The organism is Actinoallomurus liliacearum (assembly GCF_039542035.1).
Taxonomy (GTDB): Bacteria; Actinomycetota; Actinomycetes; order Streptosporangiales; family Streptosporangiaceae; genus Actinoallomurus; species Actinoallomurus liliacearum.
Map to the genome: position 1 here is coordinate 1 of NZ_BAABHJ010000019.1, position 56,464 is coordinate 56,464.

Genomic DNA, 56,464 nt, shown 5'->3' on the forward strand with positions numbered 1-56,464 from the left:
CAGCCCGTCCGGGTCGCGACGACCACGAACGGGTCGGCCCCGCGCCTGCGGGGATGGTTCCTGCTCGATCTCCTCGCGGGTGGTGGCGGCGGCGTCGGCCCCGCGCCTGCGGGGATGGTTCTGCCTTCTCGATCGTCCTCAACCCCTCGGTGACGTCGGCCCCGCGCCTGCGGGGATGGGTCCGCGCCGACGGCCGTGGCGATCGTCGCGATCGCGTTGGCCCCGCGCCTGCGGGGATGGTTCGTCCAGTCGCTCCGACGAGAGCGGGGGGACTGAGTCGGCCCCGCGTGCGGGGATGGTTCCGCGGTGGCCGCCGAGTTGCCCGACGTCGTGCAGTCGGCCCCGCGCCTGCGGGGATGGTTCCTGGGTAAGCCGGCGGAATAATGGGCCAGGGCAAGTCGGCCCCGCGCCTGCGGGGATGGTTCGTTGATCGCCTGGTCATCGACGCCGTAGACCACGTCGGCCCCGCGCCTGCGGGGATAGTTCCGGGACTTCCGCCGCCGGTTCGCCCGGGAGATCGTCGGCCCCGCGCCTGCGGGGTTGTTCCGTGCCCAGATCGTAGAAGCTGATGCCGAGCTAGCCGGCCCTCCGCCCGCGGAGCTGATCGGCCAGCTAATAGCCATCACGCATGCACTGCCCCGACAAGATCGCGACATACGAGCAAACATGGAGCAGACACGGGCCGGAACGATCTTCGCCGGGATAGTCTGATAGAAAGAGACCGCAGGTCAGCGGCCAGGTGAGTGGTAGGGCGCCTGGGACTCGAACCCAGAACCCATGGATAAAAGCCCGCAGGTTCGATGTTCCAGCTCAAGCAGCACTCGTCTCTTGACCTGGGCGGCGAGTTGCGGAGTCGAACCGTCCGTTGAGGCCGGCTTGCTTAACGAGACGGCCCCAGCGTTCGCAACGTCCGAATTGTTCCGCGATCGCCTTACCGGTGGGCAGGTGCCCCGATTGCTCCTGGTTGGCGAGGGTCCACTGCCACGCCCGTTGCTGCAAGCCCCATGCCGCTCCCCCGCCTGTTTGCGGTGTCCGCTCGGCTCGCTCGGAGGTCTCCATCAAAACTGGGCTCGCCGTCGTGTCGGGATGCTCAGTGTGCCCCCTCTGAAGCTCATATGAGCCATCCGGCGAATCGCCTTCGATGGTATGAGCCTCGTATGAGGCGATACGGTCCTCGACTCGATCCGTATGAGCCGGGAAAGAAGCGCCTCCGATCGTCGTCGTCGCTTCGTATGCGGGCTGGTCCGGAACGGCACCATCGGTTACCGAGTCGGTATGAGGTTCCTCTGAAGGACCCGGCAGGCTCTGCGTGACGGCGTTTCTGACCTGGCGCATCAGCAGCTCATACGAGCCGATCAGAGCGCAACTCGGCCAGGCGGCGATCAGACGGCCGACCACCGAGGGTTCGGCCACCGCCACGTTCGCTGCCAGGCTCGCGGCGCTGCCGATAAGCAGTAGCACCCAGGGCAGCGGCCCGCTCCGCCGATGGCAGCGCGAGTCCATGAGCAAGGACATCGACGAGGTGACGATCATGCCATCGACCGAGATCGGAAGCAGGACAGCGGTCCACGAAGTCTCTCCGTATCGCCGGACCAGCAGATACATGTGTCGGTACGACACGAGGGCCGCGATCACGGCCAGCACGACCACGCTGAGAATCGCTGTCCAGCGAATCACCTGGTCACCGCGCCGTCTCGCGGAACCGGTGACCTTAGCCTCGGGACTTCCAGAAACCACGCTCGAGCTCCCGACTGGGGCTGGGCGACGAATGGGCGACGGCCACTTCCCGCAACGTCGCCGAACGTCGCTCAACTACCCCTTATCGAGGGCCCTGACCTGCACTTCCACGTATCACCGCAGGTCGCCGGATACCCGGCGCTACCTTGACACGGTAGAGGTCACTGGTTCAATCCCAGTATCGCCCACCAGATCAATGCAGGTCAGGCCATGCGCCTGGCCTGCATTTCGGTTTTTGATGCTAACGACCGGCTGGAATCGGGAGCAGATCGGGAGCAGGGTGCTCCACGGCTGATCGGGACTACCCATTCGATAGGTCGAGGTCGGTACTTTTCGTGGGTCGGGGTCACCGGGAGCAGTGCTCCCGATGATGCTCCCGGCCGTGCTCCCCCTCGGCACGAGATGGGTCGAGGTCACGACGATTACGCCTGGCGAGCGGTCAGAGTGGTCCATCGTCGCTCAAGCCGGTCCCCCGGCTTTTGCCGCATGGGATCGGTGACGTGGCTGTAGACACCGGCGATGCCGGGCATCCGGTGTCCCATCCGCTCGTACTTGAGAGCGTCTTCGATACCGAGTTCGTCCAGGACGGTCTTGTGGTGATGGCGCAGGCCGTGGAAGACCGCTCCGGGCAGGATGGGCGGCCATTTGCGGGCGGTGTCACCGTCGCAGGCGGGCCGCCATAGGCGGCGGGCGAAGTTCGATCGCCGATGCCAGTGACCGTCCGGGGTGATGAACACCTGCGGATGGTCATGACTATCGATGACCTCTTGGAGGAGGTCGGTCAGGAAGGGCGGCAGGTCGACGCGGCGGGCGGCGGCGTCGGTCTTGGGCGGGCCGAGCCACAGACGCGCGCCGACCTCGTGCAGTTAGGCCACCGCCGGCGGCGGCGAGCACGAGCGACGCATGACAGATCGGGGACCTGAACAACGGATCGGCCGTCCTTAACACATGCCACCGATGACCCCTCGCACCGCTGACAGAACCAGCACCACACGGTAGGAACCGTTTCCTGATCGGAGCGACGCTGAGCGTTACGAGACTCGCAGAGTCCCACTGAACCGGCGAGGACACCGCTGCAACGTTGCCAAGCCTCCAGGTCCCTGTCGACGTAGACGCCGTCGGTACCGGTCCCATGTCGGCCATAGTTTCTTGCAATCGCCGCGAAGGCGGTGGAATGAGCGGATGCGGGGAACACAAGCAGGACTTGTTGCTGCGGGTCTTACGGTCGTCAGTGTTGCGATATGGGCAGGGCGTCGGTCCCGAGCCGCCTCGGGTGTACCTGAGCCAGATGCGCAGCAGGCTCCGTCGCCGGATCTCGCCGAGGTGGTTTCGTCGGCCGCTCCGCGATCATGGCCGCGACGCCTCGGCCGCATCGGCGTTCTGCTCAGCGCGGGTGGTGCTTGTTCTGGGAGGCGGCTGGTTCCTGGCGTTGGGGCTCAAGGCTCCACGGGTGTGGGCGATCTGGTCGGAGGGCGCGGTCGGCGGCAGGCTGGTTCTCGTGCTGTTGTTCCGCGCACTTCTCGGACCGGTGGCACGCCGGATGGCTGGGGAGCACCGCGCGCTCGCAGCGCAGGAACGGGAGACCCTCTCAGTCAAGGACCGGCTGGACGCGGTGAACGCGGCCCGGCAGACCTTGATGCAGTCCGCGACGGGTGCGGTCATCATCGCCAGGGTGGTATTCACCGCCACCGGCCTGATCTACACCGCGCGTACGTTCCACGCCACCGAACAAGGCCAAATCACCGACCGTTACACCAAGGCGATCGAGCAGCTCGGCTCCGACAAACTCGACGTGCGGCTCGGTGGGATTTATGCCCTAGAACGTCTCGTCCGCGATTCAGCGCGGGACAATCACACCGTCTACGACGTCCTGGCGGCGTTCCTCCGGGAGCACGTCAAGCGGTATTGATCGTCATCGGCCGGCGCCAGCCGACGAGCGACTCCTACCGGCCGGACCTCACCGGTATCCGAGTTGAAGGTGCACAGCTATCGGCAATGCATCTCAGCAATGCGCAACTTACTGGCGCGAATCTGAACCGTGCGGTGCTGCACGACGCGGACCTTACAGCTGCGAACGACTGTTTGGATGCCTAATGGTCGAGTGGGGCTCGGCTTCCTCTCCTCGGCGCAGGACCGGGAACGGACACGGAGACGTGACATCTCCGCGGGCGCGTCGGCCGCCCGGTGAATTCCGGGGTGATCGGGCCGTCGTCAGAAGGCCGTGGATGGGACGGCGACAAGCTTGACGAGGAAACGGTCGAGCTGCTCCTCCAGCGGCGGCCATGGTAGGTCGGGCTGGTTGACGCGCATCGATACGGCGCCGTGGACGGCGGCCCTCAGGTCGAGCGCCACTATCGCGGCGTCGCCGGCCGGGGCGAGCCCGGCGTCCATGCATTGCTGGACCGCGGCGGTGGTGCGCTCGGTCAGTTCTTGTTTGAAATCCATGGCACGCCGCTGGTTGAGGGTGCTCTCGTGGAGCACCTTGTACAGGCCTGGGTGGCGCCGTACCCAGGCGCCGAGCAGGTGGATCCGGGCGCGCAGCTTGGCCACGGGGTCGGCGGCAGTGGACTCGGCCTGGTCGACGGCTTGGATGAGGTCCTGGTGAAAGCGCTCCAGGACGGCGAGGACGAGTGTGTCCCGGTCCTCGAAGTGGATGTAGACGGACGTCGCGGCGATGCCGACCTCGCGCGCGACGGCGCGCAGTGACAGCGCCTGGTCGTCACCGAGTTCGTCGAGCATCCGGAGCGCCGCGGAGATGATGTCCTCGCGCAGCCGTTCGCCCTGGCCTCGGGGGTAACGGCCGCGGGCGCTGCGTCGGGCGGGAGTGGTCGAGTCCATGGAGACGTATTGTATTCAGACAGCCGTATGGCTACAGTCGTAGGGCAACGACTGTTAACTAAGAGAGGGTCAGCCATGGACACCACCTCTGCCGCCCCTACGAACGGATCGGGAGACCCGGCGAATGTGAAGCTTGAACGAAACAAGCGGAACGTCCTGGCCTTCTACGAAGCCGCCATCAACGGCAAGAACTACGCCGCCGCGTCGAGGCTCATCGGCGACCGCTATGTACAGCACAACCCCTCGATCGCCGATGGTGCCGAGGGCCTCGAGCACCGCATCGAATTCATGAAGAAGACGTTCCCTGAGCTGCGGGCCGAGATCAAGAACATCTTCGCGGAGGGCGACTTCGTGATCGGGCACGTGCATGGGGTTCGTGTGCCCGGAGAGCGCGGCACGGCCATCGTCGACATCTTCCGGCTCGACGAGAACGGAAGGCTCATCGAGCACTGGGACGTGATGCAGGACATCCCGGAGGAAGCCGCAAACGAGAACGGCATGTTCTAGCGCCAGGAAGCAGCAAGGAAGCCATCGCCGACCGACTCTCCAGCGAGCGGCACGGCCACGACAATGGCCACGCCGCTCGCTGCGAGGGTCGCGCCACTGTGAACCGGCCGATCGGATCCCCGGCCTTCTCATGAACCGCGCCTCGCTGCCGGCCACTGGCAATGACCGGATCAATCAGATCCGTTCCTGAGGAGGCTGGGGCCGGCACGCGCCCGACCGCTGGCCCGCATTCGCCCCATAGTCCCTCCAGCCATGCGAACGCCGGACAAGCAAATCCCCCATGAGGTATGTGATGTCGATAGAAGTCCGTTCCAACCGACTTTCCTCCGACGACTCCGCCCTCCCGGACCCCCGGCGCTGGTGGGCGTTGGCCGCGGTCGCGACGGCCCAGCTCATGATCGGAATTGATATGACGATCATGAACATCGCACTGCCGTCCATGCAGAGATCACTCCACTTGTCCGATCCGCAACGGCAATGGGTGATCACCATCTATGCCCTCGGCTACGGCGGCCTGCTCCTCGTGGGAGGCCGGCTGTCGGACCTGGTCGGCCGCAGGCGCGGCTTGATGATCGGGCTCACCGGCTTCGGCCTGGCCTCCGCGCTCGGCGGAGCCGCTCTGGACCCGGCGATGCTGTTCACCGCGCGGGCTCTGCAGGGCGTCTTCGGCGCGCTGTTGACCCCCTCCGTCCTGGCGACGCTCGCCGCCGCCTTCCCCGCACCCGCCGAACGCGGCAAGGCGTTCGGGATCTACGGCACCGCCATGGGCAGTTCCTCCGGTCTGGGGGTCGTCCTCGGCGGAGTGCTCACCGACTACCTGGACTGGCGCTGGTGCATGTACGTGAACCTGCCGATCGCGGCGGTGGCCGCAGCGGGAACGCTCTACGCGATCCGGCCTGTGCCGCGCGTGGCGGGGGTGCGTGTCGACGTCACCGGAGCCCTGCTGGCCACCACTGGGCTGATGGCGCTGGTCCTCGGTTTCGCCCGGGCCGAGACGGACGGCTGGAGCGCGGCGATCACCATCGGGTCGCTTGCCGCGGGCGTACTGGCGCTGGCCGCTTTCATCGTCGTACAGAAGCGGGTCGCCGGGCCGCTGCTGCCCTTGCGCGTGGTCCTCGACCGCCGCCGTAGCGGGTCCTACCTGGCGGTACTCAGCCTGGCCGTCGGCATGTTCGCCGCACTGTTCTTCCTCACCTTCTACCTGCAGAACGTGCTCGGCTATTCACCGGTCAGGGCGGGAATCGCCTTCCTGCCCCTCACTCTCGGGCTGATGGCGGGGGTCCGAATGGTCAGCCCGCTCCTGATGCGAGCACAGGTGCGATGGCTGCTCTGTCCCGGCCTGCTGACCATCGCTGCCGGTCTGGCACTGCTCGGCCTCATAGGCGTCCACGGCGGCTACTGGCCGCACGTCTTCCCCGTATTTCTCCTGGTCGGTCTCGGCACCGGGTGGGTCCTGGTCACCGCCAACAGCACCGCGACCCTCGGAGCCGGAGCCGACACCGCCGTGGCCGGTGCCATGGTCATGACGTCACAGCAGATCGGCGCGTCCCTCGGCACCGCTCTGCTCAGCACCATCGCCGCAACCGCCGCCGCCGACCACCTTCGCACGCATCCCATCGCGCCGGCCGAGGCCGCCGTCCACGGCTTCAACGTGGCGAGTCTCGGCGCGGCCGCGTTCCTCTGCCTCGCCGCGCTCGCAGTCTTCCTCCGCACCGGCCGAGGCGGCTCCGCGCGTTAGCGTCGATGCCTTCACGCGCCTTCGTCACTCACTCCCACCGCGGAGAAGCGATCCCGACAAGACCACGACAAACGAGCGAACATGGCGCAGACGCCGGCCCGAAACGATCACCTTGGTAGCCGAACACAGCAAGAAAACGCAGGTCAGCGGTCAGATGAGTGGTAGGACGCCTGGGACTCGAACCCAGAACCTATGGATTAAAAGTCCACAGCGCCGCACAATCGCGCTACCGCACCGTGTTCCGCACTGCCGGTCCGTGCCGTTCAGTCCGCGTTCGCCGTCCCAACTCCAGCGGATCAGCCCGATGCCGTACCGGGTGCTGCCGGGCCGTGCCGCGACATACGAGCAAACGACGAGCAAACAGCGGTGCCCCGGTCGTCACGCCAAGGTACTCGGGAGAGCATCGCGGGCGCTCGCCGAAGGCATGGCCGCGACCAAGGATGCTGCTTCGCTGGCCAGGTGAACACGATCCTCGGTACCTGCTGCTGCGGGTGTGTTGATTCGTAGTACGGCCATGCACGGCGGGTTCGCTGCGGCGCCGAATTCGAGCGATTGTGCAGCGCGCGGTGGGTTGGCCGGTAACGGCCTGGAGCGTGGTGGTTGCGCGGAACGTCTGACGGGTGAGGGGCTGGGCCCGTAGGGTCCGGCCCTGCGCGAACAGTCGGCGGCAAGGGGTGGAGGGCAACCGGTGACGGCGAGCACGGAGCGGCGGGCCGTTCAGGCCCGTACGGGCGCCCGCTCGTCGAGAAGGCCCACCGCGACCAGATCGGCCCACACCTGATCCGGCACCGCCGCCCGGTACGCGGCGATGTTGGCCCGTACCTCGTCCGGTGAGCGCATGCCGACCACGATGCCGGCGACCGCCGGATGCAGCAGGGGGAACGCCATCGCCGCCTGGGGAAGAGTCACACCGTGTGCCTCGCACACGGCCGCGATCCGACGTGCCCGCCGCAGGATCTCCGGCGAGGCAGGCGCGTAGTCGAAGGACGCTCCCTCGGCGGGGCGAGGGGTGGCGAGCAGGCCGGAGTTGAAGATCGAGGCGGCCAGCACCGACACGCCGCGCGCGGTGCACGCCGGCAGCAGGTCCTCGAGCGCGCTGTGGTCCAGCAGCGTGTAGCGGCCGGAGAGCATCACCACATCGACATCGGTCTCCTCGACCAGTCTGGTCAGCATGCCGGGGTGGTACATGCCCGCCCCGACGGCGCCCACCACGCCCTGGGAACGCAGCTCCGCCAGCGCCGGGTACCCGTCGCGCAGCGCGTCCTCGAAGTGCTCCTCCGCGTCATGCAGGAACAGCACGTCGATGCGGTCCACGCCCATCCGGGTCACGGAGTCCTCGACACTGCGCAGGACACCGTCACGGGAGAAGTCCCACACCCTCCGGTGCGTGGCCGGCACGTGGAACGCCTCGTCCTGGCGTCCGGCCGGATCCTGCTCCACGAGGAGCCGTCCGACCTTGGTCGACAGGGTGAAGTCGCCTCGGGGCCTGCCCCGGAGGAACTCACCGGTTCGGCGCTCCGAGTGCCCGATGCCGTAGTGCGGCGAGGTGTCGAAATAGCGGATGCCGCAGCTCCAGGCCGCGTCAAGCGTGTCGGTGGCGGTGTCGTCGTCCAGTGGTGCGAACAGGCCGCCGAGGGGGCCGCCGCCGAAGCCCAGCTCCGTGACCTCCACCGTGCTGCGCCCCAGCCGTGTCGTCCTCATCCGGTGATCTCCTCCGTACGGCATCCACGTGCGACGCACAGAGTGTCGCGGCGCCGGACCCGCGCATCCAACCGGTTTTCGCCCCGGCAGGGGCGTCCGGGGCGCCGATTCGTCGCGTTCGAACGCCGGGTTCATAGGGGCGAGGTGAGTACGGGGGTCTCCTCGATCTCGCCGAGCCGGCCTTCGCTGACGGCCCGGTCAGCCGCAACTTCGGGCTCGCTATGGCCGAGTTGCCCGGCCACACCGCGAGGGGCCCCAGGGTGATGATCCCCCTGCTCAAGCCCCCGACGCTGACACGGTGTGATTCGCCGCGAAGTGTCGTCCTCTCGCACTACTGTCGCGTGCGCGGGGTCGGCGGCCGTCAGCGTGCTCCGGAATGGCGGCCGCCGACGCGGCGCCTCGTCCTGTCTCGCGAGCTCCCAACGCGAGAAAGGACGCATTCGCCTGGACGATCTGGAGACCCTTATGGTTTTCGCGAGTTACGAAGAAGCGCACGCGAAGGTGCGCGAGTTGTGCGTCGAACACCTGGGCGAGCACATCGGCGCGCAGGTCGCGGCGCTGGCCAAGCCCGCCTTCGGCCTGCGCCCGGTGAAGCCCGGCATCGAGCCCGCCGGCCTCGGCCGCTGGGGCGGCCCGGCCCTCCTGAACCCCGGAACGCCGTGGCCCGACTACGACGGCGTCCCACTGAGCCTCTTCGCCGTCCTGGACGTCGACGCCCTCGGCCCCTGGCTGGCGGACGAGCGTCCGCCCGTCGGCGACCAGCTCCTCAACATCTTCTACTGCGACCCCGACCCCGGCCGCGGATACGAACTCGGGAACGCCCCCATTCCTGACTACGAGGGCCCGCGATACTGCCGCATCATCCCGGCGGACCCGGCACGGGCGATCGAGATGGACGCACCCGCACCCGCGACGATCCGCGACCCCGAGCCGTTCTACGCCGTGCCGGTCATCACGATTCCCTCTGCCCAGGGCGTCACCTACGACCCGATTCTCGACACTCTGGACTACGGCGGCGAGACCGACGGATCCCCGTACTACGAATCCCTGCCCGGCTGGCTGATCGGGGACAAGCTCGGCGACGCCTGGCGCGACTTCTGCCACCAAGTGCAGGGCCTCTACACGTACGAGGACGTGCACTTCTCCCCGGACCAGGCCTTCGGCTGGCCGCACATGGAGAACACCTTCCCCCTGAAGGAGATGTCGGAGGACGAGCCGTACCGCCACATCATCACCATCGGCCACTACGACATGGGCGACGGCGGCTACCTGCACTTCGTCCTACCAGCGAAGGCCCTCCGCGACGGCGACTACACGCAAACAGTCGCCTTTCTCGAAGGCTTCTAACGTTGCAGTCCCGACGCCTTTTCAGGTCCGGCGGCGCGTCCGGCGGCGCGGCTTGGGAGTGGAGCGCTTTTGCGGGGGCTTCTTACGGGTGGGTTCTTGTTGCTGGGGGGTGCGGCCACGGGAGCTGTTGGGGGTGCGGCCGCGGACGATGCCGATCAGTTCCTCCATGAGGTCGGTCGTCGCGGCCTCGAGCCAGGCCAGGCCGATTCGGGACTGGGGGGCGTCGGTCACGGTGCGATAGGTGAGGTCTTTGCGGTGGTGGAGGCGGGCCAGAGACTGAGGGAGCAGTAGGACGCCGGCCCCCGACGCCACCAGCTCGATCGCGTCCGCCGTGCTCTCCGGACGGGTGAAGGCGGGCTGCCCAGGGCGGTCGACCCAGGGCAAGACCTCGTCGAGCGGCTCGAACACATCCTCGTCGGCGAGATCGGCGAGCTCCACCTCCTCGACCGCGGCCACCGCGTGATCCTTCGGCACCACCACCACGGTCGTCTCCAGGTACAGCGGGATCACGTGGAGGGCCTCGCGGTCGACGGGCAGGCGCACGAACGCCGCGTCCACGCCGCCGTCCCGCAGCAGGGGGACAGCCTCGGCGGCAGGCATCTGGATCAGCCGAAGCGGCACCTCCCGCACCCGCTCGGCCCACACCCCGGCCCATTTCCCGGGCGTCACCCCCGGGGCGTAGGCCAGCCGGAACTCGCCCTTGGTCATTTTCTCAGCCTAGCCGCGTCCAGACGGCTCCCTCCCGCTGGCTACCCTTGATTTCATGAGCACGTCCAAGGCGAAGACGCCGCAGACCATGAAGCCGGCGACCGCGGCCAAGAAGCTGGGGATCCTGCTGTCGGCAGCGCCCGCCGAATTCCAGGAGGGCGTCGTCTCCCGGGACGAGCTGAACGCGCTCCAGGCCGACCCGCCCTCTTGGCTCGCCGACCTGCGCCGCATGGGCCCCCACCCCCGCCAGGTCGTCGCCGCCAAGCTCCGCGTCTCCGCCTCGGGCCTGGCCCGTGCCGGCATCACGGGCCCCCTCACCACCGCCGAGATCGAGACCTTGAAGGCCGAAAACCCCGACTGGCTAGAACGCGAGCAGGCCATCCAGACCAAGGTCCGCCAAGAGGAGCTCCGCCTCAAGCAGCAGCGCGCCAAGGCCTGACCCACGGGAACGAGGTAGGGCTCTGCAGCTGGATGCCCCTACCAATCTGCCCGACGTGTCCGTTGGGCTGACGACCAACGCCAGGGGCGTGTATAGGCCACTCCCCCGCCAGATCGGTCCCACTCTCGTGAACATCTCGTACGCGATCCGCAGTTCGGCGCGGGCGTCGGCGCGACGTCGGCGCCGCCGCAGCCACTCGCCGAACAGACTCTGAAGTAGGCGTGACCCCACCAACCTGACGCCCTGCACCGGGTGAGCAGGCCCAGCCCCCAGGGGGTGCCGCTGGCCTGGGCGCGCTCTTCCATACAAGCGAGCGCGGCCTTCGCGGCGTTGTGGTCCCCGCTCCGCACGCCCGCCTCGACGATCTCATGCAACGAGCGGGTGGCGACGCCGGGCTTGTCGCGCTCGAACGAGGGCAGGACGCAGGCCAGCGCTTCGCTGTAACGTCCGAGGCCGATCTCCAGGACGGCCAGGGAGTTCATGATGAAGTCGTCGAAGCCGATGTCCTCTGCCGCCACCGCCCGCGTCTCGGCCTCTCTGCCGCTCCAGGCCAGGAGCTCGATCCGCTGGATCCCCCTGCGGTGCGGCTGCCCGACGACGTCGGAGAGTTCCGCCAGCTCGTCCTGGAGCGCGTCGGCCGCCTCGAATCGGCCTGCCCGCAGTTCCCAGGTGGCCCCGACCATGAGCGTGGTCCGGAGCGTGCCCAGCGCCCCGTTGCCCCGATCGTAGGCTTCGAGCCGCTTCCACGCCTGACGGCCGCCCTCCTCGTCCCACACGTCATCGGCCGCGAACATGCTGATGACGGCGAGGGGGAGGCCCTCCTCGGCGAGGCTCTCGTCCGTGCCCAAAGCGGCCAGCGCGCCGCGCAGCAACGGCACGGCGGATCGGTAACCGACGGCGACGCGCGTGGCGTAGCCGTTCAGGAACAGGTCGGTGTAGGTCGGTTCCGCCGACTTCGCCGCGGGTGACGCCAGCACTTCGCGGGCGAGGTCCTGCAGGGTGAGCGTGGCGACGCGGTCGTCGGTGAACAGGATGGCCTGGAGCGCCTCGAACATCATCTTCCGGGCCAGACGGGCGTCCAGACCGGCGATCGACTCGGCCGCCTCCAGGAGGATCGCGGGGGCGGCGGCGAACCGGCCGGAGTACATTTCGGCCGTCGCCCTGGTCTGACGGGCGAGGGCGCGCAACACGGGATCGTCGAGACCGTGCTCGGCCCGGTCGAGCATCCCGCCGGCGGCGGCCGGATCCCCGAGCACGAGGTGGGCGCGGGCCGCCGCGACGAGGCGCGCCGCCTGGTCACGGGAATCGGGAGACAGGTTCGCCGCGCGGGACAGGAACGCGGCCTGCGCGGTATGGCCTCCGCGTGACCGCGCGCGTTCGGAGGCTTTCTCGAGCTCCGCAGCCACCTCCTCGTCGAGTCCGATCGCGGCCTCCGCGCGGTGCCACGCGTGACGGTCGGGATCGAGCACGGGATCGCTCACAGCGGCGAGGGCCACGTGGACGAGCCGCAAGAAGGGCTCCGTCAGCCCGGAGGAGGTCTCGGTGTTCGCCGGCTACCTGCGGGACAAGGCCCATCTCCAGGCGAGCCTGGCGTGGTTCCGTACCCTGCCGCAGGACATGGTGAACGACGCCCGCTAAAGAAGACCAAGATCACCATGCCCGTACTCGCGATCGGCGCGTCGGGGAGCCTCGGCTCCTTCGTGGGCGACCAGGCGAAGCAGTACGCCAAGCGCGTCACCGGCGTCGTCGTCCCCGACTCCGGCCACTGGATCCATGAGGAGCATCCGGCGGAGATGACGAACCTCCTCCTCCACTTCCTGAAGGGTTCGTCATGACCGCTCTGCCCGGCTCCGCGGAGCCCTTCTGGTTCCTCGGCGGACAGGTCCGCGTGCTTCTGCCCGGCCGGATGACCGGCGGCGCCCTCTCGGTCATGGAGTTCACCGACGCCGCCGGGCCACGCGCCGCCGCCGCACGTCATCGGAGCGAGAACCCCATTACCAAATCGCCGCCGTGGAGAGAAGCGGGCCAGCGCCCGGATCCCTTGGGGAGTGGCTCCACCTGCAGGAAGGTGATGGCTCCCTTTCCGGCCGGACGGCGGGTCCTTAGCTTCGAAGGTCCGTACATCGATCGCGGTCGGGCGATGCGGCGGTGGGGGGCGAGGCAGTTGCTCGATCGCACATGATCCTCTGAAGGAGGACGACCATGGTCGAGTCCACCAGACGCGCCCTTTTGCGTGCAGGCGCGGCGGCTGCCGTGTCAGGTCCTGCAGCCGCGCTCGCGGCTTCCTGGCGTGCGCCGGTACAGGCCGCTCCGCAACTCGGAGGCGGCCGTGCGTTCGGTACGGTCACGGTGGGTCCGGATGACCCGCGCTACCGCTCGCTGGCGCTCAGGGCTTACAACCGTCGCTTTCAGGGCAAGCCCGAACAGATCCGAATGGTCGGCTCGACAGAGGACGTCGTACGCGCGGTGGACGAGGCGGTACGCACGAAGCGGCGGATCGCCGTGCGCAGCGGCGGCCACTGCTTTGAGAACTTCGTGGACGACCCGGACGTACGCCTGCTCGTCGACATGGTCGCGATGACGCAGGTCGACTATGACGAGCGCCGCAACGCCTTCATGGTCGAGGCGGGAGCGACGCTGGGCGAGGTGTACCGGAAGCTGTTCCTCGGCTGGGGCGTGACCATCCCCGGCGGAACCTGTCCCAGCGTCGGGGCAGGTGGACATATCTGCGGCGGCGGATACGGGGCGCTGTGCCGCATGTACGGCCTGACCGTCGACCACCTGTTCGCGGTCGAGGTGGTCGTTGTGGACCGGTCGGGCAAGGCCAGAAGCGTGGTGGCCACCCGGGAACCGTCAGATCCCAACCGGGACCTGTGGTGGGCGCACACCGGAGCCGGGGGCGGCAACTTCGGAATCGTCACCCGCTACTGGTTCCGCTCCCCCGACGCCCAAGGCACCGACCCCGGCCGGCTTCTGCCCAGGCCGCCTTCCACAGTCCTGAGCTACTCCTTGGACTGGCCATGGGCGGAACTCGACCGGGACTCGTTCGTCAGGCTGATGCGCAACTACGGGGAATGGGGCGAGCGCAACTCGGCACCCGGCTCCCCCACGGCCGCCCTCTACGGCGAGTTCGCCCTCTCCGGCAAGCCCAGCGAGACCATCGGCATCTCCGGTCAAGTAACCGCCGGCAGCGGTGCGGAGCGAATCCTCGACGACCTGGTGACCACGCTCGGCCGCGGCGTCGGCGCACGGCCGGTGCGGCAGTCGTCCACCCTGCCCTGGCTCGCCTCGGCGACGCAGGCGGCCAGCGGCGACTCCACACCCTTCGACCGCCGCCTCAAGTTGAAGTCGGGGTATCGACGCCGCCGCTTCACCGACCAGCAGATCGCCACCGCCTACCGGCACCTCACCCGGGTCGACCACAACGATCCGAACGGTCACTTGTTCATCAACACCTACGGCGGGCGCGTCAACGCCGTCTCCCCCGGCACGACCGCGATGCCGCACCGTGACTCGATCTTCCTGATCGGCTTCCTCGCCGGCTGGCAGGGCGCGGCCCAGGACTCCCGGCACCTGACGTGGATGCGCGAGTTCTACCGCGACTTCTACGCCGGTGGCGGCGGCGTTCCGGCCGGTGAGGACGACGACGGCGCATTCATCAACTACGCGGACGCGGACCTGGCCGATCCTCGGTACAACACGTCGGGCACTCCATGGCACGCCCTCTACTACAAGGACAACTACGCACGGCTTCAGCAGGTCAAGCGTCGCTGGGGCCCGCGCGACGTGTTCCACCACGCGCTATCGGTCCGTCCCGAATGATCCTCTCGCGGCCCGTCCGAGTCGGCGAGAATCGGCAGGTCGAAGCACGGAGTCACCTGTTGGTACGGGTCGCCCATATCGCATTGTGGCCGTCGTAGATCACCAAGTTGTAGTCGGCCTGGAGCACCAGCGTCGCGCCATTGTGACCGGGCGTTCCCGACGCCCAGATCGCCTGTCTGCCGTTGATGTAGACGACCAGATTCCCGTCGGTTTGGAACTCAGCGTACGCGCCGGCGTGATGCGTCCCGGTGGACCAGATGATCTTGCTGCTCGTGTCGCGCAGCACGAGGTTGCCGCCCGTCTGCATGGTCAACGCGAGGCGGTTCGTACGCAGGGTCTTGCCCGGGTTGAGGTCGTATGACGCGTGCACTTCGAGTGCCCACGGATTCCCGCCCGACATCGGCTTCTCACCCGCCGGGACGCCCTTGCGGGCCGTTTTAGTCGAGGGACCGCTCTTTTGGGCCGCATGGGCGCGAGGCGCGTGGGTGCTCGGTGAAGGTTTGCCGGCGGCCTTGGGCTCGGCGCTCTTGGTGGCCGCCGGTTTGTGCGTCGCGTGTGCGGAGGGTGTCGAGGTCGGGGTGGCCGACGGGGACATGGAGGTGTACGCGCCCGGCAGAGGCTGCTGGCCGTTGCCGGCCAGCACCCTGTCGGCCGTCGCCGCGGCGGGGTGCTTCTTGGCGTGGTGCGAGCCCGTGCCGATCAGCAGGATCGGGACCGCGAGCAGGACGACCCCGCCGATCGCGACCGCGGCCAGCACGGGTTTCCTCGGCCGGTCCGGCGGCATCTCCTCATCGTTCACCGCACCGATCTGCGGGGCGGCCGCCACCGCGACGTCCGTGTCCGGAGCGGAGTCCTCCTGCTCCTTCGCCGGTGTGTCCTTCGGCCGCTCTTGGTTCTCGTCGGCCTTCTTCTCCTCGGTGGCGGACCGGTCGCCCTCATCGGCCGGCTCGGCGTCGGCGGCCGGCGCCAGGTCTCCGGCGGCAGGCGCTAGATCTCCGGCCTCCTCGATGTCCGCCTTGGGCAGTTCCACCGGCCGACGGATACCGAGCGACTCCGCGCGTTCGCCGGGTCCTGACTGCGAAGACAAGATCGCTCTCCTTAGGTCTGCATCAGATCGTGGGGGCACCGCGTCCAGCGGCGCGTCGGCCAGGTGCTGCGGGACGTCCCTCCCGCTGCGGGCACATGCCGGCGCAGCGCTTCGTCGAGCCGCACCAGCGTGGCTCGGTCGGCGTCGTCCAGGGCTCCGGTCCGGTCGGTCCCCGGTCCGGCATCCTCCGGCGGGTCACGATCTACCTCCGGTGACGGATTCGGTCGCGGCGAGAGAGATGGGCCGATCGTCCGTGCATCTCCCCCACGCGAGGGCGCGGCGGTCCAAGATCGACCCCTCGCCCCGTACGCAGGCGGTATCGGCGGTAGGCCGACCCCTCGGTACGGCATACGAATCCCACCGCGTTCGGGTTCACCAACGGACGGCTCCGTTTTCGGGGGGAGTTCCTGCTCGAACGTCGGGCCGGGACGGGCGGGCGTTCCTTCGGGCCGCTACCGATCGAGCAGCGGAAGTGCCGGGAAGGTGTGCTGCCGCCACAGCAGCCGGGAGGCCTCCTCCGGGTAGGCGGTGACGGCCGGTCGGGTGTCGAGGAGCTGGACGAGCCTCCGCTCGGCGTCGTACGCGGGCCAGCCGGGGTCGCCGTCGGCGGCGAATGCCGTCCACGCGGCGCGGATCCGTGCGGACAGCGCCTCCCCCTCCGCGGAGGGGGTTTCGCCGATCAGCATGGCGGGCCGGCCACTGCTCAGGTTGCCGAAGACGAGCGGTACGTCGAGGCCGTGGCAGGCGCCGAGGGCGCCGCCCATGCCCGGGGCGGGCCAGGTCAGCTCGTAGACGTAGGTCCGGCCGCCGGAGGCGGCGTGCGCCTGCGCGAGGTGGAGCGTCGGCATGCGGAACAGCCAGTCGGCATTGACCAGTTCGTACAGCTCCTCCGGGCCGGCGGCCGGAAAGCCCTCGCGGTAGCGACGGGCGCCGTCCGGTCCGGGGGCGAGGGTGTGCAGGACGGTTTCGGCCTGTTCCTCGGTCACCTGGCCCAGCACGCCATCGATCAGGCTGAACAGCCGGTGCTCGTCGCGGACGTGGCCCACGAGCAGGTCGACGTTCCGGCCGGCACCGTTGGCCAATGCCTGCCAGGGCGTGGCCGGCAGGACGTCGCCGTCGACGACGGGTGAGAACGGGATCGGCCGGTGGGTGATCGGGCCCCAGCGGTCTTTCCACCGGTCGATCTTCGCGGCGACGGCGTCGCCCGCGGCGGGCAGCCGGGAGGGGTCCACGGCGGACAGGTCGGCCGCCGTGGGCCGCACCCCTAGTTCGGCGGCGCAGGCGGCGGCGATGTCGGCGGCGAGCTCCCGCGAGAAGAACGTCCCCGGCACGCTCTGTGCGATGGCCCGGCGGAAGAGCCCGGCCGCCCGCGGCATGGCCAGTAGCGCGGCGACCGATCCACCGCCCGCCGACTGACCGAAGACCGTCACCCGGTCCGGGTCGCCGCCGAAGGCCCGGATGTTGTCACGCACCCACCGCAGCGCGGCGACCTGGTCGAGCAGGCCCCGGTTGGCGGGGGCACCGTCGATGTGCGCGAAACCCTCCATGCCCAGCCGATAGTTGAGCGTCACGACGACGACGCCGCCGGCGGCCAGCCGGCCTCCGGCGAACTCCGGAAGGCTGGACGCGCCGATCACGTAGCCGCCGCCGGGGATCCACACCAGCACCGGCAGGCCGGCCCCCGGGGCCGGATCGGGCGACCAGACGTTGACCGAAAGCCAGTCGTCGCCCGCCACCCCCTGCGCGAGCCCGTCCATCCCGAGCAGGCCGGCCTGCGGAGGCGGCGGGCCGTAGGAGACCGCCGCCCGCACCCCCGTCCAGCCGCGTACCGGCCGCGGTGCGGCGAATCGGAGCGCACCGACCGGCGGCTCGGCGTACGGGACGCCGCGGAAGACCGCCAGCCCCGCCTCCCGGCTGCCGCGTAACACCCCGGCCGTCGTACGGACCTCGAGCTCGGGCGCGGACTCGGACGACTTGGCTGCGGTGGCGGTCACGACGGTTCCCCTCCGGCGAATCGGGCGGCCGAGCCCGACTCCGCGGATCATCCCACCCGCGTCGAGATACCGGCCAGCCATTTACCGCCGGGGCTCCCCCGCGGACACGTGGTACTGGGTCGGCCTGCGTACCTGGAGAGGCGAGCACTTCCCGCTCCAAGTGCAGGCGTGGAACAAGGTGTGAGCCGGCCAGCCACCATGCGGTGAAGGCCCCGGCGGCGTCCGCCGGGGCCTTCGACGGCCCGTTCCGGGAGGATCAGCGCGCGCAGGCCGGCGGGACGGCGACCGTACGGGCCCGACACCGCCGGTCCGGTCAGTGGCACCCACCGCAGCCGTTGGCCGTACGCGACCTGCCCGATGAGGCGGCTCAGGCGCCTTCGCCGGTGCCACGTCGGCCTGAACGGGAGTCGCCTTCCAGCCCCTCGACCGCACCGAGGAGGGCGCGGAGCCCGACCTCTTCGCGCTGGACGTCGGTGGGGTCGAACAGCCACTTCGAGGGCGGCAGTTCGGCGGACTCCTCCGGGCGGCTCAACTCCGACGCGGTCAGTTCCGCCTCGATCTCGACCTCGAGTTCGATCACCGGATCAGTGCCGGACATGGGAGCGACCTTTCTGGTTCGTGGGTGTAGGACGGGCTGGGCACTATTCGCCGGCGTTGCTCGCCAGCCAGTCGGCGTACTTGAGCTCGCCGAGGGTCGCGCCCTCGCCCGGCACCAGGTCGCTGTCACGCATCTCGGCGCCGAAGTAGTGCGCGTGCGGATCGGTGACCACCTCACGCGGGTCGCCCCAGGCCGCCAGGGCGCCGCGGAAGAACTCATCCATCCGGAACCGCTCGGGGCCGGCGATGTCGAGCCGCCCGTTCAGCGGCGACCCCACCGCGGTCCGGCCGACCGTCTGCGCGACCTCCTCCCCCGCGATGGGCTGGAACAGCACCGGAGGCATCCGCACCGTGCCGCCGTCGGCGGCCTCGTCGGCGATCCGCCGGGCGAACTCGAAGAACTGCGTCGCGTGCACGATCGAGAACGGGATCGGTGAGTCCTTGATCAGCTTCTCCTGAGCGACCTTCGCCCGGAAGTAGCCGATGTCGGGCCGCCGTTCGGTGCCCACCACCGACAGCGCGACATGGTGGCCCACTCCGGCCTTCTCCTCCGCCGCCAGCAGATTGCCGGTGGAGGTCTGGAAGAACTCCAGCACCGCCGCGTCCTCGAAGGACGGGGAGTTGGACACATCGATCACCACGGACGCGCCGTCCAGTACCTCGGCCAGCCCTTCGCCGGTGAGCGTGTTGACGCCGGTGTTCGGCGAGGCCGGAACCGCCTCGTGGCCGTGCTCGCCGAGCTTCGTCACGAGCTTCGACCCGATCAGGCCGGTACCGCCGACTACCACGATCTTCATTGACAAGCCTTCCTGTCCGCCGGGGCGCTCTGTGCGCCATCCGGTCGCCAGCTAAGACAGGCCACCCGTCCGGGCTGTGACACCTCGGACGAAAAATCTTTAGGGTCGCGGTTGTTCGGCCCGAGTTGTCACAGGAGAGGGCGCTGCCCGGTCTTCGTCAGCGGGACGGACGTATGGAGCGATGGGAGCAAGGCGTGCCGCCGACAGACACCAGGTACCGGATCCGGGTCCGGATGACCCCGCGCGCGATCGACGAGCCGCACCGCACCTCCAGCCCGCTGGAGCTGTTGTTCGATCTCACCTTCGTGGTGGCCGTCGCGGCCGTCACCGACCGGTTCGCACACGACGTCGTCGGCGGGCACGCCCTGGCCGGGATCGCGCCGTTCCTGCAGGTCTTCTTCGCGGTGTGGTGGGCGTGGATGAACTTCACCTGGTTCGCGTCGTCGTATGACACCGACGACGTCCCCTACCGGCTGCTGACCATGGTGCAGATGGCCGGCGTGCTGGTGCTGGCCGCGGGTGTGCCTGCCGCGGCCGACCATTCCGACTACGGCGCCGTGACACTCGGCTACCTCATCATGAGGTTCGCGCTCGTCGCCCAATGGCTGCGGGCCGGGGCCGCGGACCCCGCAGGCCGGCGTACCGCGCTGCGCTACGCCGGCGGCATCGCCATCCTCCAGGCGGGCTGGATTCTGCGTCTGGTTCTCGCCGAGACGGGCGACCTGGCGTCCCCGGCCCAGCTGCCGTCCTTCATCGGCCTGGCGGTTCTGGAGCTGGCGGTGCCGCGGTGGGCGGAACGGACCGCGCCCACCAACTGGCACCCGCACCACATCGCCGAACGCTACGGCCTGTTCACGATCATCCTCTTCGGCGAGAGCGTCCTGGCGGCGTCCAACGGAGTCGACCGGGCGCTCGAAGCGGCCGAGCTCAGCGGTCCCCTCGTCGTCATCGCCGTTTCGGGCCTCGTCCTGCTGTTCGCCCTCTGGTGGCTCTACTTCCTCGCCCCGGTCGGCGAAGGTCTCAGCGACCGGCGCCACCGGTCCTACCTGTGGGGATACGGCCACTACGGCATCTTTGCCGCCCTCGCGGCCCTCGGCGCCGGCCTCGAAGTCGCGGTCGAGCAGACCGGGCACGACCTCGATGCCTCTCCCCTCGCCATCTGCTACGCCGTGGCGATCCCCGCCGCGGCGTTCGTCACCTTGCACTGGCTCGTCCACAGGCCACTCATCGCCGAACCCGTCATCCGGCCGGCCGCGGTGCTGTCCGCCGCCACCGCCGTCCTGCTTCTTCCGTTCGCGGCGCCGCGGACCGGAATGGCCGCCGTCATCGCGGCGATCGCCGGCGTCTGCGTCCTGATGACCGCCGTCACCATCCTCCCGAAAGCCGACCGCGAGGCGTGGACCCCGTGACATTCGGCGCCTGAGGAACAGCGACTATCCCCGGTAGGCCGGTGGAATCTACGGTCGTGGCCGTGACCCTTGTCTCCGAGCGGCCCGTGCGGTCGCGTTCCGTCCGCGGGCCCGCGCTGTGCCTGGCCGCCGCCACCGGGTTCGGGCTGTCGGTGGTGTTCGCCAAGGAGGCCGACCGCGCCGGCACCGGCGTGGAGTCCATGCTCGCGATCCGCTTCGCGATCGCCGCCGTCGTGTGCTGGGCGATCGTCGCCCGGCGCCGTCCCGCGTTCCCGACCCGCCGGGCGCTGCTGGCCTGCGCGGGACTGGGCCTGGTCGGGTACGCCGCCCAGTCGGCGCTGTACTTCACGTCACTGACCAGGATCGACGGCGGACTGGCCGCGCTGCTGCTGTACACCTACCCGGCGCTGGTGACGTTGGTCGCGGTGGCCCGGCGCCGCGAGCACCTCGACGCCAAGCGCGCCGCCGCGCTCATCTGCTCCGCGGCCGGCCTGGCGCTGCTGCTCGGCTCCGGTCACCTCGGCGGCACCGACCTGGCCGGTGGGATCACTCTCGCGCTCGGCTCGGCAGGGCTCTACGCCCTCTACCTCACCGTCGCCGACGGGCTCCCCCACGACCTCGACCTGTTCCTCACCTCCGCGATCGTCTGCACCGGCGCCGCCCTCAGCCTCACTATCTGGTGCGCCGTCACCGGGTCAGCCGACCTGCCCGACCGCCCTGAGGGCTGGCTGTGGGTGATGCTCCTCGCGGTCGTCTCCACCGTCATCCCGTTCGTCTGCACCTTCGCCGGACTCCGCGCCGTCGGCGCCTCCACCGTCGCGATCCTGTCCGGCGCCGAACCCATCGTCACCGCCGCCTCCACCGCCCTGATCTACGGAGAACGCCTCGGACCCGGACAACTCCTCGGCGGCACCGCGGTCCTGGCCGCCGTCGCCCTCCTCAGCAGCGGGCGCGGGCAGGACCCGCAGCTCAGGGCGGCGTAGCTCACCGTTGAGGCTGTTCAAGGAGCGACCATCCCCGCGTGCGCGGGGATGGTCCCTGCCTGACCTTCGACTCGGTCAGAGCGCGAAGCGGAATCCGCGTACTACTGGAAAGGCGGGAAATGCTCGTCGGGCAGGGGCCTGCCTGCGGTCAGGCCGAGCGGGTCGGTGACAGGGTGGGCGGGTTCGGCCTCCAAGGTCAGGTCCGCGTCCACATAGATGACGACGTGGGCGATACGAGGGTCGTCGGTGAGGTTGGGCGTGGCGCTGTGCGCGAGGCGGGAGTTGTGAAACGTGCAGTCGCCCGCGCGCAGGGGAACGGTGACACGTTGCTCCCACTGCAACTCGGGCGCCACGGTGAACATGTCGGCGTGGTCGGACAGATCCTGCGACCGCAGGCCGTCCAGGTGCTGGGAGCCCGGGATGAATGTCATGCAGCCGCGGTCGACCGGCACGTCCACCAGCGCTATCCAGGCCGAGAGCGCGTGCCGTGAGCCGGCGTGCGGCCAGTACGGCTGGTCCTGGTGGAACTCGGTCGCGGCCCCATTGTGCGGCTCCTTGATCAGCAGCTGGTCGTGCCACAACCGCAGCGGGATCCCCGCCAGCCGGCCCGCGATGGCCGCCAGATCCGGGTTCAGGGTCAGCTCGCGCAGCGTCTCGTCGTGACGCCACAGCTGGAGCAGCTGCGTGAAGATCATCCCGTCGTGATGGTCCCGGACGGTGTTCCGGGCCGCCAGCGCCGCTTCGGCGAACCTGGCCGCGTCCGCGCGGGAGATGACTCCGGGCAGATGGACGAAACCATCACGGCGGTACGCCGACACGACCTCCTCGGAAAGGCTCTCCGGCGTGGTACGTGGGCTTTCTGCAGCGACAGTCATGCGCGTCTTCCTCGCCTTCTGGGAATTGCCGTTTCGACAACTGTCGCCATCTCCAGGTCCCTCGGCCAGCACGAGAACCCGCAAGCTGTAGCACAATCTTGACGAGCACCCGTCGAAGAGAGGCTCGATGCATCGCGTGCGATTGGCGGAGGTCTTCCCGCCGGACGGGCCGCCCATCGTCGCCGAGCGGTTCGAGCTGCGGAGCGACACCTCCGCCCACAGCCATGACTTCATCGAGCTGGCCGTGGTCATCGGCGGCACCGCCACGCACGTCACGGCCGCGGGCGAACGGGACCTGGACCGCGGCTCGGTGACGATGCTTCGCCCGGGCGACTGGCACGGCTATCGCCACTGCCACAAGCTGATCGTCTACAACGTGTACGTCGGACCGGAGGTGTTCCGGCGCGATCTGGCCTGGGTACGCACCGACCCGCACCTTGGCCGCCTCCTGCACACCGCCGGCCGGTCCGGCCACCATTCCGGCCACCCGCTTCGGCTCGATCCCGCCACGCTGCGCATCGTCGAGACCGGCCTGGCCGAAACCGCGGGTCGACCCCACCCGGCCACCCATCCCGGACCGGCCTATGCCGTACGGGCGGGGATACTGCTCTGCCTGCTGGGCGGCTCGGCGGCAGCCCTTTCCCCCGACCCCGCCGGTGAGCGAACCGACCGCGGCCACCCCGCCGTGGTGGCCGCGACGCAACTGCTGGAGAACGACGTCCAGCGCGACTGGAACCTGGACGACCTCGCCTCCGCCGTGAACGTGTCGCCCGCCTACCTGGCGCGCCTGTTCACCGCACAGCTCGGCATCCCGCCCATGACCTGTCTGGGCAGGCTACGCGCCGAACGCGCCGCGGCCCTTCTCATCGAGACCGACCTGCCCGTCGCGGCGATCGGAAGGCTCGTAGGCTGGCACGACCCCAACTACGCCAGCCGCCGATTCCGGCACTTCTTCGCGCTCAGCCCCGCCGCGTACCGCACTCGGTTCCGTCCCGGCGGCTGACGCGGGCGTGGGCCACGTCGGGCCTCACCCGGGTTCGTGGAGGAACACCGCGTCGTGGAAGGCGATCTCGGCTTCGAGCATTCCGGTGAACCAGCGGGCGAGACGTTCGTCCGGGATGTCGGCGGGCAACGCGTCGACCTGTGCCGCGAGCGCGTCCACGCCGGCGCGGAACTCCGTGTCGGCGTGGAGGGACACCCACTCGCCGATCGGCCCGGACGGCACGTCGCCCTGCTCGTGCGCGCGGGTGCACCACGTGGAGTACAGGCTCTCCGCGGCGAACAGCACGGTCATCACCGCGGGGTACCCGCCCTCACGCGCGGCGGCCAGCGCGAACTCCGACAGCACGGCCGCCCGGCCGGCCGCGTCGGGGCCGGCCGGGGCGGGCCAGACGGCGCGGGCCGCACGGAAGTAGTCCGCCTGTTCGGTCGTCAGCGCGTGGACCGCCCGCGCGTTGCGTTCGATCGCCGTACGGTCCGGGGCGTCCCACACGGCCAGGCCGTGCAGGCGGGTGGCCGTCTCGACGAAGGCCTCCTCGATCGCCAGGTAGTCGGCGTAGGCCGCGTCGCCGATCGTGCCGGCGGTGACCTCCTCGACGAACCGCATGCCGAGCGCCCGTTCCATGGTCTCGGCGCACGAGTCGAGCAGCCGCCGGGATCGGCTCGGGACCCCGTCGGGCGAGTGACCGGGGGGGCTGGTGACCGGAGACGCTGTGCCTTCGCCTCGCTCGCTCACTGGGCGAGCCACTGGATGAGGCCGCCGAACAGGTCGGCGTAGCCGTCCCACTCCTCGCAGAAGGACGTCGGCGCCCAGTGCGGCGAGCAGTCGGAGGTGAACACGGCCGCACGCCCCGAGAGGTGGTCGCCGACCGCGACCAGGGGGTCGCCGTTGAGCGTGGCCAGGATCTCCGCGCCGGGCCGGGGCCGGACGCGGTTGTAGCCCAGCAGCGACGGCCAGTCGCCGGTGACTCCGCCGAGCGCGGGGTGGCCCGCGCCGGTGACCTGCGGACGTGCGCCCGCCGGCAGTTCGACGCGGTCGTCCTCGGGAAGCAGTTCGACCGGCAGTACCTCGTGCAGCACGGTGTTGCGGTAGGCGGCCTTGGCCTCGAAACCGGTGAAGGAGAGATAGCCGCCGACCATCAGCAGGCCGCCGCCGTCGCCGACCCAGCCGCGTAGCGCGTCGATCCGGTCCGCGCCTGGCCGTGCCCGCTCGAACACCTCGGGAGAGAGCTGCAGGGAGTTCGCGCCGATGTCGGAGAGCACGACCACGTCGTACTCGGCGAGCGCGGCGGCGTCATCGGGGAACTGCGCGGGCACCAGGTGACCGGGCAGGTGCACGACCTCATGTCCGCGGCTCTCCAGCGCCCGGCGCAGCGGCCCGACGCCCTCCGCGTACGCACTGGTGGTGAACGAGTCGACCCCCTTGACGTGGATGGAATGGGTGATCCAGCTCTCGCCTGCGATCAGTACGCGGCTCACTGTGGGTACTCCTTCTTTCTGTCGTTCGGGACCGGCGCTCGGTCAGGACGCCGCACGGTCGAACAGCCGGGCGGGGTTGGTGCGCAGAAGGTCTTCGGCGGCCTCGGGGGCGACGCCGTGTTCGACCAGCCTGGGGATGAAGAGCGTGGGGACGTACCGGAAGCCGTTGCCGCCGTACGCGGTGAGCATGCTCTTGAGGAACACGTCGTGGCTGAGCAGCAGGCGTTCGCCGTGCCCGCGTCCGATGAGCCGCGCGATGGCGCGCGCGGTCTCGTGCGGTGCCGGGGACTGTCCCTCTCCCGGGTACCGGAACGGCATTCCGATCATGTCGAACTCGAGCCAGACGCCACGGTCGGCGACCGCGTACTGGTAGTCGGGGTCGTCGTGCGAGGGGTCCATGTGGCAGAGCACCACGGCGCCGGGCGGCACCCCGTAGTCGCCCAGCACGATGTCGAGGACCTCGTGCGCCCGGCGCTGCCAGCCGGGCAGGTGGACGTAGAGGGGGACGCCGGTCTCGCGCTGGGCACGCGCGGCGGCGCGCAACGCCGTGTGCTCGTCCTCGGTGAAGTCCGGCGACACACCGATCTCCCCGATGACGCCCGGGAGGATCCCGGTGCCGTCGGCCCCGCCGGTGAACTCGGCCACCAGCTCCCTGGCGAGGCGGCGTTCCCCGGCCGATGACAGGTGCGCCGGATGGTGCGCCTGCAGGTACCAGCCGGAGCCCATGACGATCCGCAGGCCGCTGCGTTCGGCGAGCGAACGCAGCGCCAGCGGGTCGCGGCCGAGCCCGCCCGGCGTGACGTCGACGATCGTGCCTCCGCCTGCGGAGGCGAACGCGCGCAGGTCGGCCAGCATCGCGTCGACGTCGTCCAGTACGCAGTGGTCGAGGCAGGTGTACGGCTGCTCACGCAGCAGCCAGGCCAGATCCGGTGCGGTCCGGGCGTCGCGCAGGAAGCCCAGCCGCGGGTCGTCCGGCTCCCTGACCGCCTTGCGCACGTCGTTGCGCAGATGCTCGTGGGTGAGGGTGAGGCCGAGTTCCGCGCTGGGCACGGGCCCGGTCACCGTCGTCACCGTGGTGCCGGTCATGGTCTGCGGGTCAGGTGGGCGAACAGGTCGGCGAAGGTACGGCCCCGCAGGTTGATCCAGATCGCGACGAGCAGCACCAGACCGGTGACGATCGGGGTCAGGAACGGGCTCACGCCGAGCAGGGTCAGGCCGTTTGCGATCACACCGGTGATGACCGCTCCGATGATCGTGCCGACCATCGTCCCCCGGCCGCCGAACAGGTTCGTGCCGCCGAGGACGACTGCGGCGATCACGGTCAGCTCGAAGCCCTGCCCGGAGTTGGCCGAGCCGGAGCCCAGCCGGGCCGCGGTGAGCAGACCCGCCACCCCGGCCGCCAGACCGGCCAGCATCAGCGTGATCATCTTGATTCGGTCGGTGTTCACGCCGGCGCGGCGGACCGACTCCTCCTGAGAGCCGATGCCGTTGACGTAGTTGCCGAACCTCATCGTGGACAGCAGCACCGCTCCGAGCACGACCGCGGCCAGCGCGATCCAGGCCAGCGCGGAGAAGCCGAGGAACTTCGCCGCACCGATCCTGGCGACGTACAGCCGCCGGTCGATCGGCACGGAGAACCCCTTCGTCCACAGCTGCGCGATGCCGCGGATCACCGACATGGTGGCGAGGGTGACGATGAACGGGGGGATCTTCTGGTACGCCGACAACCAGCCGTTGACGGCGCCCCAGAAGAGCCCGGCCAGCAGCGCCACGATGATCACCAGGGAGGAGTCCCATCCGGCACGCAGCATCTCGGCGGTGAGGGTGGCGACGAACGCGACGATGGAGCCGACCGACAGGTCGATCTGCCCGGTAGTGATCACGAAGGTCATGGCCACCGCGACGATCAGGGTGATCGCCACCTGAGTGGCCAGGTTCGAGATGTTCCCGAAGGTCAGGAAGTTGGACGCGGCGATCCCGAAACAGAGGAACAGCACGACGGTGACGCCGGCCATGGCCAGGGTCGCCTTGTTGGCACGTTCCCACAGGCCGGGCGTCTCGGCGCGCACGGTGGGGGCCGGCACGGCCTCGACACTCATGTCAGGCCACCTCCTTGGTGTCGGACCCGTTGCCCGAACGGGTGATCATGCCGACGAGACGTTCGATGTCCAGCGCGGAGATCGGCTCGTCCTCGACGCTGCGGCCCTCATGCATCACGGTGATCCGGTCGCAGACCTCGAAGAGGTCCTGCAGGCGGTGGGTGATGAGGATGACCCCGACGCCCTGGCTCGCGACGTCGCGGATCATCTTGAGGACCTGGCGGACCTCGGCGACCGCCAGTGCCGCAGTCGGCTCGTCCAGGATCAGCACGCGCGGCTGGAACGACACGGCCCGCGCGATCGCCACCGCCTGCCGCTGGCCGCCGGACAGCCGGCCGATCTCCTGATACGTCGACTTGACGCGGACGTGCAGCTCCGACAGGGTCTCGGCGGCCTTCGCGTGCATCGCCCTGCGGTCGATGAACGGGCCCTTACGCGGTTCACGTCCCAGGAACAGGTTGCTCGCGACGTCGAGGGTGTCGCAGAGGGCGAGGTCCTGGTAGACGATCCCGATCCGTTCGCGCCGCGCGTCGGCGGGGCTGGTGAAGCGGACGTCGCGGCCGTTGACGGTGATCTGGCCGGAGTCGTGCTGGATGGCCCCGGCCAGAACCTTCATCAGCGTGGACTTCCCGGCGCCGTTGTCACCGACCAGGCCGAGCACCTCTCCGGGGGCGAGCGTGAGGTCGACGCCTCGCAGCGACTGCACCGGGCCGAACGACTTGGTGATCCCTCTCAGGGTGACCAGCGAGGTATCGCTCATCACTTCTCCAGGTAGTAGAGGTAGTTCTGGACGTTGGCGGGGGTGACGATCTGCGTCGGGACCGGCATGTCCTTGGGTACGGTCCGGTGGCAGGCCAGGTCGATCGCCGCGTTCATCGCGTCGTAGCCGAACTCGAACGTGTTCTGCTGCACGACGCCGAGGATCCAGCCGGCCCGCAGTCCGTCCACCGCCTGGGAGGACAGGTCCCAGCCGACGACCTTGAGGTCCTTGGTGCGCTGCTGGCTGACGACCGCGGCGGCCAGTCCGATGAGGGCCGGCTCGCCGGTGGCGTAGGCGTATTTCAGGTCCGGGGCGCCGGTGAGCAGGTTCTCGGCGGCGGTCTGGGCGTTCTCCTGGATGTTGCGCCCGTCGACCACGTTCTTGATCTTCATGCCCTTGGCGGTGACCTCGTCGGTGAAGCCCTTCTGCCGCTCGTTCTGGATCGTGCTGTTGAGGGCGCCGACCACACCGATGTCACCGCGGCCGCCGGTGATCTTGAGCAGTGCCTCGCCGAGTTGCTTCCCGCCCTGGGCGTTGGCCGTGCCGACCTGGGTGGCGACCGCGGGGTCGTCGACGGTGGCGTCCACGGCGACGACCGGCACTCCGGCCGCCTTGGCGCGCCGGATCGCGGGCTTGATGCCCTCGGTGTCGACCGCGTCGACGATGATCGCGTCGTAGTGGTTGGCCACGAGGTCGTCGATCGCGTTGGCCTGGGTGGTGGAGTCGTCGTTGCCGTTGACGATCTGCACCTGTGCGCCGGCCTTGCGCGCCACCAGCTGCGCCCCGGTGTTGATCTGGTTGAAGAACAGCGCCTGGAGGTTGATCGGGACGATGCCGATCTTCGGCGTGTGACCGTTCGTCTTGCAGGTCTGGGCGATCTTCGCGGGCGGGGGCGGCCCCTGCTCGGTGGCCCTCTTCTCCGCGGCGATCTCGCGTCTGGCCGCCGCGTCACAGCCGACCGTCGTCAGCAGCAGGCCGAGCGAGACCACGGCCGTCACCGTGCGTCGCATCTTGTCTCCTCTCCCTGGGAGGGGGCCGGGCCCGGTGTGTGGGCGGCGATGGGGCCGCCCTTCGTGCCGGATCGCGATTCGGGATGGGTGTTGAGGTAGTCGCTGACGGTCTCCCGGCGAGGGAGGCCGTCGCGGGCACCGGGCCGGGTGCACGACAGACCGGCCGCGACGGCGGCGAAAAGTGCCGCCTGCAGCGGAGACGCCCCCCGGTCCAGTTCGGCGCAGTAGGTGCCGGCGAAGCAGTCCCCGGCGCCGGTCGCGTCGACGGTCGTCACCTTGATCGCCTCGCCGTCGTGGCGTTCGCCTGCGGGCGTCAGGAGCGTCCAGCCCCGGGGGCCGTCGGTGACCACCAGGTATACCTGGTGGTCGACGGCGGCCCTGACCAGGGCATCGTCGTCGCCGAGGAACTCGGTGAGCTGCGCGCGGCCGCCGATCGCGTGGTCGGCGGCCGACAGGGCGGCGCGCATCGCCTCCGGCCCGTCGCAGCCGTCGAGATCCACCACCACGTGCGGCCCCGGCGGGCCGGAGAGCACGGTGGCCGCCTCGGGGAAGCGGTAGCCGTCGAGGTAGAGCCAACCCGCGCCCGCCTCACGCGCGACCCGGACCACCTCGGCGATGTGGTCTGTGTCCACCGCGTCGTCCTGGCTGATGACGGAGCGCTCGCCGTCCGGCGTGAGCAGGATGACCGCCGTGGTGAGCGCGGCGGTGCGGGACGTCCAGGCCGTTCCGATGCCTTCGGCCTCGAGCGCCTTGAGGAACGCCGTGCTCAGCCGGTCGGTGCCGACCACACCCGCGAACCGCGCGTCGGCCCCCACCCTGGCCGCCGCCACCGAGGCGTTGGCCGCCATCCCGCCCTCGCCGTACTGGACGCCGGTGGCCTGCACGCGGGCGCCGGGTCCCGGCAGCACCGGGACGCGGACGGTCAGGTCGGTGTTGGCGTAGCCACAGAAGACGATCACGGAAGGACCACGCCCGCCTTGACCGCCGCGGCGGTCAGCTCACGGACCTTGGCCGTGTCGACGCGCCCCCACCAGCGGCCGTTCTCCTTCACCGACGACGCGACGATCACGCCGTCGCAGGCGGGCAGCAGCCCGCCGACGTTGCCCGCGGTGATGCCGGAGCCGATCACGACCGGGAGCGTGGTGTTCGCGGCGATGCCCTCGACCTCGTCCAGCGCGGCCGCGTCTCCGGTCCGCGACCCGGTGGCGATCAGCACGTCGGCGCCGAAGAACTCGGCGTCCTCGGTCTGCTCGGCCAGTGTGCGGTCGGCGACGATCGAGTGTGAGCCGTGCTTGACGTGCACGTCGGCGAAGACCTTGACGGGACCCGCGCCGATCCGGCTGCGATAGCGGGTGGCGTGCGCCGACTGGCCCTCGATGATGCCCTCGTTGGCGACGTAGGCGTTGGCCCACTGGTTGACCCGGACGAAACCGGCACCACCGCTCCAGGCGGAGGCGATCGAGCACTCGGCGGCGTTGGACAGGATGCTGACGCCCAGCCGGCCACCGGCGTTCGCCGGCAGCGCGTGCCGTACCCGGTCGGTCACCACGGCCATCGCCGCCGCGGTCTCGTAGCCGTGTTCTCCCGGCTTGAGGAACGGGATGTCCCAGTGGTTCTCCACGATGAGCCCGTGGCAGCCGCCCTCCAGGTACGCCCGCGCCTCCTCGATCGCGAACACGGAGATCTCATCGAGTGAGGTGCCCTCGTAGTGCGGGCTGCCCGGCAGAGGGGGCAGGTGGATCACGCCGATGACGACCTTCGGAGTGCCGAACAGCTCCTCGATCGCGTTCGGCTTGGGAGGGAACACGCCCAGTACCTGCTCGCTTCCGGCGGCCCGCACCATGTCGCTCCTTGTGTAATCGATTGCAGTGAAGTTGGGTTGAACCGTAGGTGGCGTATCCGCAGGACGTCAAGGGTCTATACTCAACTTCGTCGCTGTTGATCAGCAATGCTCTCGTTTCGAGGCGGATCGGGAAGGTAAACGATTGCAGCGCGTCACGATCGCCCAGGTCTCCGAGCGCGCCGGCGTCTCCACGGCCACGGTGTCCCGCGTCCTCTCCGGCAAGGGGCCGGTCTCGGCCGCGGTGGAGCGCAGGGTCCGGCGCGCGGCCGAGGAGCTGGGCTACCAGGTCAACCCCATCGCGCGGGCACTGCGCAACAGCCGGACCGACACCGTGGGCATGGTCGTGCCGAGCATCTCCAATCCGTTCTTCACCTCGCTGGTGGAGAGCGTCGAGCACGTGCTCGAACGCGAGGGCAAGGAGCTGTTCCTCTCCGATGCCCGCTCCGACCCGGCGATCGAGGCTCGGCGGCTGTCCTCGCTCGCGGCGCGCAACGTCGACGGCATCATCGTCAGCCCGAGCCATGGCACCGAGAGCGGTCCCGCGGTCCAGGAGACGGCGGACCGGCTGCCGCTGGTACAGCTCGACCGGTTCGTCGGCGGCACCAACACCGACTGGGTGGGCGTTGACGACGTCGCCGCGATGCGCATGGTCATGGACCATCTCCACGAGGGTGGGGCGCGTTCGGCGGCCTTCATCGGCTCCCTGCTGACCAACTCCTCGACCGAGCAGCGGTTCGCCGGGTTCCGGCGCCGCGCCGAGGAACTGGGCATGAGCGTCCACCCCGACCAGGTCTTCCTCGGTGACTACAGCGTCGACTGGGGCGAGGCGGCCGCGGCGCGCCTCGTCGACGCCGGGAACCTGCCGGACGCGATCGTGTGCGCCGACGACCTGATCGCTCTGGGGGTCACGCGCGCCTGCCGCGCGTACGGCATCGCGGTCCCCGATCAGGTCCAGGTGACCGGGTACGACAACATCGAGTTCTCGCGGCTCGGCGAGCCGGCGCTGACCACGGTGGATCAGCCTCGTGACCGCATCGCCGAGGAGGCCGTACGGCTGCTCGCCGCCGCGAGCCGGGCAGCGGACACCGACCGAGGCCCGTCCGCCCGCATCGCACTCGTGCCGACCCTCGTGGTGCGCGACAGCACCAGGGCCGGAGCGGCACGCCGGGCCCAGCACTGATCAGGAGGCCGAGGATGGGTGGATCAGCCGGACGAGCCGACGCGGCCGGGCACGGCGGAGCGCTGGCGCTCGCGCGACGGCTGGTGCGCATCGACACCAGAGGCGGCGGTGAGCGTCCGGCCGCGGATCTGGTCGCGGACGTGCTCGACGACGCGGGCTTCGACGTCCGCGTCGACGAACCGCTGCCGGGCAGGGCCAACGTCATCGCGCGCTTCGGGCCCGAGACGCCGCGGATCCCGGTCACGTTCACCGGCCACCTGGACACCGTGCCCGCCGAGGAGTCCGGCTGGTCGTTCGACCCGATGAGCGGCGAGGTCCGCGACGGACGGCTGCTCGGCCGCGGTGGCAGTGACATGAAGGCGGGCGTCGCCTGCCAGGTCGAAGCGGCCGTGCGCGCCGCCCGGGAGCGTCCCGGTGACACCGCGGTGCAACTGGTGTTCACCTTCGGCGAGGAGACCGGCTGCGACGGCGCCGCCCTGATCGACGCGGCGTCACTGACCCCCACCGACCTGCTCCTGGTCGCCGAGCCGACGGGCAACCGGCTCGTTCTCGGGCACAAGGGCACGCTCTGGCTCAAGGTGAACGCCCATGGGATCTCCGCGCACGGCTCCCGGCCGGAACTGGGACGCAACGCGCTCGCCGCGCTCGCCGGTGCGGCGTCGCGGATCCACGCGTATCGGGGCTGGCCGGTGAGCCCGGCGTACGGACCCGCGACGGTGAACGTCGGCACCTTCCACGCGGGTACGCAGCCCAACCTCGTGCCCGACCGCGCCGAGATGCGGCTGGACGTCCGTACGATCCCCGGCTTCGGCTCCGACGACGCGGTCGCCGAGATCACCCGTCTTTCCGGCGAGGACGTCGACATCGAGCGGCTGGTCGACCTGCCGGGGGTCGCCACCGATCCGGCGGACGTGACCGGCGTCATGGAGCTTCTCGTGCCCGGCTCCTCGACACGGCCGCCCGAGTACGCGACCTATTTCACCGACGCCTCGGTGCTCACCGGCAAGCTCGGCGCCCCCGCGGTGATCGTGTACGGGCCCGGTGACCCCGAGCAGGCCCACGTCACCGACGAGACCTGCTCGGTGGCCGCGATCGCCGAGTCGGCCGCCGCGCTTCACCACCTGCTCCGCGCATGGGACGACTCGCTCGTCCGCACGCCCCATCGATGACGCCACCGTCGCCTGCAGGTCCCACCGTGCCGCCGGCAGTCCCGCGAGCGAAAGTCAGCGCCCGGTCGCGCCGTCGATCAGTTCGCGGAGGATGTCCGCGTGGCCGGCGTGACGGCCGGTCTCCTCGATCATGTGAGTGAGCGCCCAGCGGACACTGGGAGCGGGGCGTCCCGGCCGCGGTCGAGGGACCGGTGCACCGAGATCGGCGCACCCGTCGAGCACTTCGTTCGCGCGCTCGACCGTCTCTCGGTAGCGGGCCACGACGTCGGCCACGCTGTCCGCCGGCGCAGCCTGGAACGTCGCCTGCCAGTCGGTGACGTCGTCCCCGAGGAACATCGAGCGTTCGACGAAGGTCAGATGGTTGAGCAGGCCGAGCAGGTTCGTGCCCGACGGCACTGCGACTGTTCGCGCCTGCGGTTCGGGGGCACCGTCGACCTTCGCGGCGATCGAGGTCCGGAGGTAGTCGAGGAATCCGCGCAGGGTCTCGCTCTCGCTGCTTCCGGTCCGGGGTGGCGGGGTGTCGCCGCGGCGGTCGCGGCGCGTGGTGCTGGGCACAGTGGTCTCCGTCCTTCGTCGGGAGCGGCGCCGGCCGCCGTGTCAGGCGGTGCGGCGGATGAGTAGGACATGGTCGGTGACCTCGGCGGTGCGTCCGCCCGGTCCGGTCGCGATCCGGCGGGGCGCGTCGGCCCGCTCGACGGTCCATGTCGCCGGGTCCAGATCGATATCGGCGGCGATCTCGTGCGGGCTCGGGTACCGGGCGTCGGGATCCTGATTCCACGACCACGGCGCGGCCGAGCCGTGGTCGACGACCAGCAGCCGCCCGTCCGGGCGCAGTGCGTGCGCGGCGGAACGCAGGACGGTTGTTCTGTCCAGGTCGAAGGGGGTCTGCAGGTAGTGGGCGCAGATCAGGTCGAATCCGCCCGGTGGAAAAGACTCGTGCAGGTCGTGCCGTACGGTGATGACGCGGTCGGCCAGTCCGTGTGAGCGGGCGAGGGCGACGAGCCGCTCGACCGCCACGGCCGAGATGTCGGCGGCGGTGACGTGCCACCCCTGGTCGGCGAGCCACAACGCGTCGCCGCCGTCGCCGCATCCGAGGTCCAGCGCGTCGCCGGGCGGCAGGCCCGTGATCGTCTCGGTGAGGCGGGCATTCGGCTGCGGGCCGCCGGTCGGGCCGCGTGGACGCCGTCCCAGAAGGTGACCGCATCGGTGGTGCTCATCAAGACTCCTCTGTCGGTATGCGCTCAGTCTTGCCAGGCATGCCAGGACCGGCACGGAATCTTGCTGTTCTGGCAAGATGGCCGTGTGGATCGCAAGACGGACGACGACGTGCTCGACGCGGTGGGGCCGCGGCTTCGCGCGCTGCGTCGTGACCGCGGCATCACCCTCGCCGACCTCGCGGCGACGACCGGCGTGTCGGAGAGCACCCTGTCCCGGCTGGAGAGCGGACAGCGCCGGGCGACCCTGGAATTGCTGCTGCCGCTGGCTCGTACCTACGACGTTCCGCTGGACGACCTCGTCGGTGCCCCGCGCACCGGCGACCCCCGGATACATCTGAAGCCGATCAGGCGGTTCGGGATGACCTTCGTGCCCCTGTCCCGGCGACCGGGCGGGGTGCACGCGTTCAAGATGATCATCCCGGCCCGGCCGAAACCGCTCGAACCGACCCCGCAGACTCACGAGGGCTTCGAATGGCTCTACGTGCTCAACGGCCGCCTGCGGCTCGTGCTCGGCGAGCGCGACCTGACATTGCCGCCCGGTGAGGCGGCCGAGTTCGACACGTCGTTGCCGCACTGGCTGGGCAGCGCCGACGGCGGCCTGGTCGAGCTCCTCATCCTGTTCGGCCTGCAGGGGGTGCGTTCGCACGTACGCACCGACCCTCACCGGCCGTCTCAGGTCGAGAGCCGGCGGTGAACTCGGCGGGCCGCACGATCCGGCCGTGGAAAGGGATTTGCCGGCAGGACCCTGATTGGGTAGACGTTACGGCTGGACCTCTCACCAGGGCTGAGGGGCCAATGGCAGTGAGAGGAGGGATAAGCCCATGATCCCCATGATCACCGCGCTTGTCTCCTCCCGGGGCGTGGACCGCGTCTGACCCCGGAGCGGACGGGCGCCCTCACCGGAGTGTGCCTCGACTGTGGAATTGAACAACCTGACCATGCGTCCGATCACCGGACGCGAAGAACTCGACCTCTTCTGCCGACTGCCCTACGTCCTGAACGAGGAACTGGCGGACGACCTCGCCAAAGGCCACCGACGGCTGGAATGGATGTGGGTCGCCCTGCGAGATGACCGGCTGCTGGCCAGGGCAGCCTGGTGGACCCGGGCCGGAGGTGACACACCGCTCCTCTTGGACGTCCTCGACATCGACGACGGCATCCCCGATCCCGGCCGGGTGGACATCGGCGTGCGGCTCCTGCGCACCGCGATGGCCGCCACCCTCCCGAGCGGATCGCCGCGACCCGAGTACAGCCGCTTCACCTCGCCGGACTGGCGTGAAGACCCGGTGACCCGACAGGTCGTCCACGACCGCATGACGATTCTCGAGCGCACCGGTGCTCGGCCGTTCGTCGAGCGGCTCCGCCTGGAATGGCGCCCGGGAACCCCGATTCCCGAGCCGAGTGGCCGTCTCGGGTTCCGGCCGGTCCAGGACGCCGAGGAACTGCAGACCCTGATGACCTTGGCGCTGGACGGAACGCTGGACGCTCATGGCCGCGCCGACCTGAGCCGAATGCCGGCCCGCGAAGCGGCGGTCGGACACTACGAGAGCGAACTCGCGCGCTACACCAGCCCGAGAGACTGGTGGCGGATCGCGACCCTACCCGAGGGGGACCCAGTGGGCTTCGTGATCCCGGCGCACAACGGTTACAACCCGATCATCGCCTATCTCGCCGTGCTCCCCGAGCACCGCGGCAACCGCCACATCGACGACATCCTCGCCGAGGGCACCCGCATCCTCGCCGAACAGCGCGTTCCCCGCATCCGGGCGGCCACGGACCTCGGCAACATCCCCATGGCGAACGCCTTCCAGCGCGCCGGATACATCAATTTCGAACGCGAGATCAACATGACCTGGAGCTGACCGAGCGGGCGGGGAACACCGGTCAACGGCCTCCCCGCCCCCGGTTCGTTCCCCGGAGGCATGCGTCACCGCGCTGGTAGCGCGTTCAGTTCGTCGGCGATCAGCAGGCCGGGGTCGAACTTCATCCCCGCGAAGTGGCCGGCGAGTTCGAGCGACAGCACGCCGTGCAGGCGGGTCCAGAAGGACAGGGCGCGATGTACGGTCGCGGCCGCTGCCGGGTGGCGGCCGGTCCACTCGCGGTGGTTCTCGAGGTGGGCGTCGAACGGGGTCGCCGGTTCGTCCATCGGTGGCGCACCGCAGGCCTCGAGCAGGACCGCCATGACCTCGAACGAGATCGCCGTGGTGTCGTCGGGCGCGTGGTAGCCGGGAACGGGCGTGCCGTAGATGAGGAAGTACCGGTGCGGGTCGCTGCGCGCCCATTCCCGGATGACGCGAGCCAGCCCGGCCAGGTCGGCACCGGAGTCGAACGCCGCCCGGACGGTGTCGGCGAGACTTCGGTAGGCGTCGCGGATGAGCGCGGTGATCAACTCGTCGCGGCCGGCGAAGTACCGGTAGAGGGCGGGGCCGCTCATGCCCATCCGTTTGGCGATCGCGTTGAGCGACAGCGCGGACACTCCCTCCGCGGCGATCTGCTCCCACGCGTGTTGCTTGATCTCCATGCGCACCTGAGCCCGGTAACGCTCCCGTGGGCTCTGCCCACCTGGGTCCGTCATCAGCCGCTCCCTCCCGATCAGCGTGACACCGTCGAAGTCTAGTTAGAGCGCATCACCTTTTCTATTGCCTCTCGAACGGCCGCGTTATAGCTTCTAACTAAAGCGATAGGCCATAAGTCGCAGCTGCCGGTCCAGCCAAGGAACGAGGAGAAGAGCCGTGAGCGCCACCAACCCGTCCACCTCACCGAACCCGCAGACCCCGACCAGCACCCCACGATCCCCCCGTCACCAGGCTCGGCTGCGCTCCGCCCTGCTCGCGATCCCGCTGGCCGCCGCCGGACTCGTCGGCGCCACCGCCGCCGCACCGGCTCATGCCGCCACCGCCGGCCAGAGCGCGACGGCCGGCCACGTCACCCGGCCCGAGTCGCTGACCTGCCTGGGCCGGGGCATCGATCCCGCTGCGCAGCTCCACCACCGGACCGAGACCTTCATCAAGGCGCCGCTGAGCACCGTCTGGAAGCTGCACACCGACGTGACAGGGTGGCCCTCATGGCAGACAGCCGTCACCGGCATGAAGCGGCTGGACCCGGGAGCGCTGCGGAAGCGTTCGCGGTTCCGGTGGACCACTCCGGCCCCCGCCACGCCCACGACTCCCGCCACCACCCTGGTCATCACCTCCACCGTCCAGCAGATCAAGCACAACCAGTGCATCCGCTGGACCGGACCTGCGATCGGCGAAGGACTACGCATCGATCGGGGCGTCCACGTCTGGAACTTCATCAGGGTCAAGGGCGGTGTCCTCGTCCGCACCGAAGAGAGCTGGACCGGCGCCCAGATCGAGACCGACCCGGTCACCGCCATCACCTACCTCGCACCAGGCCTCGACGCCTGGCTGGCCGACCTCAAGGCCGCCGCCGAAACCCGCTCCCGCTGAGCGGACCAACGATGGTCCGGCCCCACGGGGCCGGACCATCGTCACTGGGGCTTAGCGCCCATCTGCGTTGAGCAGGCGTGCGGTGATCGCCGCCGGGCCGACTTTGGTGTCCGGTTCGATGACGGTCTCCGCTCGCCCGTAGACCACCGTCACGGGCTCCCTCGTCTTGGTGGCCTCTTGGACCGCGTCGAACGCGACATCGTCGAGGTGCACGTTCGGGTCGTTCACTTCGATTCGTTTCGGCATGGCTTTCTCCGTCTCATTTTTCGTCGCGCCCTGCTGGCGCAGAAGCGCGCACTGTGGGGATAGACCGTGCCGAGCCGGGCGGGATGTGCAGGCCGAGCACGCATGCGCCCTACGGCGACGGGCCGGTTCACTGACCCGATGAACCGGGTGTCTCGGTCGAGACCGTCAGAGAGGGAACCGGTGTGGCTTCGGGGAGGGTCGCAGCGGTATCCCGCTCGCCGGCGATGCCGATGGTGCCGTCGGGGAAGCGCTGGACCGAGCGCACGCCGGGCAGCAGGTTCAGCAGCAGGCAAGGTGTGCCGATGAGGGCCGCGGCGGCCAGCAGGGTCGTACGCATCCCGAGAAACTGGGCGGCCGGAGCGGCGGCGGCGTAGCCGGCGGGCATGGCGATCAACGAGATCATCCAGTCCAGCGAGCTGACGCGGGCCAGCATCTCCTCAGGGAAGAGCTGCTGCTGCGTGGTCGCCAAGACCTCGCCGACAAGCGCGGTCATGGTGAAGGTCACGGCCACGCTGAGCGCGATGGCGAAGACCGGGGCGGGGGGAGCGAGCAGAGCCAGCGGACCGATCCCGATCAACGCGGCGGCGTTCGCGGTGACCAATGGGCGGCGCGGCCGGTAGTGCAGCGCGGCCAGCCCGCCGACGATGGAGCCCACCGAACCGGTGACCATGATCACGCTCCAGGCGCCGGCTCCGCCGTGGCCGTGCTGCATCACGACCGGGCCCAGGACGAAGAAGAACGCTATGGCGAAGTTCCACACGCCCCAGCAGAGCAGGTTGGCCAGGTACCAGCGGCGCTGGGCCACCACCGACCAGCCGTCGCGCAGGTCTGCGAAGAAGTGCTGTTTCTCGGACCGCTGCGCCTGTCTGCGCAGGTGCATTCGGGAGATCAGCGCGAAGCTCAGCAGGAAGCTGATGGAATCGATGAGGATCGCGGTGCCTGGACTGGAGATCGCCAGCAGCAGCGCGGCGAGGGCCGGGCCGAGTACCTTGGTGGTGCTGTCGGTCAGGCCGAGCAGGGCGTTCGCCGGTTGCAAATGCTCAGCGCCGACGAGCTCGGGTAGGACGGCCCTGGCTGCGGGGGTGAAGAAGGCGAAGGCCATGCCGGCGATCGTGTAGGTGACGGCGAACTGCCAAACCGCCGCTTGATGCAGGAATATCAGCACGGCGAGCAGGCCGTAGCAGACCGCCTGGATGGCGTCGGTCGCCATCAGCACGAGCTTGCGGGACAGCCGGTCCGCCCAGACCCCGCCCACCGGCAGCATCACCACCTGGCCGACCGCTTCGCAGGTCAGCACCTCGCCGACGTTCAGGGCGCTGCCACCGGAGCGCAAGATGGCGAAGACTATCGTCACTGGTATCAGGGCATTGCCCATGGCGGAGATGCTGCGCGCGGTCCACAGGAGTCGGTAGGGGCGCTCCCGCAGCGGGCTCAACGATTTCGGCATGGGCATGGGCGGCCCTACTTTCTGAGTAACAGGTGGTGCGCCGCGCTCGCTTACCGGTGCGCCGTCGCGGCCGCGGCGATGACGCCGTCTGCGACGCTGGGCCGACCGGTCAGCCGAGGCAGCCCCCGCAGGGGGCGGGCGTGCCCCGGCAGGGGGCGGGCGTGCCCCGGCGGGCTTTGATCGTGGCCTCCGCTTCCTCCCTGTGCGCTTCGGAGCGGGAAGGGCCCTCATGTGGGATCTTGCGGGATGACAGGACAAGAGACCAATGATTTGATCAGCTTCAAAGGCAGTCACGTTTGTCCGGATTGGCGGGGTGCATGATCAGGGTCACGCTGGGAGTCGACGCCCTCGCCAGCACCCGGTTCGCGATCTCACCGATCCACACGGTCGGCCAGTTGCTGTTCCTGTTCCATCGCCGCCCCCATCTGCTGGCCCCGGCCCTGCGGCGACGCCTCCAGGCGGCCCTGCGTGAGCGCGATCTGGGCCTGGTGGCACGGTTGATGCGCGGCAGCCACGGCGGCTACACCCCTGACTTCATGACCCCCCGCCCTCGCAGCTTCCACGCCGACCTGCACACCGAGCTGCATCATCTGACCACCACACCGGCCGAGCGCATCGGCTACGACATGGGCGAGTTCCTCAACGGCTCCACCGTCACCGGCGCCCCGGGGGTGGCTTCCAAACCGGATGCGGTCGCCATCCTGAACGTCCTCGACCACGGCGAGACCCACCTGGCCCACACCCTCGCCGACCAGCTCCACCACCTTTGGGACGCCGTCCTGGCACCCGCCTGGCCGCAACTGCGCGACCGGATGGAAGCCGACATAGCCCAGCGCGCCGCCACCATCACCCACGACGGCTACATCACCCTGATCAATCAGGTGTGCCCCACCCTGACCTGGCGCGACGGCGGCCTGGACATCGACCTATGGCGCAACGCCCCCCGCCCCGACCCCTCCCATCACCACACCACCGCCGACACGATCGTCTTCACTCCCTCGGCGTTCGCCCCGACCTCCTGGTTCTGCGTCGACGCTGAGAGCGCCCCCCATAAACAACCACTGACCATCGTCTACCCCCTCCTGCCCGACTCCGCCCCCGCCGCTACCTCAGCGGCCGGCCTGGCCGACGTCATCGGCGAAACCCGGGCCCGGATCCTGGCCGCCCTGGCCGCACCCCGCACCACCGGGCAACTCGCCCAGGACCTGCACCTCACCGCCGGCACCATCTCCTACCACCTGCAACTCCTCCACCAGGCCGGTCTGGTCACCCGTGCCAGACACGCACGCCAGGTCCTGTACCAGCAACGCCTGCCCGCGGACGAGCACATGTCCCCCGCCGGCCCGCCGGTCATCGCCGCTCCGGGCCCGCTTGCCGACCAACGAGACTGACAACTTAAGCCCTCCGCTTCCCGCTTTCCCTCGGTCTCGAGAGCACGGGCGTCGTCTGGTACCACCTGGCCTGAACAGACGCCACAGCATGCCCGCGGAACACGAGCGTGGCCGGCGGGTGCTTCGCGTAAAAACGCGTTCCCCCCGAGCCGGGGGGAACGCGTTCATTTCGAGGAGCGGAGTCGCCCGGTCAGAACCGCCGCTCGCGGTCCGGGGTATTCGCCGGCCGGGTTTCGCGCCTCGGCAGGCCGTCGATCTCCTCGCGGCTCACCTTGTGCCCGCCCTCGCTCCGCTGTTCGTCCGACCCCGACTGCTGCTTGGTCATATCGATCTCCCTCTTGTTCGTGATCGCCGTCCACGCTCTGGTTGTGGACGGCGCCCGTTCCACAGCGGAATCGGGCCACTGAAGACAGTCCGGCGCTGCTGGAAATGGCATCGCTTGAAACTCCGTGCCGCCATCGGCAACGGTGGCCTGGCCCCCTACCGGGCCCTCCACCTCACCCGCGTGCAACACCGCCTCCAGCAAGCCCGCAAACAGGAGAGATACGACCTCACCACCTGATCAACCCGTCGCCGGCAGCGCCTCGATCCCGGTGATCGCCTGGTCGCTGTCCCGTTACAGCACCGCGTGGATGCCGGCCCGGCTCGCCGCGTCGACGACGACGTCGGCAACTCGATCAGGTCGGTGTCGGCGACGCAGAGGTACTGCTTCCACATGTCCGCCATGAGTTCGCCGGCCTGCCACTCGCAGAGCCCGAGCCGCTCCCTGACCGCCTGGTGCACGCCGTCTTCGGTGATCGCGCCGACCGCCGAGCCGCTTGTCCCACCGCTGAATCGAAGTCCATCTCCGGGGTGATCTCCAGGACACCCCCGATATCAAAGACAACCACACGAACCACGATGATCTTTATGACGGTGATCCACGTCCCCGCGTTCAAAGATCACCTGCATCGACGGCGCGGTCCAAGGACTCACCACTCCCCTGTCCATCGCACCGACTAATAGGTGCGCGATGGCCTTCGAAGCCGAAGAGGGCGCCAGGCTTCTTGACCATTATGCAATCCGACTGTAGCGTCTCCGCTGTTGAACTGCTTGACTGAACGGGGACCAATGTTCGGCATGCAATTATGGAAGCCGCGCCTCAGGCTTCTCCTCGACCGCAGGGCGGAAATCGAAAAGCCGATATTCTTCCGCCTCAACTGTCCGATGGATATCGACCCTTCCGGCCAACGAATTCCTGCGTCTTTTCGGTGCTGACCAAGCAGTGGCGCACCCGAGACCTCCTGCGTACGAATTTCAGTTCGACACCACTCCGAGGAAGCCATGGCGCAGTACGACATCCTGGCCAAACAACTCAGCGATATCGAGAAGGCCATCCACTTCTACCGTGAGCACGTGGAGCTCCCATCGTTCTTTCACGCTCTGGGGCCGGTGAACGGCAAGCGTGTGCTGGACGTGGGGTGCGGCGACGGTCTCTATGCCCGGCTGGTCGCCCAGAGGGGCGCCGGTCAGGTGGTGGGAACGGACTCCTCCAGCGAGATGATCCGGCTGGCCGAGGCCGCCGAGGCGGACCAGCCGCTGGGAGTCCTGTACCACGTCCACGACGTGGCGACGATGCCGACAATGGGCGAATTCGACCTGGTCATCGCCGTCAACGTACTGCACTACGCGGACAACAGGGCGACGCTGGACGGCATGTGCGAACGGATCTCCTCGAACCTCGTCTCCGGCGGCAGGCTGCTGGCCTACGTCGGGAACGCGGATGTCGACAGGGAGGCGGCACGGGATTTCGGTTTCATCGTGGACCGCCCGGCCGACCTCGGTGAGGGAGACCCCTTCACCGTCACGATCCGCACGAATCCTCCCGCATCAGTGCAAGTTCACTACTGGACGGCGACGAGCCTCACTCGGGCCGTGGAATCCGCCGGGTTCACGCGGGTCGGCTGGGAGGAGATGACACACTCCTCCGTCTCCGATGACGCCGCCGCGCGTCTCGGCCGCCTGCTGAAGAACCCGCCGGGCCTCCTTCTCAGCGCGTACAAGGAATGACCCGGAAATCACGCGGGACGAGTCCGGTACAGGCACTCGGTCAGTGCGGTGCTTCCGTGCCGTGACTCTTCCGCCGTGGCCGTTGCGTCAGATCTTCCCGGCCTCGGCCGGTGTCCCTCCGCGCGCCTGGGCGGGCGCGCCGATGGGCTCCCAGCGGTCGGCGATGCGAGCCTCGACCTGCGGCATGGTGGTGTACTCCAGGTCCTCGATCGGCAGCCGGTGCGGCTCGAACGGGCCATGCCGGCGCAGGTAGTCCATCGCGAGATTGGCCTGGTGGCGTGCCTCGTCGAAACATGGATCGGCGAACAGGTCACGCGGGCCGATCAGTCTTCCGTCATGGATCTGGAGGCCCAGGGCGACCACCCGCGGCGGACCGTCGAACCGTGCCGGATGCGCGTGCTCGACCGAGACCGGCATGAACGGAGCGTGGTGAGATCCACGCATGCAGCCGGCAACGGTGTAGGCGAACGTGAACGGCTCCAGGACCTCGCCGACGGCGGGCAGTCCGGACTGCGTCCGTACGATCATCACCGGGTCGTCCTTCCCGACGTACTTGCCGGCGATCAGCGACAGGCGCTGCGTGCTCGTGGCCGCAGCCGTCTCTCCGAGGCTCTTCGACCGGACGCCGTGCACGACATACCGGGCAGGCGAGCCGATGAACATCAGCATGTCGTACAGCTCGGCAGGACAATCGAAGAAGATCCTCCGGGGCGGCCTTGCGGAGCGCCTGTTCGATCGAGGTCCGGTGCGCGGCGACCGCCGCTCCCCTCGGCTGCCCACGGACCATCGCCTCTATTTCGCCGGTCGCGAGGGACACACGATGGCAAAGGGAGCGCCCGCGATCCCGAGAACGAGATTCGGACACTGGTGGTCGATGTGGAAGGGGCAGGCGTCATGCGAGAACCCATCGTGGTCGGCGTCGACGGGTCACGCCAGGCCCTGTGCGCCGTGGACTGGGCCGCGGCCGAGGCCGGGCGCAGAGGGCTGCCGTTGCGGATCGTGCACATCGCGACCGGCTGGGAGCGTGGGGACATCCCGGCGTACCGTGGTCGTGGACCGGCGACCTCGCAACCGGAGACCCCTGGGCTGAGAATCCTGGACATCGCCGAGGAACGCGCCCGGATGTTCGGGCCCATCGAGATCGAACGACGGCTCGGCATCGGTCCCATCCCGGGCACACTCCTTCAGGAATCGGCCGGAGGCTCGCTGCTCGTCCTGGGACAGCGCGGTACCGGCGCCTTCTCCCGGCTGCTGCTCGGCTCGGTGAGCCGCCAAGCGGCCGAACACGCTCCCTGCCCGGTCCTCATCGTGCCGACGGACACCGACCCCAGGCCCCGGCTGCCGGAGATCGTCGTGGGGATCGACGGCTCTCAAGCCTCCGTCGACGCCGTGGCTTTCGCTCTGGAGGAGGCGGCCGAGCGCGGGCTGGGCCTGCGCGGGGTCCACGCGTGGGACCGCCCCGACTATCCGGCGGAGATGCGGCCGGTCTGCTACAACACCCTCACGATCGAGGAAGAGGGTGCCAGAGTCCTGTCGGAGTCCCTGGCCGGATGGGCCGCCAAGTATCCCGACGTACCGGTGATCCAGCAGGTGATCGAGGGCAGCCCGGTGGCGGTTCTCACCGAGGCCTCGCGCACGGCCGAGTTCCTCGTGGTCGGTGCCAGAGGGCGCGGCGGGTTCCCCGGCCTGCGCCTCGGCTCGGTCAGTCACGCGGTCCTGCACCACGCCGAGGGACCGGTGGCCGTCGTACGGCGGTCCGGCGACGGAACGAGCGACGGGTGATGACCGACGGCGTTCCCGCTGCAGGAGCCGGTCGTACCGTACCCGAGCAGGCACGGCCCGCCGGCATCCGCCTGGGACCGCCGTCACCCCGTCTGAACGGTCCGATGGCGTGGGACCATCGCCCCTGGACCGTACCGACCCGCCCTGCCGAGCCTGAAGGTGAGGGGGCAGAACCATGATTTTCATCGATCGAATCGACGCGGGCCGGCATCTGGCCGGGCGGCTGCGTCATCTGAGGGGCCGGGATCTCGTGGTCGTCGGGCTTCCCCGAGGCGGCGTTCCTGTCGCCGCCGAGGTGGCCCGCGCGTTGAACGCGCCATTGGATGTCATCGTTGTCCGGAAGCTGGGGGTGCCGTTCCAGCCGGAACTGGGCATGGGGGCGATCGGTCAGGACGGTGTGCGGATCATCAACGAGGACATCGTCCGCATGGCACACGTGTCTCCCGAGGAACTGGCCGCGGTTGAGGCACGCGAACGGGCCGAGTTGGAGCGGCGCGCGCGTCGGTACCGTGGAGGCCGGGCCCGGGTGCCACTCGAGGGGCGGATGGTGATCGTGATCGACGATGGCATCGCCACCGGCTCGACGGCGCGGGCGGCCTGCAAGGTGGCACGCGCCCAGGGGGCGGCGCGGGTCGCCTTGGCCGTCCCGGTCGCACCTCCTGGCTGGACCGCGGCGCTGCAGGATGACGCCGACGAGCTCAGCTGCCTGGAGACACCCGCGGGTTTCATGGCGATCGGGCAGTGGTACGCCGACTTCTCCCAGCCCACCGACGAGCAGGTCGCGGCCTGCCTGCGGCAGGCCGGTGGGCCCGCGCCCGCGTCGGTGCTCCACGCATCGCCGAACGCCGACCTGCCGCGGGATGAAGAGGTCGAGATACAGACCGGGCCGGTAAGGCTGACCGGTCGCCTGACCGTCCCCGAGGATCCCCGCGGGTTCGTCATGTTCGCCCACGGCAGCGGCAGCAGCCGCCACAGTCCGCGCAACCGCTTCGTGGCCACCGTCCTGAACCAGGTTGGACTCGGCACCCTGCTCTTCGACCTGCTCACCGTGCGGGAGGAGGTCGACCGGGCCAACGTGTTCGACGTCGAACTGCTGGCCCGCCGCCTGGTCGACACCGCCGCCCGGCTACGCGACCTCCCGGAGGCCCACGGGCTCGGCGTCGGCTACTTCGGTGCGGGTACCGGCGCCGCGGCCGCGCTGTGGGCCGCGGCCGAACCGGGCGCGGACGTCGCCGCCGTCGTCTCTCGTGGCGGCCGGCCCGACCTGGCGGGTCCTCGGCTGGCTCACGTGACCGCCCCCACCCTGCTCATCGTCGGTGGGCGGGACGAGGTCGTCCTCGAACTCAACCGACAGGCTCAGGCTCGGTTGCGCTGCGAGAACGGGCTCGCCGTCGTCCCCGACGCGACCCACCTGTTCGAAGAGCCCGGAGCCCTCGAAGCGTCCGCGGTACTCGCGAGAGAGTGGTTCATCGATCATCTCGCCCCGGTCCCCCAGTTCTCCCCCGGAGCATGAACCACAGAGTGCGGGGACGGGAGGCGAACACAATGGAGACGTGTGGAACGCCCGCATGGGGACCGCCGTCCCGGGCGGTCCCGTAACCGGTACGTCGACCTCCTGCGTGTCATCGCGGTGGTCCTGGTGGTACTCGGTCACTGGCTGGCGACCTCGATCACGTACCACGGCGGCCGCCTGGGCGGGCAGGACGTGATGGCACGACTGCCGTGGACCGAGTGGCTCTCGCTGGTGTTCCAGGTGATGCCGGTCTTCTTCCTGGCGGGAGGCTTCGCCAACGCGGCGTCCTGGACATCTCACCGCGCCCGCGGCGGGGGCTGGGCCTGCTGGCTGTACGGCCGGGCCGTACGGCTCGTGGGGCCCACCACGGCGTACGTCCTCGTGTCCGTCGCCGTCGTCGCCGTCTGCCGTGCCGCCGGCGTCGACGGAGCCGTGCTCGACCGCGCGGGGTGGGCGGTGGCCCTCCATCTGTGGTTCCTGCCCGTGTACCTCGGCCTGCTGGCCGCGACACCGGGGTTGCACGCCGCCCACCGGCGGTGGGGCCTCGGGGTACCGGCCGTGCTCGCCGTCGGCGCGGCCGGGGTGAATACGACGGTCCTGTCATTCCATCCACCGGTGCTGGGATGGGCGGACTACCTGCTGGTGTGGGGAGCGATACACCAACTGGGCTTCGCCTGGCATGACGGCGCGCTCACCCGCACCAGGCGGCGACCGCTGGCGCTGGCCGCCATGGGGATCACCGTCCTGGCAGGCCTGGTGTGGCTCGGTCCCTTCCCGGTGAGCATGGTCGGGGTGCCCGGTGCGCCGATCAAGAACTCCGTACCGCCTTCGACCGCTCTCCTCGCGTTCGCCATCGGCCAGGCAGGACTGCTGCTCGCCGCCGAACCGGCCGTGACACGCCTGTTGCGCCGACCCCGTCTGTGGCGGGCGGTGACGCGAGCCAATCGAATGGTCATGACGCTGTACCTGTGGCACATGGCCCCGGTGATCCTCGCGGCGGTCGCCCTGTACCCCACCGGGCTGCTCCCATCCGTACCGATCGGGTCACCGGCCTGGCTGCGCCAGCGTCTCATCTGGGTGGTCACGCTCACGGTCGTGTTCGTTCCGATCGCCTTGGCACTGCGGCCCGCGGAACGCCTGACCCCCGCGCGGCGCCGCACGGACATCGGTTCTCTCCGCCGGGAGGCGTGGCCCCTGCTCACGACCGGGGTCGCCGCGGTCGCCGTCGCCTTGGCCCAAGTCGCGGCACACGGGTTCGCCCCGAGCGGTCGGCTCCCCCTCCCCGTTCTCGCCGCCTACGCCGCCGGGGTCCTCCTGCTCATCGCGGCAGGAGGAATGCGCCCCGGGCCGGACCGGACAACGCAGCGCAGCCGGTGACATCTTCCAGGCTCGGAACCGGCTCCGCAGGCTGATCCCGGCGCCGGATGGTGAACGTTCCGCCGGCGAATGTTCTCAGCCGGCCGTGGGCGGGCCCATGGATGAGGTCAGGGTGCGGTCACGTTCTTCGCCTCGGCCGTCGTAGCCCGTCCTCGGCCCCGATCTCCCGACCGGCGAAGAGACCGGTAGGGACGTACGGACGTGGGTCCGGGACGAAGGTCCTGGTGAGCAGCCGTGGTCGGCGTCCAGGCGGTGGATCACTTCGCCGACGATAGACCTTCGGCCCTACTCCCACGGCGGAACCCCGACGAGACTCGACGACGTCGGGACTTAGGAGGGGTCATGCATGCAGTCGCAGGGGACGCGTTGCGAGTGGAGGGACGCCACGTGGGTGATGAGGTGCGCGAAGGGATCATCGTCGAAGTGCATGGCAAGAATGGCGCGCCGCCCTACCTCGTCCGCTGGCGCGACGGTCATGAAAGCGTGTTCTTCCCCTCTGGCGACACGCTGGTCGAGCATCTTCCCACCAACGAGAAGGCACGGTGACCGGTCACGCCGCCGTTCGTCTGATCACCACGTGACGAGGGGAGACGGGGGTTCGGTCGGCTCCGGCCAGGACGCGGGCCGAAGTGCCCTGACATCGCCGCGTCCTGGGTGATGCCGTAGCCGGCCACGGCGAGCCTCCCGGTGCTGCGGAAGCGCTCCATCTGGTCCGTCAGGAAATTCCTGTTGTCCGCGTACCACGGGTTGCTGGAGGAGGAGGCCGCAGTGGAAGAGGAGCCGTTCCCGTCCGGGCCGCAGGCCGCCGTCCCCACGGCGCCCCCGGACAGGGCGAGCATCTGGCGCCGGGAGGCCTCCCCGCTCCACCGTCTCCTGCCGAATTCCGTGTTGCTTCCTCTCATTCGCCGACCCGCCTCCCGGCTTGTCCTGTTCGTGTGGCCCCAACCGGCCTGAAACAGACCGCTCCGTATTAGGACGGCACAGGACTTCCTATCGGTTCTCACCAAATCGGGAACGGGCCGGCCGGCGTGCCGTTGGTGCGCCCGCTCCGAACGTAGGTGCACCAGTAGGCGGGCGGCTGCTGTCGTTGCCTCGACGACCAGCTCGCGAGGTCCATCGCGAAATCACCGCCTACCACCAGGTTCGACCAGCCAGGCGATGTCGTTTGGGTATCGGACTATCCCAATCCGGTGTTGGACGTGAATCGTGGCAGCTTCTTAGAGTCGGTTGCGCACCCAACCGCTCTGAGGAGAAAGTTCCATGCCCGATTTGACGCCTCGGGAGGTCGCCCAGCAGTTGGGCTCGGGCCTCTTGTCCTTCCCGGTGACCCATCTGACCGCGGATGGCGTCTTCGACGAGCCGGCCTACCGGGAGCACGTGGCCTGGCTGTCGGGGTTCCCGGCTGCCGGACTGTTCGCGGCGGGCGGCACCGGCGAGTTCTTCTCTCTCAGTCTGGCCGAGGTCGAGAGGGTCGTCGGTGCCGCCGTTGCGGCCGCGCCCGTTGGGCTCCCCGTCATCGCGCCCGCGGGTTACGGCACGGCCATCGCAGCCGAGATGGCGCGGGCCGCCGAACGGGCGGGGGCGGACGGCGTCCTGTTGTTCCCGCCGTATCTGACCGAGGCCGGGCAGGAGGGGCTGCGCGCGCACGTGCGTGCGGTGTGCCGGGCGACGAGCCTAGGAGTGATCGTCTATAACCGTGCCAACGCGCGGTACGACGCCGAAACCGTCGCCCGGCTGGCGGAGGAGTGCCCGAACCTGGTCGGGTACAAGGACGGGGTCGGTGACATCGAGCAGATGACCCGGATCTACGCCCGGCTGGGTGACCGGCTCACCTACATCGGTGGGCTGCCGACTGCGGAGATGTTCGCCCTGCCTTATCTGTCGCTGGGGCTGACAACGTACTCGTCGGCCATCTTCAACTTCCTGCCGAGGTACGCCGCCGGGTTCTATGAGGCTGTCCGCCATCATGACGACGCCGCCGTGATGGCAGCGCTGGAGGAGTTCGTGATCCCGTACTGCGATCTGCGGAACCGCCGGCCCGGATATGCGGTGAGCATCATCAAGGCGGGTTTGAAGGTGGTCGGGCGGCCGGCGGGCCCGGTCCGTCCGCCGCTGACCGATCTCGACGACGCCGAGCTCGCCGAGCTCCAGGTTCTGATCGACAAGGTGGCCTGAGCATGGCGTGGCGGGACTTCGACGCCTACCACTCCACTACGCCAGAGGCAGTGCACGGCGGCCCCTTCTCCGCCACATCGGCCCCGGCGGCGACGTCCGTCGGAACCCGGGCGATCAAGCGGTTCCTGCGTCCGGTCGCGTACCAGAACGTGCCCGCGGACCTCCTCCCCCACGAGCTCCGCGGCGAGAACACGTGTGGCATCTTCCGGCGACGCGACGGCCGACCGGAGACGGAACCGAGAGGACAAATGGCGTGAGGGCGGGCGGCGAACCCATCGACAACAGCCGTAGCGACCGCGTTTCCAGCGCGCTCGCGGCGCCTGGAGCAGCACTCAAGGCGGCGCTGGCGGGTGATGCGACGATCGACCGGATCGCGCACGTGAGCCTGTCGTCCATCGTGCTACCGCTGACGAATCCGATCAGCGACGCCAAGGTGCTCACCGGGCGGCAACGGCCGATGACCGAGGTCGTCTTCTTGTTCGCCGAGATGACCAGCGAGGACGGCCACGAAGGCATCGGGTTCTCCTACTCCAAGCGGGCGGGCGGCCCCGGTCAGTTCGCCCACGCGACGGAGATAGCGCCCGTCCTCATCGGCGAGGACCCCTCCGACATCGGCAGAATCTGGACGAAGCTCACCTGGGCGGGCGCGTCGGTCGGCCGCTCCGGCCTGGCCGTCCAGGCCATCGCAGCGATCGACGTCGCGCTGTGGGACCTCAAGGCCAGACGCGCCGGGCTCCCGCTGGCCAAGCTGCTGGGCGCGCACCGCGACTCCGTCCGCACCTACAACACCTCCGGCGGGTTCCTGCACACTCCCGTGGAGGAGGTGATCGAGAACGCCGAGAAGTCCCTGAACGCGGGCATCGGCGCCATCAAGCTCAAGGTCGGCCAGCCTGACTGGCGCCAGGACATGGCGCGGGTCACTGCGGTCCGGGAGGCGCTGGACCCGGATGTCCCGATCATGGTCGACGCGAACCAGCAGTGGGATCGTGCCACAGCGATGCGGATGGGCCGGCTGTTCGAGCCGTTCGGCCTCCTCTGGATCGAGGAGCCGCTGGACGCCTACGACGCGGAGGGGCACGCCAACCTGGCGCGGGCCCTCGACACTCCGATCGCGACCGGCGAGATGCTGTCCAGCGTCGCCGAGCACGTCCGACTCATCGACGCGGGGGCGGCCGACATCGTCCAGCCCGACGCGCCCCGTATCGGAGGCATCACGCAGTTCCTCAAGCTCGCCGCCTACGCCGAGCACAGGCAACTGGAGATGGCGCCGCACTTCGCGATGGAGATCCACCTGCACCTGGCCGCCGCGTACCCGATCGAGCCCTGGGTCGAGCACTTCGATTGGCTGGCGCCGCTCTTCAACGAACGGCTGGAGACGCGCGACGGCCGCATGTACGTCTCCGAGCGGCCCGGCCTCGGGATCACCCTGACCGAGCAGGCACGCGCGTGGACGGCCGCCACCGCGGAGTTCGGGACACGCCCCTGATCGCCGCGATAGGGCCGGCGGGTCATCTTCTTGGCAGGTGACCCGCCGACCGCGTTCACCATTCAGCACCGGACGTCCGGCGCACAGGTGGCACGCCGGACATCCGAGCCGCGGTCGGCCGAGCTTCTGCCCCGGATCGGGTCGGACCGGCATGTACGCGTCGCGCAGACTCACCGAACCGAGGCCGCAGAACGCCCCGCGCGATCGGTCAGCGCACCAGGCAAGGACGTTTCGGGTCGAAGGTCCAGCCGCGCACCAGGCTTTGCATCGCCACGGCGTCGTCGCGGGCTCCGAGCGCGTGCTCGACGTACAGTTCGTGCGCGGCCGCCACCGCGTCGCGGTCCAATTCGATCCCGAGGCCCGGGCTCCGGGGCACGGCGATCCGTCCGTCGCGAATCCGCGGCGGGACCTTGGTCAGCCGCTGACCGTCCTGCCAGATCCAGTGCGTGTCCAGGGCGGTGATCTCGCCGGGTGCGGCGGCGCCGACGTGGGTGAACATGGCGAGCGAGATGTCGAAGTGGTTGTTGGAGTGCGAGCCCCACGTCAGGCCGAAGCCATGGCAGAGCTGCGCAACGCGGACGGCACCACGCATCGTCCAGAAGTGCGGATCGGCCAGTGGGATGTCGACCGCGCCGGCCCGCACGGCGTGCGCCAGCTGCCGCCAATCGGTCGCGATCATGTTGGTGGCGGTCGGTATGCCGGTCGCGCGACGGAACTCGGCCATCGTCTCCCGCCCCGAGAAACCGCTCTCCGCACCGCACGGATCCTCCGCGTAGGCCAGGACATTCCCTGCGTCGCGGCACAGGGCGACGGCATCGGCGAGCGACCAGGCGCCGTTGGGGTCCAGCGTCACCCGGGCGTCGGGAAAGCGGGTCGCCAGGGCGCGCACGGCGTCCATCTCCCGCTCGCCCGCCAGCACGCCGCCCTTCAGTTTGAAGTCGCGGAATCCGTAGCGCGCCTGGGCGGCCTCGGCCAATGCGACGATCGACTCCGGGTCGAGCGCCTCGCGTCGGCGCAGCCGCTCCCAGTCGTCGGCGGGCCGGTCCTCGACGACGTAGGGGAGATCGGTCCTGGTGTGATCGCCGACGTAGAACAGGTAGCCCAGCACCGGCACGGCATCGCGCTGCGGGCCGTCGCCGAGCAGCTCGGCGACCGGGACCTTCAGCTGCTGGCCGAGCAGGTCCAACAACGCCGATTCGAGCGCGGTGACAGCGTGGACGGTGGTGCGCTGGTCGAAGGTCTGCCGCCCCCGGCCACCACGGTCGCGACCGGCGAACCGGATGGCGACCTCTCGCAGCAGCGAACCGAGCCGCGCGACGGGCCGGCCGACGAGCAGGTCTGCGGCCTCACGGATCGTGTCGGCGATCGCCGGGCCGCCGGGGACCTCGCCCACCCCGGTACGGCCGTCGCTGTCGGAGACGATCGCGATGTTGCGGGTGAAGAAGGGCTGATGCGCGCCGGACAGGTTCAGCAGCATCGAATCATGGCCGGCGACGGGGATGACCTCGATCGACGCGATCGTGGGCGTACGAGACACGGGATCACCCTTCGGTAGGCAGAGCGAGGTTCGTCCCGGCCACGTTAGGACCAGGGGCGATGCGCGCTCAAGCCAACTATCGCATCGTTTGATACCGCTAAGGCATCAAAGGGTGAGCCCTTCGAGACGATCGAGCACCTGCCAGAGCGCCGGGTTCTTCGAATCCTTGAGCCAGAGCAGATGCAGCTCCACCGGCCTGCCGGCCGGCTTGGACAACGGCAGGTACGCCACGCCCTCCACGCCCAGACGAGCGGCGGCCTCGGGCACGAACGCGATCCCCCGGCCGGCGGCGACCAGCCACACCATCGTGAGGATCTGGCTGACGCTGTGCACCACGTTCTCGCGCATGATCGGAACGAGACTGACGACCAGATTGTAGAAATAGGCCGCCTTGTCCGGCGTGTGCATGATCAACGGCTCGCCGTCCAGATCGCCCGGCTTGACGGGACGGCCGAGCCGGGCGAGACGGTGACCGGCTGGCGCGGCGACCATGAGCATCTCCCGGCTGATAGGGCGCGAGTCGAAGACCTCCCGGTCGAACGGCGGCCGAGCCAGCCCGATATCGAGTTCGTGGCCGAGCAACGCCTCGATCTGCTCCCGGGTGACCATCTCGTACAGGTCCACATCGATGTCGGGCAGTGTCTCGTCGATGCGCCGCAGCACGGCCGACAGGGCGGCGAACGTCGACCCGGCCGTGAAGCCGATGCGCACCGTACCGGCCGACCCTGCCGAGATCCGGCGTGCCAGATCGGGAGCGTGGTCGGCGAGCGCGAGGAGCCGCCGGGCCTCCGACAGGAAGGCCGCCCCGGCCGTGGTCAGTTCGACCCGGCGGTTGTCCCGCTCGAACAGCTGGACCCCGATCGCCCGCTCCAGCTTCTGGACCTGACGGCTCAGCGGCGGCTGCGTCATGTTGAGCCGTTCGGCGGCGCGACCGAAGTGGAGTTCCTCGGCCACGGCGACGAAGCCACGGAGTTGCTCGAAGGAAAACATGATGCCGTGAAGGTATCACCCGATGTCATATCGGGGTTGGACACGCATTACGGGCGCTCCTACGCTTCCGCGATACAACGACCGGTGACCTCCATCACACGGCGGTCCGTCCGCCGAACCACCCCCAGCGGATGCGCGGAAAGAGCTGAACGCTATGCCCCTGCTCATCGTGGCGCTCGCCGTAGTGCTGCTCCTCGTGATGATGACCAAGTTCAAGATCAACGGCTTCATCGCGCTGTTCATCGCCGCCCTGTTCGTGGGCCTCGCCCGGGGCATGTCACTGCCCAAGATCTACGACGCGATCGTCTCCGGCGTCGGCGACCAACTCGACGAGCTGATCCTGATCCTCGGTTTCGGCGCCATGCTCGGCAAGGTCCTCGCCGACAGCGGCGCCGCGCAACGGATCGCCACCTCGGTGGTCAACGCCTTCGGCATCAGCCGCGTCCAGTTCGCCATGGCCCTCACCTCGACCGCCATCGGCATCACGATGTTCTACGAGGTCGGCTTCGTGCTCCTCATCCCACTGGTGTTCACGATCGTCCGTGAGTACAAGCTGCCGCTGCTGTGGGTCGGGCTCCCCATGTCGATGACCCTGTCGACCATGCACAGCTTCCTGCCACCGCACCCCGGCCCGGCCGCCGTAACCGAGACCTTCCACGCCAGCCAGGGCACGACCCTGCTCTACGGCCTCCCGATCGCCATCGTGTCCGCATCGGTCGTCTGCTATGTGTGGCCTCGGCTGGCCTACGTCAAGCGGATCAACCCGCGCCTCCCCGTCGCGCTCATCACCGAGCGGAAGTTCGACGAGGATGACCTTCCCCGCTTCGGCACATGCCTGCTGATCGTCATCATCCCCATCGTCCTGATGGCGACCTCGGCCGTCGCCGAGCTCAGCATGGACTCCGGCAGCGAAGCCCTGGGCTACATCGGCTTCTTCGGCAAGGCCCCGGTCGCACTGCTCATCGCCCTTCTCCTGGCCATCGCCCTCCTCGGCCCCAAGGTCAGCCGTCCCGAGGACACGATGAAGCCGGACGACGGCGGCGCCGCGACCGCGCGTCCCGACAGCAGCAGCGGAATGGTCACCACGGCCGCCCCCGCGGCCGGTACGGCCGTCGCGGCCCGCAGCCGGTTCGCGGCCGTGATGGAATCGTGCAACGAGGCCATCAAGCCGATCGCCATGATCATCATGGTCATCGGCGCCGGCGGCGCCTTCAAAGAGGTACTCGTCAAGTCCGGGATCGCCGGCTACATCGCCGATCTCACCCACGGCTGGAACGTCTCCCCGCTCATCCTGGCCTGGGGCATCGCGGCGCTGGTGCGCGTCGCGGTCGGTTCCGCCTCCGTCGCCGTCGTCACCGCCGCCGGCATCGTTCTCCCCCTCCTGCACAACTCCAGCACCTCCCCCGAACTGATGGTGCTCGCCGTCACCTGCGGCAGCATCGCCGCCAGCCACGTCAACGACCCAGGGTTCTGGCTCTTCAAGCAGTATCTGAATCTGTCGGTCCTGGACACCATCAAGATCCGTACGGGATACACCTCCGCACTCGCCGTCCTCGGCCTGGGCGGCGTCCTCCTCATGAACACCATCGTCGGCTGATCAGCGGTCGAACCGCCCGTTGCCGCGTCCGGGGGCGCGGCGCGGGGGCCGACCGATATGCGCGATCGAACTGTGCAGGACCCTCTCCGGAGTCCATGGCCGCCACCGCACGCGGTCCGTACGACTCCCGTCACGCGCGTCGCGGGGTACGGAATTCCGCCCTGAACCCGCGCGGATGGCTCGGGCCTACGCCGAGCTGTTCAGCCCCCGTCCGTTCGACCTGACCACCTTCCCCAACGACGAGGACTACGACGAACTCGTGCTCGCCCGCGGCATCCCTCTGCGGTCGGTCTGCGAGCACCACCTGCTGCCCTTCGTCGGCACCGCACATGTCGGATACCTGCCCGGACAGCGGATCCTAGGACTGTCCAAGCTCGCGCGCGTCGTCGAGTACTTCGCCTGCCGACCCCAGGTCCAAGAACGCCTCACCAAACAGGTCGCGGACTGGCTGGAGACCCACCTGGAGCCCAAAGGCGTGGGCGTGGTCATCGAAGCCGAGCACACCTGCATGACCCTACGCGGCGTCCAGGCCACCGGCTCCCGCACTCTGACCTCCACCCTGCTCGGCGCGCCGCGCACCGACGCTCGCTCCCGCAGCGAATTCCTCGCCCTCACTGAGCTACGCAGTTAACCCATCCGGTGGCCCCTCAGCGTCCCTCCACGCGGTGGCCGGCGGCGCGGGCCGGCCATCAGCCGCGCACCGCGCTGACAAAGCCGAAGACGGCCGGCACCACCATCACGACGGCGGCGATGCGTGATCCACGCTCATCGACGCAGCTCCGACGCGCCCGCCACGTACCCCAACTGGAGGCAGGCCGTGCGGATCCGGCATGTCCTCCTTCTCAGTCGCTCGATGGGGCGTCGGCGATCGCGTCGACGGCCTGGGTCAGCTCACGCAGAGCCGGGAGCGCTTCGGACAGTGCCCGATTGTGGTCGTCACCCAGGGATGCCAGCGCCGTCTCGACGATCGAGGTGTTGGCGCTCTTCCAGCCGTCGACGGCCTCGATCCCCTTGTCCGTGAGCGTCAGCGTGACCGCACGGCCATCCAGGTGGCCGGCCGAACGGGTGATCAGCCCCTTGGCCTGTAGAC

General features: G+C 69.5%; 55 protein-coding genes and 1 tRNA gene (1 of these 56 cut by a window edge). 26 read left to right on the forward strand and 30 right to left on the reverse strand.

Going from position 1 to position 56,464, the window contains the following annotated elements:
- Positions 1-810: 810 nt before the first annotated feature.
- Both ABD978_RS25055 and ABD978_RS25060 read right to left on the reverse strand, forming a co-directional pair.
- The gene (locus tag ABD978_RS25055; RefSeq protein ID WP_345359258.1) at positions 811-1,677 is read right to left on the reverse strand and encodes a DUF2637 domain-containing protein; all 867 of its coding nucleotides are present in this window, start codon (positions 1,675-1,677) and stop codon (positions 811-813) included.
- Between the two features lie 482 nt (positions 1,678-2,159).
- A complete protein-coding gene (locus ABD978_RS25060; RefSeq protein ID WP_345359261.1) occupies positions 2,160-2,474 on the reverse strand; it encodes a site-specific integrase in 315 nt (104 codons plus the stop codon).
- Positions 2,475-3,025: 551 nt separating this feature from the next.
- Here ABD978_RS25060 and ABD978_RS25065 point away from each other — a divergent pair.
- Both ABD978_RS25065 and ABD978_RS43970 read left to right on the forward strand, forming a co-directional pair.
- Positions 3,026-3,646 carry a hypothetical protein gene (locus tag ABD978_RS25065; protein WP_345359264.1) on the forward strand — a complete coding sequence of 207 codons (621 nt, stop codon included), beginning with the start codon at positions 3,026-3,028 and terminating at the stop codon, positions 3,644-3,646.
- Entirely contained in the window at positions 3,643-3,831 is a 189-nt protein-coding gene (locus ABD978_RS43970) for a pentapeptide repeat-containing protein (RefSeq protein WP_425550756.1), read from the forward strand. Before ABD978_RS25065 ends, ABD978_RS43970 begins: the two co-directional genes overlap by 4 nt.
- Before the next feature lie 117 nt (positions 3,832-3,948).
- Here ABD978_RS43970 and ABD978_RS25070 read toward each other — a convergent pair whose 3' ends face one another.
- Complete coding sequence (locus tag ABD978_RS25070) at positions 3,949-4,575, reverse strand: TetR/AcrR family transcriptional regulator (protein ID WP_345359267.1); 627 nt, start codon at positions 4,573-4,575, stop codon at positions 3,949-3,951.
- 75 nt (positions 4,576-4,650) lie between these two features.
- Between ABD978_RS25070 and ABD978_RS25075 the strand changes: the two genes are divergently transcribed.
- A complete protein-coding gene (locus tag ABD978_RS25075) occupies positions 4,651-5,082 on the forward strand; it encodes a nuclear transport factor 2 family protein (protein ID WP_345359270.1) in 432 nt (143 codons plus the stop codon).
- A gap of 292 nt (positions 5,083-5,374) precedes the next feature.
- Complete coding sequence (locus ABD978_RS25080; RefSeq protein WP_345359273.1) at positions 5,375-6,820, forward strand: MFS transporter; 1,446 nt, start codon at positions 5,375-5,377, stop codon at positions 6,818-6,820.
- A gap of 159 nt (positions 6,821-6,979) precedes the next feature.
- On the opposite strand, the gene ABD978_RS25085 is transcribed toward ABD978_RS25080, so the two are convergent.
- Both ABD978_RS25085 and ABD978_RS25090 read right to left on the reverse strand, forming a co-directional pair.
- Positions 6,980-7,056 (reverse strand) — tRNA-Lys (locus ABD978_RS25085).
- Between the two features lie 481 nt (positions 7,057-7,537).
- Positions 7,538-8,521, reverse strand: coding sequence for an aldo/keto reductase (locus ABD978_RS25090; protein WP_345359276.1), 984 nt, complete (start codon positions 8,519-8,521; stop codon positions 7,538-7,540).
- A gap of 465 nt (positions 8,522-8,986) precedes the next feature.
- Here ABD978_RS25090 and ABD978_RS25095 point away from each other — a divergent pair, with 465 nt between their 5' ends.
- The gene (locus tag ABD978_RS25095) at positions 8,987-9,868 is read left to right on the forward strand and encodes a DUF1963 domain-containing protein (protein WP_345359279.1); all 882 of its coding nucleotides are present in this window, start codon (positions 8,987-8,989) and stop codon (positions 9,866-9,868) included.
- 21 nt (positions 9,869-9,889) lie between these two features.
- Here the strand turns inward: ABD978_RS25095 and ABD978_RS25100 are convergent, their stop codons facing one another.
- Positions 9,890-10,576 carry a LysR family substrate-binding domain-containing protein gene (locus tag ABD978_RS25100; RefSeq protein WP_345359282.1) on the reverse strand — a complete coding sequence of 229 codons (687 nt, stop codon included), beginning with the start codon at positions 10,574-10,576 and terminating at the stop codon, positions 9,890-9,892.
- Between the two features lie 55 nt (positions 10,577-10,631).
- Between ABD978_RS25100 and ABD978_RS25105 the strand changes: the two genes are divergently transcribed.
- Complete coding sequence (locus tag ABD978_RS25105; protein WP_345359285.1) at positions 10,632-11,015, forward strand: DUF5997 family protein; 384 nt, start codon at positions 10,632-10,634, stop codon at positions 11,013-11,015.
- A gap of 38 nt (positions 11,016-11,053) precedes the next feature.
- Here the strand turns inward: ABD978_RS25105 and ABD978_RS25110 are convergent, their stop codons facing one another.
- On the reverse strand, positions 11,054-12,526 hold the full coding sequence (locus tag ABD978_RS25110; protein WP_345359288.1) for an ATP-binding protein: 1,473 nt from the start codon (positions 12,524-12,526) through the stop codon (positions 11,054-11,056).
- Between the two features lie 144 nt (positions 12,527-12,670).
- Here ABD978_RS25110 and ABD978_RS25115 point away from each other — a divergent pair, with 144 nt between their 5' ends.
- Together ABD978_RS25115 and ABD978_RS25120 are read left to right on the forward strand one after the other, a co-directional pair.
- Complete coding sequence (locus ABD978_RS25115; RefSeq protein WP_345359291.1) at positions 12,671-12,850, forward strand: alpha/beta fold hydrolase; 180 nt, start codon at positions 12,671-12,673, stop codon at positions 12,848-12,850.
- Between the two features lie 367 nt (positions 12,851-13,217).
- On the forward strand, positions 13,218-14,837 hold the full coding sequence (locus ABD978_RS25120) for an FAD-binding oxidoreductase (protein ID WP_345359294.1): 1,620 nt from the start codon (positions 13,218-13,220) through the stop codon (positions 14,835-14,837).
- A gap of 52 nt (positions 14,838-14,889) precedes the next feature.
- On the opposite strand, the gene ABD978_RS25125 is transcribed toward ABD978_RS25120, so the two are convergent.
- The 4 genes from ABD978_RS25125 to ABD978_RS25140 all read right to left on the reverse strand — a co-directional run bounded on the left by ABD978_RS25125 (position 14,890) and on the right by ABD978_RS25140 (position 19,312).
- A complete protein-coding gene (locus ABD978_RS25125) occupies positions 14,890-15,924 on the reverse strand; it encodes a hypothetical protein (RefSeq protein WP_345359297.1) in 1,035 nt (344 codons plus the stop codon).
- Positions 15,925-16,376: 452 nt separating this feature from the next.
- Complete coding sequence (locus ABD978_RS25130) at positions 16,377-17,918, reverse strand: carboxylesterase/lipase family protein (protein WP_345359300.1); 1,542 nt, start codon at positions 17,916-17,918, stop codon at positions 16,377-16,379.
- Positions 17,919-18,285: 367 nt separating this feature from the next.
- Entirely contained in the window at positions 18,286-18,516 is a 231-nt protein-coding gene (locus ABD978_RS25135) for a hypothetical protein (protein ID WP_345359303.1), read from the reverse strand.
- A 43-nt stretch (positions 18,517-18,559) separates the two neighbouring features.
- Complete coding sequence (locus ABD978_RS25140) at positions 18,560-19,312, reverse strand: SDR family oxidoreductase (protein WP_345359305.1); 753 nt, start codon at positions 19,310-19,312, stop codon at positions 18,560-18,562.
- Between the two features lie 194 nt (positions 19,313-19,506).
- Here ABD978_RS25140 and ABD978_RS25145 point away from each other — a divergent pair, with 194 nt between their 5' ends.
- Positions 19,507-20,721 carry a low temperature requirement protein A gene (locus tag ABD978_RS25145; protein WP_345359308.1) on the forward strand — a complete coding sequence of 405 codons (1,215 nt, stop codon included), beginning with the start codon at positions 19,507-19,509 and terminating at the stop codon, positions 20,719-20,721.
- 62 nt (positions 20,722-20,783) lie between these two features.
- The gene (locus ABD978_RS25150) at positions 20,784-21,704 is read left to right on the forward strand and encodes a DMT family transporter (protein ID WP_345359310.1); all 921 of its coding nucleotides are present in this window, start codon (positions 20,784-20,786) and stop codon (positions 21,702-21,704) included.
- Positions 21,705-21,805: 101 nt separating this feature from the next.
- On the opposite strand, the gene ABD978_RS25155 is transcribed toward ABD978_RS25150, so the two are convergent.
- The gene (locus tag ABD978_RS25155) at positions 21,806-22,579 is read right to left on the reverse strand and encodes a phytanoyl-CoA dioxygenase family protein (RefSeq protein ID WP_345359312.1); all 774 of its coding nucleotides are present in this window, start codon (positions 22,577-22,579) and stop codon (positions 21,806-21,808) included.
- Between the two features lie 127 nt (positions 22,580-22,706).
- On the opposite strand from ABD978_RS25155, the gene ABD978_RS25160 reads away from it, so the two are divergent.
- A complete protein-coding gene (locus ABD978_RS25160; RefSeq protein WP_345359315.1) occupies positions 22,707-23,582 on the forward strand; it encodes a helix-turn-helix domain-containing protein in 876 nt (291 codons plus the stop codon).
- Positions 23,583-23,606: 24 nt separating this feature from the next.
- On the opposite strand, the gene ABD978_RS25165 is transcribed toward ABD978_RS25160, so the two are convergent.
- From ABD978_RS25165 to ABD978_RS25200, 8 genes are all read right to left on the reverse strand, one after another.
- Positions 23,607-24,203 carry a TenA family protein gene (locus ABD978_RS25165; RefSeq protein WP_345359318.1) on the reverse strand — a complete coding sequence of 199 codons (597 nt, stop codon included), beginning with the start codon at positions 24,201-24,203 and terminating at the stop codon, positions 23,607-23,609.
- Positions 24,204-24,310: 107 nt separating this feature from the next.
- Complete coding sequence (locus tag ABD978_RS25170) at positions 24,311-25,057, reverse strand: glutamine amidotransferase (protein WP_345359321.1); 747 nt, start codon at positions 25,055-25,057, stop codon at positions 24,311-24,313.
- A gap of 42 nt (positions 25,058-25,099) precedes the next feature.
- A complete protein-coding gene (locus ABD978_RS25175) occupies positions 25,100-26,143 on the reverse strand; it encodes a phosphotriesterase family protein (protein ID WP_345359324.1) in 1,044 nt (347 codons plus the stop codon).
- A complete protein-coding gene (locus tag ABD978_RS25180) occupies positions 26,140-27,156 on the reverse strand; it encodes an ABC transporter permease (RefSeq protein WP_345359327.1) in 1,017 nt (338 codons plus the stop codon). The genes ABD978_RS25175 and ABD978_RS25180 overlap by 4 nt, the downstream gene beginning before the upstream one ends.
- 1 nt (position 27,157) lies before the next feature.
- Positions 27,158-27,916, reverse strand: a complete 759-nt coding sequence (locus tag ABD978_RS25185) for an ATP-binding cassette domain-containing protein (RefSeq protein WP_345359330.1) — start codon at positions 27,914-27,916, stop codon at positions 27,158-27,160.
- Complete coding sequence (locus tag ABD978_RS25190; protein ID WP_345359333.1) at positions 27,916-28,926, reverse strand: substrate-binding domain-containing protein; 1,011 nt, start codon at positions 28,924-28,926, stop codon at positions 27,916-27,918. Before ABD978_RS25190 ends, ABD978_RS25185 begins: the two co-directional genes overlap by 1 nt.
- Positions 28,911-29,885 carry a carbohydrate kinase family protein gene (locus ABD978_RS25195; RefSeq protein WP_345359336.1) on the reverse strand — a complete coding sequence of 325 codons (975 nt, stop codon included), beginning with the start codon at positions 29,883-29,885 and terminating at the stop codon, positions 28,911-28,913. Before ABD978_RS25195 ends, ABD978_RS25190 begins: the two co-directional genes overlap by 16 nt.
- Positions 29,882-30,769, reverse strand: coding sequence for a BtpA/SgcQ family protein (locus ABD978_RS25200; RefSeq protein ID WP_345359339.1), 888 nt, complete (start codon positions 30,767-30,769; stop codon positions 29,882-29,884). The genes ABD978_RS25195 and ABD978_RS25200 overlap by 4 nt, the downstream gene beginning before the upstream one ends.
- 142 nt (positions 30,770-30,911) lie before the next feature.
- On the opposite strand from ABD978_RS25200, the gene ABD978_RS25205 reads away from it, so the two are divergent.
- Together ABD978_RS25205 and ABD978_RS25210 are read left to right on the forward strand one after the other, a co-directional pair.
- Positions 30,912-31,949, forward strand: a complete 1,038-nt coding sequence (locus ABD978_RS25205) for a LacI family DNA-binding transcriptional regulator (protein ID WP_345359342.1) — start codon at positions 30,912-30,914, stop codon at positions 31,947-31,949.
- A gap of 14 nt (positions 31,950-31,963) precedes the next feature.
- Positions 31,964-33,118, forward strand: a complete 1,155-nt coding sequence (locus ABD978_RS25210) for a M20 family metallopeptidase (protein ID WP_345359345.1) — start codon at positions 31,964-31,966, stop codon at positions 33,116-33,118.
- A 54-nt stretch (positions 33,119-33,172) separates the two neighbouring features.
- Here ABD978_RS25210 and ABD978_RS25215 read toward each other — a convergent pair whose 3' ends face one another.
- On the reverse strand, positions 33,173-33,673 hold the full coding sequence (locus tag ABD978_RS25215) for a DinB family protein (protein ID WP_345359348.1): 501 nt from the start codon (positions 33,671-33,673) through the stop codon (positions 33,173-33,175).
- 42 nt (positions 33,674-33,715) lie between these two features.
- Entirely contained in the window at positions 33,716-34,390 is a 675-nt protein-coding gene (locus ABD978_RS25220; protein WP_425550757.1) for an SAM-dependent methyltransferase, read from the reverse strand.
- A gap of 30 nt (positions 34,391-34,420) precedes the next feature.
- Here ABD978_RS25220 and ABD978_RS25225 point away from each other — a divergent pair, with 30 nt between their 5' ends.
- Both ABD978_RS25225 and ABD978_RS25230 read left to right on the forward strand, forming a co-directional pair.
- Positions 34,421-35,029, forward strand: a complete 609-nt coding sequence (locus tag ABD978_RS25225) for a helix-turn-helix domain-containing protein (protein WP_345359351.1) — start codon at positions 34,421-34,423, stop codon at positions 35,027-35,029.
- A 223-nt stretch (positions 35,030-35,252) separates the two neighbouring features.
- Positions 35,253-36,197, forward strand: a complete 945-nt coding sequence (locus ABD978_RS25230; RefSeq protein WP_345359354.1) for a GNAT family protein — start codon at positions 35,253-35,255, stop codon at positions 36,195-36,197.
- A gap of 65 nt (positions 36,198-36,262) precedes the next feature.
- Here ABD978_RS25230 and ABD978_RS25235 read toward each other — a convergent pair whose 3' ends face one another.
- Positions 36,263-36,910: a TetR/AcrR family transcriptional regulator gene (locus ABD978_RS25235; RefSeq protein WP_345359357.1), complete on the reverse strand. Its 648-nt coding sequence runs from the start codon at positions 36,908-36,910 to the stop codon at positions 36,263-36,265.
- 157 nt (positions 36,911-37,067) lie between these two features.
- Between ABD978_RS25235 and ABD978_RS25240 the strand changes: the two genes are divergently transcribed.
- The gene (locus ABD978_RS25240) at positions 37,068-37,784 is read left to right on the forward strand and encodes an SRPBCC family protein (RefSeq protein WP_345359360.1); all 717 of its coding nucleotides are present in this window, start codon (positions 37,068-37,070) and stop codon (positions 37,782-37,784) included.
- Positions 37,785-37,835: 51 nt separating this feature from the next.
- Here the strand turns inward: ABD978_RS25240 and ABD978_RS25245 are convergent, their stop codons facing one another.
- On the reverse strand, positions 37,836-38,030 hold the full coding sequence (locus ABD978_RS25245; protein ID WP_345359363.1) for a hypothetical protein: 195 nt from the start codon (positions 38,028-38,030) through the stop codon (positions 37,836-37,838).
- 127 nt (positions 38,031-38,157) lie between these two features.
- On the reverse strand, positions 38,158-39,708 hold the full coding sequence (locus ABD978_RS25250) for an MFS transporter (protein ID WP_345359366.1): 1,551 nt from the start codon (positions 39,706-39,708) through the stop codon (positions 38,158-38,160).
- 86 nt (positions 39,709-39,794) lie between these two features.
- Here ABD978_RS25250 and ABD978_RS25255 point away from each other — a divergent pair, with 86 nt between their 5' ends.
- A complete protein-coding gene (locus ABD978_RS25255) occupies positions 39,795-40,868 on the forward strand; it encodes an ArsR/SmtB family transcription factor (protein ID WP_345359369.1) in 1,074 nt (357 codons plus the stop codon).
- Between the two features lie 190 nt (positions 40,869-41,058).
- On the opposite strand, the gene ABD978_RS25260 is transcribed toward ABD978_RS25255, so the two are convergent.
- Entirely contained in the window at positions 41,059-41,193 is a 135-nt protein-coding gene (locus ABD978_RS25260; protein ID WP_345359372.1) for a hypothetical protein, read from the reverse strand.
- A gap of 998 nt (positions 41,194-42,191) precedes the next feature.
- Between ABD978_RS25260 and ABD978_RS25265 the strand changes: the two genes are divergently transcribed.
- On the forward strand, positions 42,192-42,917 hold the full coding sequence (locus tag ABD978_RS25265) for a class I SAM-dependent DNA methyltransferase (RefSeq protein ID WP_345359375.1): 726 nt from the start codon (positions 42,192-42,194) through the stop codon (positions 42,915-42,917).
- A gap of 87 nt (positions 42,918-43,004) precedes the next feature.
- On the opposite strand, the gene ABD978_RS25270 is transcribed toward ABD978_RS25265, so the two are convergent.
- Positions 43,005-43,697, reverse strand: coding sequence for a fructose 1,6-bisphosphatase (locus tag ABD978_RS25270; protein ID WP_345359378.1), 693 nt, complete (start codon positions 43,695-43,697; stop codon positions 43,005-43,007).
- Positions 43,698-43,811: 114 nt separating this feature from the next.
- On the opposite strand from ABD978_RS25270, the gene ABD978_RS25275 reads away from it, so the two are divergent.
- The 6 genes from ABD978_RS25275 (at position 43,812) to ABD978_RS25305 (ending at position 51,250) form a co-directional block, all read left to right on the forward strand.
- A complete protein-coding gene (locus ABD978_RS25275; RefSeq protein ID WP_345359381.1) occupies positions 43,812-44,699 on the forward strand; it encodes a universal stress protein in 888 nt (295 codons plus the stop codon).
- A gap of 175 nt (positions 44,700-44,874) precedes the next feature.
- A complete protein-coding gene (locus ABD978_RS25280; RefSeq protein ID WP_345359384.1) occupies positions 44,875-46,212 on the forward strand; it encodes a phosphoribosyltransferase family protein in 1,338 nt (445 codons plus the stop codon).
- Between the two features lie 42 nt (positions 46,213-46,254).
- On the forward strand, positions 46,255-47,589 hold the full coding sequence (locus ABD978_RS25285) for an acyltransferase family protein (RefSeq protein WP_345359387.1): 1,335 nt from the start codon (positions 46,255-46,257) through the stop codon (positions 47,587-47,589).
- A gap of 342 nt (positions 47,590-47,931) precedes the next feature.
- Positions 47,932-48,135: a DUF1918 domain-containing protein gene (locus tag ABD978_RS25290; RefSeq protein ID WP_345359390.1), complete on the forward strand. Its 204-nt coding sequence runs from the start codon at positions 47,932-47,934 to the stop codon at positions 48,133-48,135.
- A gap of 714 nt (positions 48,136-48,849) precedes the next feature.
- Positions 48,850-49,764 carry a 5-dehydro-4-deoxyglucarate dehydratase gene (gene kdgD, locus ABD978_RS25295; RefSeq protein ID WP_345359393.1) on the forward strand — a complete coding sequence of 305 codons (915 nt, stop codon included), beginning with the start codon at positions 48,850-48,852 and terminating at the stop codon, positions 49,762-49,764.
- Between the two features lie 343 nt (positions 49,765-50,107).
- Complete coding sequence (locus ABD978_RS25305; protein ID WP_345359637.1) at positions 50,108-51,250, forward strand: L-talarate/galactarate dehydratase; 1,143 nt, start codon at positions 50,108-50,110, stop codon at positions 51,248-51,250.
- A 208-nt stretch (positions 51,251-51,458) separates the two neighbouring features.
- On the opposite strand, the gene ABD978_RS25310 is transcribed toward ABD978_RS25305, so the two are convergent.
- Both ABD978_RS25310 and ABD978_RS25315 read right to left on the reverse strand, forming a co-directional pair.
- Complete coding sequence (locus ABD978_RS25310; protein ID WP_345359396.1) at positions 51,459-52,787, reverse strand: enolase C-terminal domain-like protein; 1,329 nt, start codon at positions 52,785-52,787, stop codon at positions 51,459-51,461.
- Positions 52,788-52,892: 105 nt separating this feature from the next.
- Positions 52,893-53,777 carry a LysR family transcriptional regulator gene (locus tag ABD978_RS25315; RefSeq protein WP_345359399.1) on the reverse strand — a complete coding sequence of 295 codons (885 nt, stop codon included), beginning with the start codon at positions 53,775-53,777 and terminating at the stop codon, positions 52,893-52,895.
- A 154-nt stretch (positions 53,778-53,931) separates the two neighbouring features.
- Between ABD978_RS25315 and ABD978_RS25320 the strand changes: the two genes are divergently transcribed.
- Together ABD978_RS25320 and folE are read left to right on the forward strand one after the other, a co-directional pair.
- On the forward strand, positions 53,932-55,374 hold the full coding sequence (locus ABD978_RS25320) for a GntT/GntP/DsdX family permease (RefSeq protein WP_345359402.1): 1,443 nt from the start codon (positions 53,932-53,934) through the stop codon (positions 55,372-55,374).
- Between the two features lie 19 nt (positions 55,375-55,393).
- Positions 55,394-56,005 (forward strand): GTP cyclohydrolase I, encoded by a 612-nt coding sequence (gene folE, locus ABD978_RS25325; RefSeq protein ID WP_345359405.1) that lies wholly within the window; start codon positions 55,394-55,396, stop codon positions 56,003-56,005.
- A gap of 211 nt (positions 56,006-56,216) precedes the next feature.
- On the opposite strand, the gene ABD978_RS25330 is transcribed toward folE, so the two are convergent.
- Positions 56,217-56,464, reverse strand: partial view of a MarR family winged helix-turn-helix transcriptional regulator gene (locus tag ABD978_RS25330; protein WP_345359408.1) — the 3' portion only. 262 nt of this gene lie beyond the right edge of the window; the window shows 248 of its 510 coding nt (coding positions 263-510); its start codon lies beyond the right edge, outside the window; it ends in the stop codon at positions 56,217-56,219.

What these genes read in the sequence shown, in the direction of transcription:
- ABD978_RS25065 (WP_345359264.1), top strand. Translation starts at nt 3,026, where the DNA reads ATGCGCAGCAGGCTCCGTCGCCGGATCTCGCCGAGGTGGTTTCGTCGG.
- ABD978_RS25070 (WP_345359267.1), bottom strand. Translation starts at nt 4,575, where the DNA reads ATGGACTCGACCACTCCCGCCCGACGCAGCGCCCGCGGCCGTTACCCC.
- ABD978_RS25075 (WP_345359270.1), top strand. Translation starts at nt 4,651, where the DNA reads ATGGACACCACCTCTGCCGCCCCTACGAACGGATCGGGAGACCCGGCG.
- ABD978_RS25080 (WP_345359273.1), top strand. Translation starts at nt 5,375, where the DNA reads ATGTCGATAGAAGTCCGTTCCAACCGACTTTCCTCCGACGACTCCGCC.
- ABD978_RS25090 (WP_345359276.1), bottom strand. Translation starts at nt 8,521, where the DNA reads ATGAGGACGACACGGCTGGGGCGCAGCACGGTGGAGGTCACGGAGCTG.
- ABD978_RS25095 (WP_345359279.1), top strand. Translation starts at nt 8,987, where the DNA reads ATGGTTTTCGCGAGTTACGAAGAAGCGCACGCGAAGGTGCGCGAGTTG.
- ABD978_RS25100 (WP_345359282.1), bottom strand. Translation starts at nt 10,576, where the DNA reads ATGACCAAGGGCGAGTTCCGGCTGGCCTACGCCCCGGGGGTGACGCCC.
- ABD978_RS25105 (WP_345359285.1), top strand. Translation starts at nt 10,632, where the DNA reads ATGAGCACGTCCAAGGCGAAGACGCCGCAGACCATGAAGCCGGCGACC.
- ABD978_RS25115 (WP_345359291.1), top strand. Translation starts at nt 12,671, where the DNA reads ATGCCCGTACTCGCGATCGGCGCGTCGGGGAGCCTCGGCTCCTTCGTG.
- ABD978_RS25120 (WP_345359294.1), top strand. Translation starts at nt 13,218, where the DNA reads ATGGTCGAGTCCACCAGACGCGCCCTTTTGCGTGCAGGCGCGGCGGCT.
- ABD978_RS25135 (WP_345359303.1), bottom strand. Translation starts at nt 18,516, where the DNA reads ATGTCCGGCACTGATCCGGTGATCGAACTCGAGGTCGAGATCGAGGCG.
- ABD978_RS25140 (WP_345359305.1), bottom strand. Translation starts at nt 19,312, where the DNA reads ATGAAGATCGTGGTAGTCGGCGGTACCGGCCTGATCGGGTCGAAGCTC.
- ABD978_RS25155 (WP_345359312.1), bottom strand. Translation starts at nt 22,579, where the DNA reads ATGACTGTCGCTGCAGAAAGCCCACGTACCACGCCGGAGAGCCTTTCC.
- ABD978_RS25160 (WP_345359315.1), top strand. Translation starts at nt 22,707, where the DNA reads ATGCATCGCGTGCGATTGGCGGAGGTCTTCCCGCCGGACGGGCCGCCC.
- ABD978_RS25165 (WP_345359318.1), bottom strand. Translation starts at nt 24,203, where the DNA reads ATGGAACGGGCGCTCGGCATGCGGTTCGTCGAGGAGGTCACCGCCGGC.
- ABD978_RS25175 (WP_345359324.1), bottom strand. Translation starts at nt 26,143, where the DNA reads ATGACCGGCACCACGGTGACGACGGTGACCGGGCCCGTGCCCAGCGCG.
- ABD978_RS25180 (WP_345359327.1), bottom strand. Translation starts at nt 27,156, where the DNA reads ATGAGTGTCGAGGCCGTGCCGGCCCCCACCGTGCGCGCCGAGACGCCC.
- ABD978_RS25185 (WP_345359330.1), bottom strand. Translation starts at nt 27,916, where the DNA reads ATGAGCGATACCTCGCTGGTCACCCTGAGAGGGATCACCAAGTCGTTC.
- ABD978_RS25190 (WP_345359333.1), bottom strand. Translation starts at nt 28,926, where the DNA reads ATGCGACGCACGGTGACGGCCGTGGTCTCGCTCGGCCTGCTGCTGACG.
- ABD978_RS25200 (WP_345359339.1), bottom strand. Translation starts at nt 30,769, where the DNA reads ATGGTGCGGGCCGCCGGAAGCGAGCAGGTACTGGGCGTGTTCCCTCCC.
- ABD978_RS25210 (WP_345359345.1), top strand. Translation starts at nt 31,964, where the DNA reads ATGGGTGGATCAGCCGGACGAGCCGACGCGGCCGGGCACGGCGGAGCG.
- ABD978_RS25235 (WP_345359357.1), bottom strand. Translation starts at nt 36,910, where the DNA reads ATGACGGACCCAGGTGGGCAGAGCCCACGGGAGCGTTACCGGGCTCAG.
- ABD978_RS25245 (WP_345359363.1), bottom strand. Translation starts at nt 38,030, where the DNA reads ATGCCGAAACGAATCGAAGTGAACGACCCGAACGTGCACCTCGACGAT.
- ABD978_RS25250 (WP_345359366.1), bottom strand. Translation starts at nt 39,708, where the DNA reads ATGAGGGCCCTTCCCGCTCCGAAGCGCACAGGGAGGAAGCGGAGGCCA.
- ABD978_RS25255 (WP_345359369.1), top strand. Translation starts at nt 39,795, where the DNA reads ATGATCAGGGTCACGCTGGGAGTCGACGCCCTCGCCAGCACCCGGTTC.
- ABD978_RS25260 (WP_345359372.1), bottom strand. Translation starts at nt 41,193, where the DNA reads ATGACCAAGCAGCAGTCGGGGTCGGACGAACAGCGGAGCGAGGGCGGG.
- ABD978_RS25265 (WP_345359375.1), top strand. Translation starts at nt 42,192, where the DNA reads ATGGCGCAGTACGACATCCTGGCCAAACAACTCAGCGATATCGAGAAG.
- ABD978_RS25275 (WP_345359381.1), top strand. Translation starts at nt 43,812, where the DNA reads ATGCGAGAACCCATCGTGGTCGGCGTCGACGGGTCACGCCAGGCCCTG.
- ABD978_RS25280 (WP_345359384.1), top strand. Translation starts at nt 44,875, where the DNA reads ATGATTTTCATCGATCGAATCGACGCGGGCCGGCATCTGGCCGGGCGG.
- ABD978_RS25290 (WP_345359390.1), top strand. Translation starts at nt 47,932, where the DNA reads ATGCATGCAGTCGCAGGGGACGCGTTGCGAGTGGAGGGACGCCACGTG.
- kdgD (WP_345359393.1), top strand. Translation starts at nt 48,850, where the DNA reads ATGCCCGATTTGACGCCTCGGGAGGTCGCCCAGCAGTTGGGCTCGGGC.
- ABD978_RS25315 (WP_345359399.1), bottom strand. Translation starts at nt 53,777, where the DNA reads ATGTTTTCCTTCGAGCAACTCCGTGGCTTCGTCGCCGTGGCCGAGGAA.
- ABD978_RS25320 (WP_345359402.1), top strand. Translation starts at nt 53,932, where the DNA reads ATGCCCCTGCTCATCGTGGCGCTCGCCGTAGTGCTGCTCCTCGTGATG.